The sequence below is a fragment of the Allobosea sp. ASV33 genome (assembly GCF_016428755.1).
Lineage (GTDB): Bacteria > Pseudomonadota > Alphaproteobacteria > Rhizobiales > Beijerinckiaceae > Allobosea.
On record NZ_JAELTI010000038.1, the window covers coordinates 1 to 44,615 of the forward strand.

The 44,615-nt window shown below is 66.7% G+C and carries 41 protein-coding genes; 17 read left to right on the plus strand and 24 right to left on the minus strand.

Annotated elements, in window-relative coordinates; translation table 11 throughout:
• A partial coding sequence (ligD, locus tag JHD80_RS13170) for a DNA ligase D (RefSeq protein ID WP_199087901.1) occupies window positions 1–2,104 on the plus strand: 2,104 nt, incomplete at its 5' end.
• Window positions 2,105–2,164: 60 nt separating this feature from the next.
• The gene (gene ku / locus JHD80_RS13175) at window positions 2,165–2,950 is read left to right on the plus strand and encodes a non-homologous end joining protein Ku (RefSeq protein ID WP_199087908.1); all 786 of its coding nucleotides are present in this window, start codon (window positions 2,165–2,167) and stop codon (window positions 2,948–2,950) included.
• On the opposite strand, the gene ku (JHD80_RS13180) is transcribed toward ku (JHD80_RS13175), so the two are convergent.
• Window positions 2,951–3,787, minus strand: a complete 837-nt coding sequence (ku, locus tag JHD80_RS13180) for a non-homologous end joining protein Ku (protein ID WP_199087915.1) — start codon at window positions 3,785–3,787, stop codon at window positions 2,951–2,953.
• A gap of 332 nt (window positions 3,788–4,119) precedes the next feature.
• Between ku (JHD80_RS13180) and JHD80_RS13185 the strand changes: the two genes are divergently transcribed.
• The 4 genes from JHD80_RS13185 to JHD80_RS13200 all read left to right on the plus strand — a co-directional run bounded on the left by JHD80_RS13185 (window position 4,120) and on the right by JHD80_RS13200 (window position 8,156).
• Window positions 4,120–4,335, plus strand: coding sequence for a hypothetical protein (locus JHD80_RS13185; protein ID WP_199087917.1), 216 nt, complete (start codon window positions 4,120–4,122; stop codon window positions 4,333–4,335).
• Between the two features lie 216 nt (window positions 4,336–4,551).
• Window positions 4,552–5,019 (plus strand): peptidase S14, encoded by a 468-nt coding sequence (locus tag JHD80_RS13190; RefSeq protein WP_248311539.1) that lies wholly within the window; start codon window positions 4,552–4,554, stop codon window positions 5,017–5,019.
• Window positions 5,020–5,472: 453 nt separating this feature from the next.
• Window positions 5,473–6,972, plus strand: a complete 1,500-nt coding sequence (locus JHD80_RS13195; protein ID WP_199087919.1) for a M81 family metallopeptidase — start codon at window positions 5,473–5,475, stop codon at window positions 6,970–6,972.
• Window positions 6,973–6,995: 23 nt separating this feature from the next.
• Entirely contained in the window at window positions 6,996–8,156 is a 1,161-nt protein-coding gene (locus JHD80_RS13200; protein WP_199087921.1) for a M20 aminoacylase family protein, read from the plus strand.
• A gap of 60 nt (window positions 8,157–8,216) precedes the next feature.
• On the opposite strand, the gene JHD80_RS29280 is transcribed toward JHD80_RS13200, so the two are convergent.
• On the minus strand, window positions 8,217–9,725 hold the full coding sequence (locus JHD80_RS29280; RefSeq protein WP_199087922.1) for a M81 family metallopeptidase: 1,509 nt from the start codon (window positions 9,723–9,725) through the stop codon (window positions 8,217–8,219).
• Window positions 9,722–11,302 (minus strand): ABC transporter substrate-binding protein, encoded by a 1,581-nt coding sequence (locus JHD80_RS13210; RefSeq protein ID WP_199087923.1) that lies wholly within the window; start codon window positions 11,300–11,302, stop codon window positions 9,722–9,724. The genes JHD80_RS29280 and JHD80_RS13210 overlap by 4 nt, the downstream gene beginning before the upstream one ends.
• A gap of 266 nt (window positions 11,303–11,568) precedes the next feature.
• Between JHD80_RS13210 and JHD80_RS13215 the strand changes: the two genes are divergently transcribed.
• Together JHD80_RS13215 and JHD80_RS13220 are read left to right on the plus strand one after the other, a co-directional pair.
• On the plus strand, window positions 11,569–12,450 hold the full coding sequence (locus JHD80_RS13215) for a DMT family transporter (protein WP_248311540.1): 882 nt from the start codon (window positions 11,569–11,571) through the stop codon (window positions 12,448–12,450).
• A gap of 249 nt (window positions 12,451–12,699) precedes the next feature.
• Entirely contained in the window at window positions 12,700–12,891 is a 192-nt protein-coding gene (locus tag JHD80_RS13220; protein ID WP_199087925.1) for a hypothetical protein, read from the plus strand.
• Between the two features lie 15 nt (window positions 12,892–12,906).
• On the opposite strand, the gene trhA is transcribed toward JHD80_RS13220, so the two are convergent.
• On the minus strand, window positions 12,907–13,575 hold the full coding sequence (gene trhA, locus JHD80_RS13225; RefSeq protein ID WP_199087986.1) for a PAQR family membrane homeostasis protein TrhA: 669 nt from the start codon (window positions 13,573–13,575) through the stop codon (window positions 12,907–12,909).
• 175 nt (window positions 13,576–13,750) lie between these two features.
• Complete coding sequence (locus JHD80_RS13230; protein WP_199087926.1) at window positions 13,751–14,983, minus strand: MFS transporter; 1,233 nt, start codon at window positions 14,981–14,983, stop codon at window positions 13,751–13,753.
• 376 nt (window positions 14,984–15,359) lie between these two features.
• Here JHD80_RS13230 and JHD80_RS13235 point away from each other — a divergent pair, with 376 nt between their 5' ends.
• Window positions 15,360–16,073, plus strand: a complete 714-nt coding sequence (locus JHD80_RS13235; RefSeq protein WP_199087927.1) for an orotate phosphoribosyltransferase — start codon at window positions 15,360–15,362, stop codon at window positions 16,071–16,073.
• 48 nt (window positions 16,074–16,121) lie between these two features.
• Window positions 16,122–16,712 carry a TIGR00725 family protein gene (locus JHD80_RS13240; RefSeq protein WP_199087928.1) on the plus strand — a complete coding sequence of 197 codons (591 nt, stop codon included), beginning with the start codon at window positions 16,122–16,124 and terminating at the stop codon, window positions 16,710–16,712.
• Between the two features lie 12 nt (window positions 16,713–16,724).
• Here JHD80_RS13240 and JHD80_RS13245 read toward each other — a convergent pair whose 3' ends face one another.
• A complete protein-coding gene (locus JHD80_RS13245) occupies window positions 16,725–17,228 on the minus strand; it encodes a MarR family winged helix-turn-helix transcriptional regulator (RefSeq protein ID WP_199087930.1) in 504 nt (167 codons plus the stop codon).
• A gap of 45 nt (window positions 17,229–17,273) precedes the next feature.
• Between JHD80_RS13245 and JHD80_RS13250 the strand changes: the two genes are divergently transcribed.
• Window positions 17,274–18,209 (plus strand): alpha/beta fold hydrolase, encoded by a 936-nt coding sequence (locus JHD80_RS13250; protein WP_199087932.1) that lies wholly within the window; start codon window positions 17,274–17,276, stop codon window positions 18,207–18,209.
• On the opposite strand, the gene hemH is transcribed toward JHD80_RS13250, so the two are convergent.
• On the minus strand, window positions 18,166–19,230 hold the full coding sequence (gene hemH, locus JHD80_RS13255; RefSeq protein ID WP_199087934.1) for a ferrochelatase: 1,065 nt from the start codon (window positions 19,228–19,230) through the stop codon (window positions 18,166–18,168). The genes JHD80_RS13250 and hemH overlap by 44 nt on opposite strands.
• Window positions 19,231–19,413: 183 nt before the next feature.
• On the opposite strand from hemH, the gene JHD80_RS13260 reads away from it, so the two are divergent.
• Both JHD80_RS13260 and ung read left to right on the plus strand, forming a co-directional pair.
• Entirely contained in the window at window positions 19,414–20,934 is a 1,521-nt protein-coding gene (locus JHD80_RS13260; protein ID WP_199087936.1) for a bifunctional metallophosphatase/5'-nucleotidase, read from the plus strand.
• Complete coding sequence (gene ung, locus JHD80_RS13265; RefSeq protein ID WP_199087938.1) at window positions 20,931–21,629, plus strand: uracil-DNA glycosylase; 699 nt, start codon at window positions 20,931–20,933, stop codon at window positions 21,627–21,629. Before JHD80_RS13260 ends, ung begins: the two co-directional genes overlap by 4 nt.
• Window positions 21,630–21,816: 187 nt before the next feature.
• On the opposite strand, the gene JHD80_RS13270 is transcribed toward ung, so the two are convergent.
• The 7 genes from JHD80_RS13270 to JHD80_RS13300 all read right to left on the minus strand — a co-directional run bounded on the left by JHD80_RS13270 (window position 21,817) and on the right by JHD80_RS13300 (window position 30,698).
• On the minus strand, window positions 21,817–23,049 hold the full coding sequence (locus JHD80_RS13270; protein ID WP_199087940.1) for a phenylacetate--CoA ligase family protein: 1,233 nt from the start codon (window positions 23,047–23,049) through the stop codon (window positions 21,817–21,819).
• A 171-nt stretch (window positions 23,050–23,220) separates the two neighbouring features.
• On the minus strand, window positions 23,221–24,066 hold the full coding sequence (locus tag JHD80_RS13275) for an ABC transporter ATP-binding protein (protein WP_199087941.1): 846 nt from the start codon (window positions 24,064–24,066) through the stop codon (window positions 23,221–23,223).
• Between the two features lie 67 nt (window positions 24,067–24,133).
• Window positions 24,134–25,462: an ABC transporter substrate-binding protein gene (locus tag JHD80_RS13280; protein WP_199087943.1), complete on the minus strand. Its 1,329-nt coding sequence runs from the start codon at window positions 25,460–25,462 to the stop codon at window positions 24,134–24,136.
• Between the two features lie 104 nt (window positions 25,463–25,566).
• Complete coding sequence (locus JHD80_RS13285) at window positions 25,567–26,646, minus strand: branched-chain amino acid ABC transporter permease (RefSeq protein ID WP_199087945.1); 1,080 nt, start codon at window positions 26,644–26,646, stop codon at window positions 25,567–25,569.
• Window positions 26,647–26,813: 167 nt separating this feature from the next.
• The gene (locus JHD80_RS13290) at window positions 26,814–27,728 is read right to left on the minus strand and encodes a branched-chain amino acid ABC transporter permease (RefSeq protein ID WP_199087989.1); all 915 of its coding nucleotides are present in this window, start codon (window positions 27,726–27,728) and stop codon (window positions 26,814–26,816) included.
• Window positions 27,729–27,900: 172 nt separating this feature from the next.
• Window positions 27,901–28,716 (minus strand): ABC transporter ATP-binding protein, encoded by an 816-nt coding sequence (locus JHD80_RS13295; RefSeq protein WP_199087947.1) that lies wholly within the window; start codon window positions 28,714–28,716, stop codon window positions 27,901–27,903.
• A complete protein-coding gene (locus JHD80_RS13300; RefSeq protein ID WP_465246522.1) occupies window positions 28,713–30,698 on the minus strand; it encodes an AMP-dependent synthetase/ligase in 1,986 nt (661 codons plus the stop codon). The genes JHD80_RS13295 and JHD80_RS13300 overlap by 4 nt, the downstream gene beginning before the upstream one ends.
• A 270-nt stretch (window positions 30,699–30,968) precedes the next feature.
• On the opposite strand from JHD80_RS13300, the gene JHD80_RS13305 reads away from it, so the two are divergent.
• Window positions 30,969–31,367, plus strand: a complete 399-nt coding sequence (locus tag JHD80_RS13305; protein WP_199087951.1) for a VOC family protein — start codon at window positions 30,969–30,971, stop codon at window positions 31,365–31,367.
• 229 nt (window positions 31,368–31,596) lie between these two features.
• Here the strand turns inward: JHD80_RS13305 and JHD80_RS13310 are convergent, their stop codons facing one another.
• The 3 genes from JHD80_RS13310 to JHD80_RS13320 form a co-directional block, all read right to left on the minus strand.
• Window positions 31,597–31,869, minus strand: coding sequence for a hypothetical protein (locus tag JHD80_RS13310; RefSeq protein ID WP_199087954.1), 273 nt, complete (start codon window positions 31,867–31,869; stop codon window positions 31,597–31,599).
• A 3-nt stretch (window positions 31,870–31,872) separates the two neighbouring features.
• Window positions 31,873–32,547 (minus strand): Crp/Fnr family transcriptional regulator, encoded by a 675-nt coding sequence (locus JHD80_RS13315; RefSeq protein ID WP_199087956.1) that lies wholly within the window; start codon window positions 32,545–32,547, stop codon window positions 31,873–31,875.
• 284 nt (window positions 32,548–32,831) lie between these two features.
• Entirely contained in the window at window positions 32,832–36,392 is a 3,561-nt protein-coding gene (locus JHD80_RS13320) for an indolepyruvate ferredoxin oxidoreductase family protein (protein ID WP_210339887.1), read from the minus strand.
• Between the two features lie 309 nt (window positions 36,393–36,701).
• Here JHD80_RS13320 and JHD80_RS13325 point away from each other — a divergent pair, with 309 nt between their 5' ends.
• On the plus strand, window positions 36,702–37,346 hold the full coding sequence (locus JHD80_RS13325) for a DUF1007 family protein (RefSeq protein ID WP_199087958.1): 645 nt from the start codon (window positions 36,702–36,704) through the stop codon (window positions 37,344–37,346).
• On the plus strand, window positions 37,337–38,359 hold the full coding sequence (locus tag JHD80_RS13330; RefSeq protein ID WP_199087960.1) for a nickel/cobalt transporter: 1,023 nt from the start codon (window positions 37,337–37,339) through the stop codon (window positions 38,357–38,359). Before JHD80_RS13325 ends, JHD80_RS13330 begins: the two co-directional genes overlap by 10 nt.
• 148 nt (window positions 38,360–38,507) lie before the next feature.
• On the opposite strand, the gene JHD80_RS13335 is transcribed toward JHD80_RS13330, so the two are convergent.
• From JHD80_RS13335 to JHD80_RS13355, 5 genes are read right to left on the minus strand one after another with little or no spacing between them, the layout of a single operon-like run.
• Window positions 38,508–38,891, minus strand: coding sequence for a nitrile hydratase accessory protein (locus JHD80_RS13335; RefSeq protein WP_248311541.1), 384 nt, complete (start codon window positions 38,889–38,891; stop codon window positions 38,508–38,510).
• A complete protein-coding gene (gene nthB / locus JHD80_RS13340; protein ID WP_199087963.1) occupies window positions 38,878–39,537 on the minus strand; it encodes a nitrile hydratase subunit beta in 660 nt (219 codons plus the stop codon). The genes JHD80_RS13335 and nthB overlap by 14 nt, the downstream gene beginning before the upstream one ends.
• Window positions 39,534–40,163 carry a nitrile hydratase subunit alpha gene (nthA, locus tag JHD80_RS13345; protein ID WP_199087966.1) on the minus strand — a complete coding sequence of 210 codons (630 nt, stop codon included), beginning with the start codon at window positions 40,161–40,163 and terminating at the stop codon, window positions 39,534–39,536. The genes nthB and nthA overlap by 4 nt, the downstream gene beginning before the upstream one ends.
• Window positions 40,164–40,175: 12 nt before the next feature.
• Window positions 40,176–41,372, minus strand: coding sequence for an amidase (locus tag JHD80_RS13350; protein ID WP_199087968.1), 1,197 nt, complete (start codon window positions 41,370–41,372; stop codon window positions 40,176–40,178).
• 6 nt (window positions 41,373–41,378) lie between these two features.
• Window positions 41,379–42,968: a gamma-glutamyltransferase family protein gene (locus tag JHD80_RS13355; protein ID WP_199087976.1), complete on the minus strand. Its 1,590-nt coding sequence runs from the start codon at window positions 42,966–42,968 to the stop codon at window positions 41,379–41,381.
• Window positions 42,969–43,101: 133 nt separating this feature from the next.
• Between JHD80_RS13355 and JHD80_RS13360 the strand changes: the two genes are divergently transcribed.
• Entirely contained in the window at window positions 43,102–43,341 is a 240-nt protein-coding gene (locus JHD80_RS13360) for a hypothetical protein (protein WP_199087978.1), read from the plus strand.
• 15 nt (window positions 43,342–43,356) lie between these two features.
• On the opposite strand, the gene JHD80_RS13365 is transcribed toward JHD80_RS13360, so the two are convergent.
• Together JHD80_RS13365 and JHD80_RS13370 are read right to left on the minus strand one after the other, a co-directional pair.
• Window positions 43,357–43,722, minus strand: a complete 366-nt coding sequence (locus JHD80_RS13365; RefSeq protein ID WP_199087980.1) for a DUF1850 domain-containing protein — start codon at window positions 43,720–43,722, stop codon at window positions 43,357–43,359.
• On the minus strand, window positions 43,719–44,615 hold an 897-nt coding region (locus JHD80_RS13370; protein WP_199087982.1), incomplete at its 5' end, for a TRAP transporter large permease subunit. The genes JHD80_RS13365 and JHD80_RS13370, both read right to left, overlap by 4 nt.

Here is a 44,615-nt window from a genome sequence, read left to right on the forward strand (position 1 = left end):
CGTCCTCAAGGCTGACGCGTCGGTGGCCTCCGGCCGGACGTTGAAGGCCATCGCGGCGGGCCGCGGGCGCTCGCCCAAGCCCTTCCTGCTGGCCGAACAGGCCATCGACGCCGATGCGGTCTGGGACAGCAAGCAGGGCTTGGCGGCCCGGGAGCGCGCGGACAAGGCTGCGCCGACGAAGACCGCTCGCCGGTCCTCGACAGCTCGCGGCGCCTCCGCTGCGGCCGATCTGCCGGGCTTCGTCCCGCCGCAGCTCTGCCGGAGCGTCGAGCGGCCGCCGGCGGGCAGCGGCTGGATCCATGAGATCAAGTTCGACGGCTATCGCATCCAGGCGCGTGTTGCGGGCGGCAAGGTGACGCTGAAGACCCGCAAAGGCCTCGACTGGACGCAGCGCTTCGGGGCCGTCGCCAAGGCTTTCGAGGGCTTGCCGGATTGCATCATCGATGGCGAGATCGTCGCGCTCGATGACCATGGCGCGCCCGATTTCGCCGCGCTCCAGGCCGCGCTGTCCGAGGAGCAAACCGAAAACCTGGTCTTCTTCGCCTTTGACCTGCTTTTCCTCGACGGCGAGGATTGGCGCGAGCAGCCGCTGCTGTCCCGCAAGGAGCGACTGGAGGCGCTGCTGCACGAGGCGGCCGATGGCGTCACCCTGCGCTATGTCGAGCATTTCGAGACCGGCGGCGAGGCCGTGCTGAAATCCGCCTGCCGGCTCTCGCTCGAAGGCATCGTCTCGAAGCGGGGCGACGCGCCTTATATCTCCGGCCGCAGCGATAGCTGGAGCAAGGCTAAGTGCCGCGCCGGCCACGAGGTCGTCATCGGCGGCTGGGCGACCACCGGGGGAAATTTCCGCTCGCTGCTCGTCGGCGTCCATCGCGGCCCGCATTTCATCTATATCGGCCGGGTTGGCACCGGCTATGGCGCGGCCAAGGTCGGGAAGCTGCTGCCCCGCCTGAAGGAGCAGGAGGCCGAAGCCTCGCCCTTCACCGGCAAGGGCGCGCCGCAGCGCGCCGCAGGCGTCCATTGGGTCAAGCCCGTTCTCGTCGCCGAGATCCAATTCGCCGGCTGGACCGGCGACGGCATGGTCCGGCAGGCCGCCTTCAAGGGGTTGCGGGAGGACAAGCCTGCGGCAGAGGTCGAGACCGAATTGCCGACCCCGCCTGACGATGTCGCGCCGCCGAAGCCCACGCGGACTCGTGGCGGCCGGATCGATGTCCTGGGCGTGCCGCTGTCCAAGCCCGACAAGCCGCTCTGGCCGGATGCCGAAGATGGCAAGCCGGCTACCAAGCTCGACCTTGCCCGCTATTTCGAGGCCGTGGGGTCCTGGCTGCTGCCGCATATCAAGGGCCGGCCCTGCTCGCTGCTCCGGGCGCCCGACGGGATCGATGGTGAGGTCTTCTTTCAGCGCCATGCCGGCCTGGGCACATCGAGCCTGTTCGAGCTCGTGACGATATCCGGCGACAAGAAATCCTATCTCCAGATCGACCGGATCGAAGCGCTGATAGCGACCGCGCAGATCGGCGGGATCGAATTGCATCCCTGGAACTGCCGGCCTGGCGAGCCGGAGGTGCCGGGGCGATTGGTCTTCGACCTCGATCCGGGACCGGATGTTTCCTTCGACGCCGTGATCGCGGCCGCCAAGACGATGAAGGAGAGGCTGGACGCGCTCGGCCTCGTCAGCTTCTGCAAGACCACCGGCGGGAAGGGGCTCCATGTCGTGACGCCGCTGAAGAAACCCGGCCGCGGCGGCCCGGGCTGGGCGGAAGCCAAGGATTTCGCACGCAGCGTCTGCGCGGCGATCGCCGGGGACGAGCCCGAGCGCTATGTCGTCAACATGGCCAAGCGCCTGCGCAAGGGACGGATCTTCCTCGACTATCTCCGCAATGACCGCATGGCGACGGCGGTCTCGCCCTTGTCGCCGCGCGCAAGGCCCGGCGCGCATGTCTCGATGCCGCTGACCTGGCCGCAAGCGAAGGCGGGACTCGACCCGGCCCGCTACACCATCCGCACGGTTCCGAAGCTCCTCACGGCGAGCAAGGCCTGGGCGGATTATGATGAATCCGAGCGGCCTCTAGCCGATGCGATCAGGAAGCTCGGCCGCTCCTGACGGCTCGGCGGAACGCTTCGCACGACGATGCGTTTCGGGTGGGACCGGAGTGAAGTGCCCATGGCCCAGCGGACGTTCTGGAAAGGCTATCTCAAGCTCTCGCTCGTGACCTGCCCGGTCGCGATGATGCCGGCGCGCTCGGAAAGCGAGAAGGTCCGCTTCCACACGCTGAACCGCAAGACCGGGCACCGCATCCAGAGCCGCTTCGTCGATGCCGTCACCGGCAAGCCTGTCGTCGATGCCGACGAGGTGAAGGGCTATCCCAAGGGCGACGACGATTACGTCATGCTGGAAGATGACGAGCTCGACGCGGTCGCGCTGGAGAGCACGCGCACCATCGATATCGAGCTCTTCGCGCCGCGCTCCTCCGTCGGCTGGATCTGGTACGACACGCCGCATTATCTCGTGCCGGACGGCAAGATCGGCGACGAGGCCTTTTCCGTCATCCGCGAGGCGATGAAGGCGACCAAGACCGTCGGCATCTCCCGCGTCGTGCTCTACCGGCGCGAGCGGGCCGTGCTGCTGGAGCCGCGCGACAGGGGCATCGTGCTATGGACGCTGCGCTATGGCGACGAAGTCCGTGACGAGAAGGACTACTTCGCCGAGATCAAGAAGGCCAAGCCAGAGCCCGACATGCGTGCGCTGATGGAAAAGCTTATCGCGTCGCGCACCAAGGACTGGTCCCCGGACCTCGCTCAGGACCCGGTCCAGGACGAGCTTCTGGATCTCATCAGGGCCAAGCAGAAGGGCCGTAAGCCGGCCAGGAAGCCCGCGCCGGTCGAGAGCGAGGGCAATGTCGTCAGCATCATGGATGCGCTCAAGCGAAGCCTCGCACCGCGGAAATAGTCAGCCGGCCTTGCGCCGCGGTTCGGCCTTGCCGGCCGCCTTGCGCTTTCCGGCCGGCTTGTCGCCGGATGTCGCGCTCTGCCGGAGGGCGTCGAGCAGGTTGACAACCTTTGCCGGCTCGGTGCGCTTTGCCGGCTTGATCTTCCGCCCCTCGATCTTTGCCTTGACCAGCTCCGCCAAGGCGCTCTCGTAGCGGTCGTCGAACGCCTTGGGGTCGAAGCGGCCGGCCTTGGTGCGGATGATGTGCTCGGCGAGCTCCAGCATCTCGCCCTCGATCTTCAGCTTCGGGATATCGTCGAAGGCGCTCTCCGCGGGGCGGACCTCGTAGTCGAAATTGAGGGTCGTCGCGATCATGCCGGATTCGTGCGGCCGGATCAGGATCGAGCGCATCCGCCGGAAGATCGTCGCGCGCGCCAGGGCCGCGGTCTCACGGCTCGCCATGACGTCGCGGATCAGGCCGAAGGCCTCGGCGGCGACCGGCGTGCTCGGCGTCACGTAATAGGGCCGGTCGAAGAAGAGATCGTCAATCTCGTCGCAAGGCAGGAAGGTCGAGACGTCGAGGACCTTGTCGCTCTCCGGCGTGACATCGGCGATCTCCTCGGGCTCCAGCACGATGTAATCGCCGTCGCCGCGGTCATAGCCTTTGACCTGGTCGTCCTTCTCGACCGGTTTGCCGGTGACCTCGTCGACGAACTGGCGGTGGACGCGGTTGCCGGTCTTGCGGTTCAGCGTATGGAACGAGATGCGTTCGCTGGTCGAGGCGGCCGCGTAGAGCGCGACCGGGCATGTGACCTCGGCGATTTTGAAGACGCCCTTCCAGATCGCGCGCGGCGCCATGGTCGTTCCCCTGACTGTGCATCCTCGACGTCGGGGATCAACGAAGGACAGCGTGCGATCGTTCCCGCGACGAAGCCGCCGGTTTCGTGCCTGGTTGTCCCGTGCCGCCATTCGGGGGAGCATCTGGCCGGACACGGAGCTGGAATCGTCGCTCGCCGGGAGCAGAAGCACGGTGGGATCCCGAGCCATCGGACGACGCGTGAAGCCGAGCATCGCGCCGGCGCTGGGAGCGCTTCGACGATATCGCGGTCCCTACCGCCGGGGCCATTTTCAAACCGGACAGTTGTCATATGATGGCGCATGCATCGATGAGCCCCGGTAGGTTTGTCCCCATGCCCTTCTCGTCGCTCCAGAACCCCGTAGATCTCGCCCGTGCCCAAGCCGCGCTGGATGAAGTCTGGGCGCAGGTCAAGCCACTGATCGATGAGCCGGATCGTGAACGCGAGCGTACTCGCCTTTCCTATATCGTGGCGTCCCTGGTGAAGCTGGCGCTCGATGAGGAGGATCTGGTCGATCGTGCTTTGCGGCAATATCGGGCGCGTCGATAGCCCGCTGGACGGGGAACCAAGCACCCGGGCCCGCGTTCAGCCGCGAACATCCCCTTTGCCATTGCTGGACCAAGCATGAATTCGCACGCTATCGAGGTCAACGATGTCTCGAATGACCTTTTTCGCCCTCTGCAACCAAACGACTTCCTGAACCCCCCGATTTTGCTGGCGGGGGTCGTGGACCATATGATGTATGCCTTTTTTCGGGACCGCCTCATGAGCGCGCCACCCGAGGGCATCATCGTCATCGAGCTGAGCACGCTCGGAGGCGACCCCGAGGTCGCCCGCATGATGGGAGAGGATGTCCGCTTCCATAGCGAGCAGGAGCCGGGACGACGGTTCGTCTTTCTCGGCAAGACCGCGATCTACTCTGCCGGCGCCACCTTCATGAGCTTCTTTGCCCGCCCGAACCGCTATCTCACGCGCGGCACGAGGCTGATGGTGCATGAGCGCAAGATCCAGACGAACATCACCCTGGATGGCCCGTTGACGATGTGCATCGCCAATCTCAAGGCGAAGCTGAACGAGATCGAGCATTCGATCCAGATTCAGAACGAGGGGTTTCAGAACCTGATCTCCGGATCGTCGGTGACGATGGACCAGGTGCTCAAACTCGCACCCGAGAACTGGTATATCGAAGCCAACGAAGCCAAAAACCTCGGCCTCATCGAGGGTGTCATCTAACAACGCTCACTTTGGGGAAGCGGGTCCGTAGCTTTCCAACGGCGGCAGAAGCTCGGCGCCGACCCGCAGCGCTGCGGACAACAGGCTCGCCGGGACGATGACGTCGCTATCTAGGCACCATCTCACGTAAGTCACCGATCTGTTGGCTGCGCTCGCGAGCTGGGCTTCCACGTCATCGGCCGACAAGAAATGGCACAAAGCCTTGCTCATCTGCCGCCCGGTTGGAGGGCGAGAGCGCCATTGCCTGATCAATACGCCATGATCGGGTGTTGAGTGAAACATTGGAACGCTCCCGACGTGACCCGCAAAACGGATAACGCGGACGAGGGCGGAAGGTTTCTTTCCTCGTCGGCCGCACCGTCCCGCCATTTCCCGATGGCCGGGCCGGCGTTTTTGCGCCTTGGAGCCTGCCCGCGCCTGTGATTACCTCGGCGGCAGCCATGGGGAGAACGGATGCCGCGTCGCATCGCATTCGGCGGATTTCTGCACGAAACCAATACGTTCGCGCCGAGCAAGGCCGGGATGGAAGCGTTCCTGCAAGGTGGCGGCTGGCCGCCGCTGGCGCGCGGCGAGGCGATCCATGCGGCCGTGAAGGACGTCAATGTCGGCGCTGCCGGCTTCGTCGAGAACGCTCGTAGCCGGGATTGGGAGATCGTGCCGACGCTCTGGTGCGCTGCGAGCCCCTCCGCCCATGTCACGGCCGAGGCCTTCGAGGCGCTTGCCGATGAGCTGGTCGCGCGCATCGCCGCGGCGCTGCCGCTGGACGGCGTCTATCTCGATCTCCACGGCGCCATGGTCGCCGAGAACCATGACGATGGCGAAGGCGAATTGCTGCGACGGGTGCGCGCCGCGATCGGGCCGGATGTGCCGCTCGTTGCCAGCCTCGACCTGCATGGTAATGTCACGCCATCGATGATGGCGATGGCCGATGCGCTCGTCGCCTACCGCACCTATCCGCATGTCGACATGGCGCTGACCGGTAGCCGCGCGACCGACATATTGGCTGAGCTGATCGAGACGCGCGCCCGCCCGGCCAAGGCCTTCCGGCAGGTGCCCTATCTCATTCCCATCGCCTGGCAGGCGACCGCGATGGAGCCGTGCCGCACCATCTATGCCGATCTCTCCGCGCTCGAAGGCCCGGCGGTGCCGACGCTGTCCTTCCTGCCCGGTTTCCCGGCGGCGGATTTCCCCGATTGCGGCGCGACGGTGCTCGCCTATGGCGCGACGCAGGCCGATGCCGACGAGGCGGCCGATGCGGTCCTTGCCCGCGTCACGGCCAGCGAGGCCGCCTTCAAGGGCCGGGTCTTCTCGCCCGAGGAGGGTGTGGCGGAAGCGATGCGGCTCGCCGGAACCGCGACGAAGCCCATCGTCATTTCCGACACGCAGGACAATCCCGGCGCCGGCGGCGATTCCGACACGATGGGCATGGCCCATGCCCTGGTGCAGGGCGGCGCCAGGCGCGCCGCGATCGGTGTCATCGTCGACCCCGCTGCTGCTGCGGTTGCCCATGTCGCGGGCGAGGGCGCGACCATCGCGCTGTCGCTGGGCGCGAAATCCGGCATCCCCGGCGACCGGCCGCTGACCGGCGAATTTCTGGTCGAGAAGCTGTCGGACGGCCGCTTCGTCGCGCCGGGCCCCTTCTACGGGGGATCGCGGATCAATCTCGGGCCGAGCGCCTGCCTGCGTATCGGCGATGTCCGCATCGTCCTCGGCTCGCGCAAGGCGCAGATGGCCGATCAGGCGATGTATCGTCAGGTCGGCATCGAGCCGACCGAGCAGGCCATCCTCGTCAACAAGAGCTCGGTGCATTTCCGCGCCGATTTCGAGCCGATCGCGGCTGCGATCCTCGTCTGTGCCGCGCCGGGGCCGATGCCGGTCGATCCTGCCGCCTTGCCCTGGCGCAGGCTGCGGCCGGGCCTGCGGACCTCGCCGCTCGGCCAGCCTTTCGCCTGAACCATCCGATATCTGGAGCCGCCATGCCCGTTCTGCCTGAGATCCAGTCCTTCACGGACGAACTCGTCGCCATCCGTCGCGATCTCCATGCCCATCCCGAGATCGGCTTCGAGGAGGTCAGGACCTCCAATATCGTCGCGGAGAAGCTCGCCGCCTGGGGCATCGAGGTCCATCGCGGCATCGGCAAGACCGGGCTGGTCGGCATTCTCCACGGCACCGGCGGGCCCGGCCGGCGCATCGGCCTGCGGGCCGACATGGACGCATTGCCGATCCAGGAGATCACCAACCTGCCCTGGCGCTCGACCGTTGCCGGCAAGATGCATGCCTGCGGCCATGACGGGCACACCACCATGCTGCTCGGCGCCGCCCGCTATCTCTCGGAGAATCGCGGCTTCAAGGGCACGGCGGTCTTCGTCTTCCAGCCGGCCGAGGAAGGGCTTGGCGGGGCGCGCAGCATGATCGCCGAGAAGCTGTTCGAGCGTTTCCCCTGCGACGAGATCTACGGGCTGCACAACTCCCCCGATCTCGATCCCGGCCAGATCTCGATCTTCCCGGGACCTGCCATGGCCGGCGCCGATTTCTTCGACATCAAGATCACCGGCCGCGGCAGCCATGGCGCGATGCCGCATATGGGGCGCGACCCGATCGTGGTGGCGATGAGCCTCGCCAATGCGCTGCAGACCATCGTCAGCCGCAATGCCGATCCGCGCGAGGCCGCCGTGCTCTCGATCACGCAGATCCATGCCGGCTCGGCCTATAACGTCATTCCCGAGGAGGCGGTGCTCGCCGGCACGATCCGCACCTTCTCGCCGGAGATCGGCGCGCTCGTACGCGACCGCATGCGCGAGATCGCGGCCGGCACGGCGGCAAGCTTCGGCGTCACCATCGAGGTCGACATCCGCAACATCTTCAACGTGCTGGTCAATCACGAGGCCCAGACCGACGCCGTTGTCGCCGTCGCCGCCGAGATCGTTGGCAGCGAGGGCGTGCTGACCGATGGCAAGCCATTGATGGGCAGCGAGGATTTCGCCGACATGCTGCGCGTCGTGCCCGGCGCCTATGCGTGGGTCGGGCATGCCGGCACGGTACCGGTGCACAATCCAGCCTATGTCCTCGATGACGGCATCCTGCCGGTCGGCGCGAGCCTGTTGGCCCGGCTCGTCGAAACCCGCGCGGCTGCCTGAAAACGACCGCTGACGGCGCAACCTTCAGGCTGAGTCGGGTTTCCCGGCCAGTCTGTCGGTTCAGCCGCCGGGCGCGAAATTGGGGCTGCCATAGGGATAGTAGTCCTTGAGGGACAGGTTCTCGTAAGGCAGTGCGTCGAGATGGACCGTGCCCATGAAGGGCTCGGGCGGCTCGACGAGGATAATGGTCGGGGTGAAGCCGCTATCGTCGAAGCCGCGACGGAAATGGACGCGCGACTTGATCGCGATGACGTCGAACTCATCGGGCGCGAGGCCGAGCTGCCAAAGCTCCGAAGGCTCGATGATCTGGACGAGATAGGGGCTGAGCACCAGCAGGTTGCCCTTGCCGAATTCGACGCAGATCCAGTCCTTGCCATGGCCGCGCGCGGTTGTCGCCGGCCCGACCGAGCGCAGCGTGCCGGAGATGCGGACCGGTGCCCCCGCCGATTCATCGAAGAGGCCGCCGATCTCCGCATCGAAGGTATCGCCCGGCTTCGCGCCGGACTCGATCACGGAGCGAACCGCCTCGGGGGAGGCGATCGTCGCGATCAGCGTGCGTTCGAGCTTCTGCGCGACGATCTCCCGGAGGAGCCATGTCGCATAGCCGGAGCGGTCGCTGTAATCGGCGAGCAGGACGGGGCCCTTGCCTGCGGCGACCGCCTCGCGGGCGAGCGCGACCGCCTCCTTCGCCTTGTGGATCCTGACGGTGTCCAGCAGCGCCTGACGACGGCGCCAAGTCCATTCCGCCATGTCGCGGATGACGCGCTCGGCGAGATCGGGGTCGTCATTGGTCAGCACCTGCAGCGACATGCCGGCATCGGGAACGTCGGACCAGGGAAAGCCGAAGAAGACGTTGACGAAGACGTCGGGCTCGCGCGCCTCCCAGATCAGCGCGCGCTGGATCAGGTCGGACCAGGGCGAGGCGCCGGTCCACATCACCACGGTCGGCGCGATGATCGGAATGCGCAGGGTGCGATGCGCCGGCTTGAAGCTGCCGCGGATCGCCCGGACCAGCATACGCGCCGCGCGCTCGCCCTGCAGATGCATGTCGTAATGCGGGAAATACTTCACGCAGAACGCCATGTCGGCCTGTGCGAGGAAGGCTTCGTCCTCGTTGCCATGCGGATCGAAGGTCGCGGTGATGAAAGCTTTGTCGCCGACGACCTCGCGGACGCGCCGGGCGATGTCGGTCTCCGGCCGGGGCACGCCGCGCACCGCGAGCGCGCCATGGAGCGCGAGATAGACGCCGTCGAACTGCGGCTGCGCTTTCAACTCCGCGATCATGATGCCCATGAAATGCTCATAGGCATCCTCGGTGACCCAGCCCGACCCGGTTCCGGTGCGTGGCCAGAGCGGGGAGGTGATGCCGACGAGCTCGACATCGGCGAACTCACGGGCCACCTGCACGAAGCCGCCCATATAGCCCTTCGGGTCGGTGGCGAGCAGCGCTTCGCCCGATGCCGGGGAGCCCGGATAGATGAAATCCTCCCGCGTCGTGTCGTTGGGGAGGAACGTCACCGTCTCATGCGCGAACTGGAGAACGGCGATCCGAAGCTTGGACTGTGTCACAGCGGCCTGACGTCGTAGAATTGGGCGAAACCGATCCGCATGCCCGCGATCCCGCGATAGGCCGTCTTCTCGTAGTAGGCGCCGAGCGGGATATAGGGCACGTCGATGAAGAACTGTTTCTGGATCTCGGCGCAGATCGCCTTCTGGGAGGCGAGATCCTTGGCGGCGAACCAGTCGAGCCGGAGCTCCTCGAGGCGCGGCGATTTCGGCCAGCCGAACCAGGCCTGGTCGCCATTGCCGCGGATGCCGAGTTGGCTCGCGGGATCGAAATTATTGGTGCCGTTCAGATAGGTGAAGAAGATGCTCCAGCCGCCCTTGTCGACCGGCTGGCGGCTGGCGCGGCGCTGGACGACCGTGCCCCAGTCGGTCGAGACCAGCTCGACATTCACCCCGGATTTCTGCAGGGCATCGGCTGCCACGGCGGCGAGCGCATGGGTCGAGGGATAATCGGTCGGGTCGAGCAGCACGACGCGCTCGCCCTTGTAGCCCGCCGCTTCCAGGGCGCGCTTGACGGCGGCGAAATCGCGCTTGCCGACGAGGACCTCGGTGCCCGCCGTCGTCGCCATCGGCGTGTCCGGGCTGAAGACGCCGACATGATCCTTCCAGAGCGAGCGCTCGTCGCCGGCGACCGCCGTCATGCACTCGGCCTGGTCGATGGCGCCGAGCAGCGCCCGCCGGATCGCCGGATTGTCGAAGGGCGGATGCAGCGCGTTGAAGCGCAGGCAGCCGATGCCGCCGGCCGGGTCCAGCCCCTCCAGCTTGAGGCCCGAGCGACCTTTGAGCGTGCCTTGCAGGTCGGGCGTCGGGTTCTGCCACCAGTCGACCTCGCCATTGGCGAGCGCGTTGGCCGCCGTCTGCGGGTCGGGAATGATGCGCCATTCGATGCGGTCGAAATGAACCTGCTTCGGGCCCGCGGTGAAGGTGGCCGAGCCATCCGCACGCGGAACATAGTCGGCGAAGCGTTCATAGACGGTCAAGGCGCCCGGGATGCGTTCGTCGGCCTTGAAGCGGAACGGCCCGCTGCCGATCATCTCGGTGACCTGCTTGTTCGGGTCGGTGACGGCGAAGCGCTCCGGCATGATGCAGGGCATCGAGGTGCCGGTCTTGCCGAGCGCGGCCGGCAGCAGCGGGAAGGGACGTTTCAGCCGGAACTTCAGGACGCGGTCGGATTCGACCGAGAGCTCGTCCGTCGCGTCCATCAGGGCCCGGCCGAAGGCATCGCGCGCGGCGAAACGGCGAATGCTCGGCACCACGTCCTGCGCCCGCACCGGCTCGCCGTCGTGGAAACGCAGACCTGCGCGCAGCGTCAATCGCCAGGTCTTGCCGTCGTCCTCGACCGTATGGCCGGCGACCATCTGGGGCTCGAAACCGTAAGCGGCGTTCTGGCCGTAGAGCGTGTCGAAGACGAGGTAGCCGTGATTGCGGGTCACCGTCGCCGTCGTCCAGACGGGATCGACGATGGCGACATCGGATTCCGGAATGAATTTCAGCACCTTCGCGCGCTGCGCGAGAGCCGGCCTGGCCAGCGCGGAGACCGCGGCGCCTGCCGTTACACCCAGGAACGTTCGACGCTTCATGCCGTGAACCCTCGTTCGAGGTGATGGAAAAGCCGCACAGGCCGCGTCGCTGCAAATCCGATGCCGCGATCCTAGGATGCGGGAAACGGCTGATGCAAGCAGCCCGGCTCCGCTTTGGATGCAGGATCGACCCTTCGCCAGTGGGAAGCGGCCTTCCCGGCCAAGCCGGCATGTTCCTGCCAGCATCTCGCTATTCGCGGAGCGATATTCCGCCTTGTGCCCCGATATGCGAGCGGTGCTGCCCGATCCTGCCATGCGTGCGACCTTTGACCAGCGAAACCTCGTCCCCCACCGCCCATTCCCGCGGCGTCCTGCTCGTCTTCGCCGCGACCGTGGCGTGGAGCGCCAGCGGCATCTATGCGCGCCTGCTGACGACGGATGCCTGGACCGCCGTCGCCTGGCGCGCGCTGTTCGCCGCGATTTTCCTGATCGTTCCGATGGCCATGTTCGGCGGCGCAGGGACGCGCCGAGCCTGGAAGAAGGCGTTCGGACCCACCGGATTGGCTCTGATCGCGTTCCAGACGATCAGCCAGGCCGCCTTCATAGGCGCGTACTACACGACCAGCGTGGCCAATGTCGCCGTCATCTACGCGACCGCGCCCTTCGTCGCCGCCGTGCTGGGCTGGCTGATCCTGAAGGAGCGCATCGTCCTGCGCACGATGGTGGCCGGGCTCGCCTGCCTCATCGGCGTCGGGATCATCATCTCGGCCTCGCTGGGAGCGGGGCGGATCGTCGGCGACCTGCTCGCCCTGCTGATGACCGTGACCTTCGCCTTCGTCATCGTCATCCCGCGGCTGGATCCGGACCTGCCCGCGATGCCGCCGATCTTCATCAGCGCGGTGCTCACCTTCCTGCTCTTCGCGCCGTTCGGTTCATGGGGCTCGCTCGACGCGCATAACCTGATGGTTCTGGCCGCCTTCGGAGCGACCAATTTCTCGATTGCGCTGGTGCTGTTCATCATCGGCGCGCGGCATCTGCCGCCAGCCGAGTCGGCCCTGATCGGCACCACCGAAGTCGTCATGACCCCCGTCTGGGTCTGGATTCTCTTCGCGGAGCGGCCGCCCGTCGCGACGGTCGTCGGCGGAGCGGTGATCCTCGCCGCGGTGATCTGGTACACGATCTCCGAGCTGCTACGCGGCAAAGCGTAGCGCTGAGCTATTGGGAAGGCGGCTGCGCGCGAAGGCGCAACCAGCCGAACATTAAACGAACACATTTCGTGGTCATATCGGCGATGTCGGCCTGAGGGGCCGGCCTGCTCGCCGGTTGATTTCACGACGCGAGCTTTCCCCAATCGTCACAGATTGAACGCCGCACAAGAAGCGGCTCCGCGTCGGTCGCATCGCGATCGGCGATTGTCTCTACGCCGTAGGGCTCGAAGCCCCGGCAACTGGAACTTCATGCATCACCAAGCTCAACTGAACACCACCACCCACTATGCCCGCCCGAAGGGCACGCCTTCCCGGCGCAAGCCCGTTTTCAAGCTGCAATCCCCCTCATCGCGTCCCAGCGCTCCCGCGAATTGGAAGCCCGAGGCCAGCGGGCTTACGCGCGAGGAACTGCGCGAGATCGTCGAAGAGATCCTGGGCTGAACCGATCGCCGCGGATCAAGCCGTCGGCGCGATCGCATAAGCCCGGAACACCGCTCCATAGAAGCAGCCGGACGCCACCAGGACGAAGCCGTGCCAGATCGCATTCTGGAACGGCAGGCTTTCCCAGACGTGGAAAATGACGCCGATCGAATAGAGCACGCCGCCTGCGACGATCAGCCAGAGGGTGGTCGCCGGCAGGAGGCTGACGCTTTCCCAGATCAAAAGGCCGCTCCATCCGATCAGCAGATAGAGCGCGATCGACAGACGGTCGAACCGGCCGGGCAACGCCACCTTGATGACGATGCCGGCCGCCGCCGCGAGCCACACCACGACGAGAAGGATCTGGGCGAAGATGCTTCCGCCCAGCTTCATCAGGAAGGGGGTGTAGGTGCCGGCGATGAGCACATAGATCGCCGAATGGTCGAAGCGCCGGATGAACCATTTGCGCGGCGAGACCGGCCACATGTTGTAGGTGGCGGAGACGATCAGGACGGCCAGGAGCGCGGCGCCGTAGATTGAGACCGGGATCAGGTCGAAAGGCGGGGCGATGCTCGCCACCTGGACGATCAGGGCCGCGACGGCCCCCAATCCCAGCGCGACGCCGAGGACATGGATGACGCCGTCAGCCCAGAGCTCGGCGCGTCTGAAGACGAAGCGTCCTACGGCGGGAACGTTCACGGCAATTCCTGATCCACGAGCATTTCGAACCAGTTTGGCACCTAGCGGGAGCCTGTGTCATCTCGATGTCGTTGGCTGCGCCCGGCCATTATGCCGCAGCCGTCGGCCGCAGCTTTCATAAAGCAAGAGGGCGCCGTATGGCGCCCTCTTGCTTTATGCCTCGGGCTTTCGCTTTGCCCGATCACTGCAATTCGACGCCGCGCTTCTCGGGGATGAGGAGCCACATGGCGACGAGGTCGAGGACGTAGAGGGCAGCGAGCAGAGCGATGGCGGTCTCGAAGCCATGGCTAGCCGCGATTGCGCCGACCACGACCGGGCCGAAGCCGCCGACGCCGCGCCCGATATTGAACAGCACGTTCTGGGCGGTGGCGCGGGCCGCGGTCGGGAAGAGCTCGCTGATCAGGGCGCCATAGCCGCCGAGCATGCCGTTGACGAAGAAGCCCATCACCGCGCCGGCGACGAGCAACTGGAACGGGTCGGTCAGGCGCGAATAGACCAGGACCATCACGGCGGCGCCGATCATGTAGCCGAAGAAGGCCGGGCGCCGGCCGATGCGGTCTGCGATATGGCCGAAGGCGAAGATGCCGAGCGCCATGCCGCCAATGGTCACCGCCGTCCAGATCGCCGATTGGGTCAACTGGAAGCCGAACCGCGTGGCGAGGTAGTTCGGCAGCCAGATCATCACGCCGTAATAGCCGAAGTTCTGGACCGAGCAGAGGATGACCATGCCGAGGCTCAGCTTGGCGGTCTCGCCGTCCTTGACGAGCAGGCGCAGCGCCGATTGCTTCGGCCGCTCCTTGGAGCGGGCGACGAAGACCTCGGGCTCGTGCAGGGAGTGGCGGATGAAATAGGCCGCAACCGCCGGCAGGATGCCGATGGCGAACATGCCGCGCCAGCCGATCGAGGGCAGCAGCAGCGGGGTTGCGAGCGCCGCCGCCAGCACGCCGACCTGCCAGCCGAGCCCGACATAGGAGGAGGCGCGCGCCCGCTTCGAGGCCGGCCAGGCCTCGGCGACCAGCGCCATGCCGATGCCGAACTCGCCGCCGAGGCCGAGGCCGGCGATGGTGCGGTAGATCAGCAGGTCCCAGTAGCCCTGCGCCAGGGCGCACATCCCGGTGAAGACTGCGAAGAGCACGATCGTCCAGGTCAGCACGCGGACACGTCCGATGCGGTCCGACAGCATGCCGAAGCCGATGCCGCCGAGCACGGCGCCAACCAGCGTCGCGGTGACGAGCGAGGCGGCCTGGGCCTGGCTGAGCTGGAGATCGGCCGAGATCGCACGCAGCATGAAGCCGAGGATCAGCAGATCGAACCCGTCCATTGCATAGCCGATCGCCGCGCCCCACAGGGCCTTGCGCGCCTTGTCGTCCACTTCGGTGGGTGCCGCGGCGGCTGCCGCCTGGAGATCGCTCATGATGAAGGCCCCTTGCTGCTGCTCCGGCCAAGCCCCGCGGAGCGGCGATGCCGATACGGCACGCCCGAATTCGGATCATTCGGCATCTCATGCAGCCTGAGCCGGCGCAATGATCGCCGGCGGCCGAGCCTGTGGATGTCGTGGGAAACGAAGCGACGGTCGTTTTTCGGCAACGCTGTGGGTATCCGCCGGTCCCGGCGGCCGTCGGAGGGCCATGAGGGCCGGAACACGTCCGCCGGCCCCGCGAAAATCGCTCCGCGGAGGGATTGACCTGCCGGGAAAGCGCGATCAGAAGGGGCCGTTTGCCATTTCGACCAGCCCCAGAGCCCTTGCCGTTCCCGGCGAGCGGCGTCGCTCAGCCCGGAGACACCGCGCCATGTCCAACCTGTTCACCCCCACCGACAGGGCCGAGATCGCGCGCGAAGCGGCCAAGATGCTGCTCGAAATCAAGGCCGTGCATTTCTACAGCGACAAGCCCTTCTTCTTCACCTCGGGCTGGGCGAGCCCGGTCTATATCGACTGCCGCAAGATCATCTCCTATCCGCGCCTGCGCTCGACGCTGATCGATTTCGCGGCGACGACGATCGTGCGCGATATCGGTTACGAGTCGCTCGATATCATCGCCGGCGGCGAGACCGCGGGCATTCCCTTCGCCGCCTGGATTTCGGACCGCCTGTCGCTGCCGATGCAATATGTCCGCAAGAAGCCGAAAGGCTTCGGCCGCAATGCCCAGATCGAGGGCTCGGTCGTCGAGGGTGCGCGCACGCTGCTGGTCGAGGACCTCGCCACGGATGGCCGCAGCAAGGTCAATTTCGCCGAGGCGCTGCGCAATGCCGGCGCCGACGTGCAGCATTGCTTCGTGCTGTTCTACTACGACATCTTCCCGAAGAGCCGCGAGTTGATGACCGAGATCGGCATCAACCTGCACTATCTCACGACCTGGTGGGACGTGCTCGCCGTCGCCAAGGATAGCGGCCATTTCGAGCCGAAGATCCTGGCCGAGGTCGAGAGCTTCCTCAACGATCCCGCGACCTGGTCGGCCAAGCATGGCGGCATCTCCGCCTTCGGCGAGGAAAAGAAACCGGCCTGAGCCATGGCGTCCGACCTGCAGCTGCGACTCGATAGCGGGAACGGGCGGTTGCATGACGGGCACGGCCGGATCTTCGATCCGGCTGCACGGCGCTGGACCCGGACGGCGCTGGCCGCGTGGGGAGAGCCCGTCCCGCCCCGGCGTGCCCTCGACTGGCTCCAGCGCGACAGCGGGACACCGCTACGCGCGCCCGTCGCCGTGATCGGGACGCGGACGCCGACGGCGGCGCAGGTCGCCGCGGCCGTGGCGATGGGGCGCCTGCTCGCCGAGCACAAGGTCACCGTGCTCTGCGGTGGTCGCTCAGGCGTGATGGAAGAGGTCTGCCGCGGCGTGGCGGAGGCCGGTGGGCTATCGATCGGCCTGCTGCCGGATGACGAGCCCGAGGCGGCCAATCCTTATGTCACCGTGCCGCTCGCGACCGGCATCGGCGTCGCCCGCAACGCCTTGATCGCCCGGGCCGCCTGCTGCCTCGTCGCGATCGGCGGCGGCTACGGCACCTTGTCCGAGATCGCCTTCGCCCTGCAGTTCAAGCGGCCGGTCTTTCTGCTGGAAGGGGCGCCGGCGGTGGATGGCGGGCGGGTCTGTTCCGATGCGGAAGCAGCGCTCGATGCGGTGGCGCGGGTGATCCTGGCGCTCTGACCCTGCCTGGTTTCAGGGTTTGTCGGCGCGGCCCGGCGCCGCGTTGCCGCGCGCCTCGAGCGCCTTGCCGACGCGGCGCATCGCCTCGCCGGCGGCGTTGCACTCGTCGTCGCTTAGCACCTGCATCATCGCCTCGATCTCGGCGACATGGACCGCCATCGCCTTGCGGGTCAGCGCCTCGCCCGCAGGCGTGAGCCAGAGGCGGCGCAGACGCTTGTCCGCCTCGTCGTTGCGGCGCTCGATCAGGCCGCGCTTTTCCAGCACCGGCAGCAGCATGCTCATCGCGCTGCGCCCGACCAGCAGCTTCTCGGCCAAGGCCTGCTGCGAGAGGCCGGGGACGTGGAAGATATTGGCGAGCACGTCGTAATGGGCAAGCTGGATGTCGAGCGGCGCCAGCGCCTCGCTGAAGACCTTCTCCCAAAGGTTATGAGCGCGGGCGACGGCAATCCAGTTGCGGAAACGCGGCAACTCCCAGGGTAGGGTCTGCGTCTCGGAAGGCTCTTGCTTTTTGTTCATAGCTGAACATAATAGTTCAGCGTTGAACAAAATCGGATCTTCGCCATGAGCGCTTCCGCCCTCCGTTACATGCGCCCGCTCGTCCGGGCGGCGAGCTTCATGGCTCCACGCACGGCCGGCCGGCTGGCCTTCCGCCTCTTCTGTACCCCGCCGCGGCCGGCAAAGCGAAACGGAAACGGCGGCGCTGGGGAACAGGCGCTGCCGGCACGCTTGCGCCAGGCGAGCCCGCGGGCGATCCCGTTCCCTTGCGGGAGCGTGCAGGCCTATGTCTTCGAGCCTGAGGAGCGGGCGCCGACCCGCACGGTGCTGCTGGTCCATGGCTGGACGGGGGATGCCGCCTCGATGACCGGTTTCGTCGAGCCGCTTCTGGCGGCGGGTTTCCGGGTCGTCGCCTTCGACCTGCCCGGCCATGGCGCCTCGACCGGGCGAGAGCTCAATATCCCGCTCGGCGTCGCGAGCCTTGCTGCGGTGGCGCGGGTGTTCGGGCCGTTCCACGCGATCGTCACGCATTCCTTCGGCGGGGCGATCACGCTGGCCGCGCTGGCGGGTTCGGTCAGGGGCCAGCCGGTGGTGAGCGCTGACAGGCTCGTGCTGATCTCGGCGCCGTCCTCGATCACCGGGATTACGCGGCAGTTCGGCAACGCGATCGGACTTGGCCGGCGCGGGCAGGCGGCGCTGGAGCGGCGCATCCACGTCGTCGCCGGCAACCCGGTCGAGGCTTTCGAAGGGCCGCTCCAGCTGAAGACGATCGGATTGCCGACGCTGGTGATCCATGACCGGCAGGACCGCGAGCTCGGGTTCCAGCACGCTGAGGCACTGGCCGAGGGCGGCCCGTTCGTCCAGCTCGAGGCGACGGACGGGCTGGGCCACCGCCGCATCCTGAAGGCGCGGCCGGTGGCCGAAAGCGTGGCGCGCTTCGTCGCTGGCGAGCGCCAGCTTAGAGCCAGCCCATCAATTCGCGCTGAACGACCTCGGCGATGACGTCGATGCCTTCGCGGGAATCGTTGAGGCACGGCAGGTAGGCGAACCTTTCGCCGCCATTGTGCAGGAAGATCTCGCGGTTCTCGCCATCGAGCTCTTCCAGCGTCTCCAGGCAGTCGGCCGAGAAGCCGGGCGCGACGATGGCCATCGATTTCTTGCCGGCCTGGGCCAGCGCCTTCACCGTCTCGTCGGTATAGGGCTGGAGCCATTCGTCCGGGCCGAAGCGCGACTGGAAGGTCAGCGGGAACTGCGCCTCGGTCAGCCCGAGCTCGGCGCGCAGCAGGCGCCAGGTCTTGGCGCATTGGCAGTAATAGGGGTCGCCCTTCAGCAGGTATTCCTTCGGCATCCCGTGGAAGGAGCAGAGGATCACCTCCGGCTCGAAATCGAGCTTGGCCAGCGAAGCGCGCATCGAGCGCGCGAGCGCGCCGATATAGACGGGGTCGTCGTGATAGGGCGGGGCGACGCGCACCGAAGGCTGCCAGCGCATCTGCATCAGGGCCCGAAAAGCCTGGTCGCAAGCGGTGGCCGAGGTCGGCGCGGCATATTGCGGATAGAGCGGCACCAGCAGGATGCGGTCGCAGCCCTGGTCGAGCAGCGCCTTCAAGCGGCTCTTCACATCGGGGAAGCCGTAGCGCATCGCCCAGTCGAAGACGACGCGTTCGCCGGAAAGCGGCTTCAGGCGCTCGGCGAGCTGCTCGGTCTGAGAGCGGGTGATCGTCTTGAGCGGGCCTTCGTTGCGCTCGTTGTTCCAGATCGAGGCGTAGTCCTTGCCCTTCCGGCCGGGGCGGATCGAGAGGATGATCAGGTTGAGGATCGGCCACCATTTCCAGCGGGGTTCCTCGATGACGCGGCGGTCGGAGAGGAACTCCTTGAGATAGGCGCGCATCGGCCAATAACCGGTGCCTTCGGGCGTGCCGAGATTCATCAGCAGGACGCCGATGCGCCCGTAGCGAACCTTGGGATGGTCGGGGGGCAGGGAAGCGGCCTCGCGGCCGGGTGCCGTGGCGATGTCAGCAGTCATGAGCGCATGCTCTCCTTGACCTCGTGATTTAGACGAGTTCGCGCTTTCGTCCAGCCTCGAAACTCTCCGAACGCCGAGGTGCGACATCGCTGCCTTTCCCACGTTCCTGCACGCCGTGCTCTGGCCAGCGCATCCCAGCTCTTGCTAGTCTGGAGCCGTTCTCGAAACACAGGGGCGCCCGCCATGACGAAGCTCACCCGCCGCAAGGCTCTCGGCGTGCTGGCCGCGCCGGCGACGCTGGCCGCGACCGCCCCGGCGGCGATGGCCCAGCAGCCGGCGCCGAGCTTCACGCTGCTGCTGGTCAACGACATCTACAAGATGAGCGACGACAAGGGCCGCGGCGGCTTCGCGCGCGCCGCCGGCATCGCCAAGGCCGAGCGGGCCAAGGGCGTGCCGGTGCTGTTCTGCCATGCCGGCGATTGCTACTCGCCCTCGCTGATGTCGGGCTTCGACCAGGGCGCGCATATCGTCGCGATGCAAAACAAGATGGGTCTCGACGTCTTCGTGCCCGGCAATCACGAATTCGATTTCGGCAAGGAGAACTATCTCAAGCTGACGGCGGCGCAGACCTACCCGACCTTCGCCGCGAACCTGCGCGACGCCGGCGGCAACGTGCTGCCCGGTCACAAGGATTCGCAGATCTTCGAACTTGGCGGCATCAAGGTCGGCGTCATCGGCACGACCTTCGACCCGACGCCGCAGCTCTCGAATCCCGGCGACCTGAAATTCTCCTCGACGATGGAGGCCCTCAGCCGCGAGGCCAAGGCGCTGAAGGGGCAGGGCGCCGACATCCTCGTCGCGGTCGTGCATGCCGACCGGAAGATGGACTATGAGATCGTCCGCTCGCGCGTGGTCGATATCGTGCTCACCGGCCACGACCATGACCTCGCCATCGCCTATGACGGCAAGGTCGTGATGGTCGAGTCGAACGAGGAGGGCAATTACGTCACCGCGATCGACATCGCGGTCAGCGTCAAGGGCGAGGGCGCGGCCCGTCAGGTCTCGTGGACGCCGACCTTCCGGGTCAACGATTCCCGCGCGGCGACGCCGGACCCGGATGTTGCGGCGATCGTGAAGGGCTATGAGAGCGAGCTGTCGAAGGAGCTCGATGTCGACATCGCGACGCTGGCGGCGCCGCTCGATTCCCGCACCGGCGTCATCCGCACGCAGGAAACCGCGATCGGCAACCTGATCGCCGACGCGATCCGCGCCGCGACCGGCGCAAAGCTCGCCATCACCAATGCCGGCGGCATCCGCGCCAACAAGCAATATGCCGCCGGGCAGAAGCTGACGCGCCGCGACGTGCTGAGCGAATTGCCCTTTGGCAATGCGACGGTGATGGTGGAGATCACCGGCAAGGACGTGAAGGATGCGATCGAGAACGGCCTGCGCGATGCGCCGCAGGGCGCCGGCCGCTTCCCTGTCGTCTCCGGGCTCACGTTCGAGGCCGATCTCAAGCAGCCGCAGGGTTCGCGCGTCACCGCGGTCACGGTGGACGGCAAGCCGATCGATCCTGCTGCCAAATACACCGTGGCCTCCAACAACTTCATGCTGGAAGGCGGCGACGGCTATACGGCGCTGGGCCGCGGCCGGACGCTGGTCGGCCTCACCGACGGCAAGCTCATGGCCAATGAAGTGATGGTCTATGTCCGCAGGCTCGGCACGGTCGATGCCAGGGTCGAGGGCCGGGCGGTCCTGAAGTGAGTTGCAGCGCGGCGCTTGCGGCCTTCCTGGCGAGCGAAACTTCAACGGGCTGGCGTGAGCTGCCGGTTTTCGCCTCAGCCGGAGCCGCTGCGCGCGCCTGTGCGGCCGTCGATGCCGAGCGGATGGCCGGTCATGTCGTTGCGCCGGCGCCGGAGCGCGTCTTCGCCGCGCTGGCGTTGACGCCGCTCGACAAAGTCAGGGCTGTGATCCTCGGACAGGACCCCTATCCGACGCCGGGCCATGCCAATGGGCTCGCCTTCTCCTATGTCGGCCCGCCGCCACTGCCGCGTTCCCTCGTCAACATCTACAAGGAGCGGGCGGAAGACCTGACCGAGCCTGCGCCGGCCGATGGCGACCTGACCCGCTGGGCGAAGCAGGGCGTGCTGCTGCTCAACACCGCGCTGACGGTGCGCGAGGGGGCGAGCAAGGCCGGTTCGCATCTCTCGCTCGGCTGGGGGGCGGTGACCGATGCGGTGATCGCAGCGGTCTCGCGTGAGCGGCCGCATGTCGTCTTCCTGCTCTGGGGCAATCCGGCACAGGCGAAGCGACCCCTGATCGACGAGAGCCGGCATCTGGTCATCGCCAGCGCCCATCCCTCACCGCTCTCGGCGCGGCGCGGCTTTTTCGGCTCGAAGCCGTTCAGCCGGGCGAATGCCTGGCTGGAGGGGCAGGGGGAGCAGGCGATCGCGTGGTGAAAGGCGCGGGGAACCCTCTCCCGGAGGGAGAGGGCAGGGTGAGCGGTAGGCCCTTGGACACCGTAGCCGTGATCTAACCGCCGCTGTTGCGGTCCGGGCGAGCCAAACCGTCCAACGGCCTACACCTCACCCCTACCCCTCTCCTTACAGGAGAGGGGATCCCGCGCTTTTTATCGAGGCGCTCGCATCACCCCACCGGCCGTTCGTCGGCGATGACCTTGCCGTCGTTCGGCAGCGCGCCGAGCGGCAGGATTTCGACCGCGCCCTTCAGCTTGGTCACCTGCTGCAAGGTCGAGGAGACCGCGTCGACGAAGCCGGCCGGTTCGGCGTAGATCTCGGCCTTCAGCGTCATCGTGTCGGTCTCGTTGGCGCGGCCGACAACGAGGCGCAGTTTGGCGATTTCGGCGTGGCGCTTGGCGATCTCCGCGACCTGTTCGGGCCGCACGAACATGCCCTTGATCTTGGCGGTCTGGTCGGCGCGGCCCATCCAGCCCTTGATGCGGGTGTTGCTGCGGCCGCAGGCGCTCTGGCCCGGCAACACGGCGGTAAGATCGCCGACGGCGAGCCTGATCTGGGGATGATGCGGGTCGAGATTGGTGATGACGACCTCGCCGACCTCGCCCTCGGGCACGGGATCGCCGGTACCCGGACGGACGATCTCGACGATCAGGTTCTCGTTCAGCACCATGCCTTCGCGGGCCGAGGTCTCATAGGCGATGACGCCGACATCGGCGGTGGCATAAAGCTGGTATGCGTCGATGCCGCGTTCCCGGACCCAGGCCTGGAGCGAGGGCGGGAAAGCGGCGCCGGAGACGACCGCGCGCTTTATCGAGGAGATGTCGACGCCGCGCGTCTGCGCCGCCTCGATCAGGATCTTCAGGAAATCCGGCGTGCCGGCATAGCTGCTCGGCCGGTAGGCCGAGATCACCTCCATCTGCTGCTCGGTATTGCCGGGGCCGGCCGGGATCACGGCGCAGCCGAGCGCGCGAGCGGCGGAATCCATGATGAAGCCGCCGGGCGTCAGGTGATAGCTCAGCGTGTTCAGGACGATGTCGCCCGGCCGGAAGCCGGCAGCATAAAGGCCACGCGCGGCGCCCCAGGCGTCGGTCGCGGTGCCTTCCGGCTCGAAAATCGGGCCGGGCGAGGTGAAGAGCCGGCCGAAGGAACCGGGCGCTGCCGCGACGAAGCCGCCGAAGGGCAGCGCCGCTTTCTGCAAGGCTGGGAGGTCCGCCTTGCGCAGGATCGGCAAGCTTGCCAGCGCCTTGCGGTCGGTGATGGTGGCGGGATCGATACCGGCGAGCCGCTCGGCATAGGCCGGCGCCTTCATGGCCGCTGCCAGCACTGCCGGCAGACGGGCGAAGAGATCGGCCTCGCGCGCGGCAGGCGAACGGGTTTCGAGCGCGTCGTGGTGCTCTGTCATCAAAGCGTCCTCAGGTCACCTGCAAACCAGCGTGGTCATCCCGGGCGAAGCGAAGCGCAGACCCGGGATCCATGCCTGAACTCTTATCGGCAATGCTCCGGCATGGATCCCGGATCGGCGCGGCTCCGCCGCTTGTCCGGGATGACACGGCCAAGGAGACAATGCGCCCTGCTAGGACAGCCAGCGCTTGCGGCGCTTGTAGCTCTTCACCTCGCGGAAGGACTTCTTGTTGCCCTCGGCGACGCCGAGATAGAATTCCTTCACGTCCTCGTTCTCGCGCAGCATCTTCGCCTCGCCGTCCATGACGACGCGGCCGGTCTCCATGATGTAGCCGTAGGTGGCGTAGCGCAGCGCCATGTTGGTGTTCTGCTCGGCGACCAGGAAAGAGACGCCCTCGTCGGCATTGAGCCGGCGGACGATCTCGAAGATCTCCTCGACGATCTGCGGGGCAAGGCCCATCGAGGGCTCGTCGAGCAGGATCATCTTGGGGTTCGACATCATGGCCCGGCCGATGGCGCACATCTGCTGCTCGCCGCCGGAGGTGTAGCCGGCCTGCGATGTCCGCCGCTGCTTCAGGCGCGGGAACAGGGTGTAGATCTTCTCGAGGTCGCGCTTGATCGCGGCATTGCCGTCGCGGCGGGTGAAGGCGCCGGTGAGCAGATTCTCCTCAATCGAGAGATGGCCGAAGCAGTGCCGGCCCTCCATGACCTGGATACAGCCGCGCCGGACCAGCTCGTTCGGCGACATCTTGTCGACCCGCTCGCCGTCGAAGACGATCGAGCCCTTGGTGACCTCCCCGCGCTCGGCCTTGAGCAGGTTGGAGATCGCCTTCAGCGTCGTGGTCTTGCCGGCGCCGTTGGCGCCGAGGATCGCGACGATGCCCTGGCGCGGCACGGTGAGCGAGACGCCCTTCAGCACCAGCACGACATGGTCGTAGATGACCTCGATATTGTTGAGCGACAGGATGGTGTCGCTCGCGGTCGTTGCGGCTGGTTTTTCGAGGGTGGCGGTCGACATCGGCCTCTCCCGGGCAATCGGTATCGAAGGGTGCCGGCGGCGGGAGCCGCCGCCGGCTATCGTCAGATCAGGACGACTTCTCGCAGGGCTCGGTGCGCTTGGGCCAGTTGCCGGCCTTCTCGACGTAGTCCTTGGCGTTGGACTCGATCAGCGGCCGGACCTCGTCCTTCAGGGGCTCGACCCAGTCGCCCTTCTTGGTCCACTTGGTGCCGTCCCATTCCGAGACGAACATCTTGCTGTGGCCGGAATGGTCGGTACAGGAGATCGCGGTCGGGGTGACGAAGCCGCCCAGCCCGATCTCCTTGAGGCGCGCCTCGGTCAGGTTGAGCGATTCCAGGCCGCGGCGCATGTCCTGCGCATCGATCACCTTCTTGCCGGTGAGCTTCTGCGCGTTGCGGATGCCCTCGACGACGAGCATCGCGTTATAGACGCCGCGATTGTAGAGGGCCTCGCCGACCTTCTCCTTCGGCGTCGTGCTCTTGCCCTTGTCGACCACGAATTTCAGGATGTCCTTCATCGCGGGCGCCTCGGTGCCGGCGAGCGTCCAGCTCAGCGAAGAGTAGCCCTTGGCCTGTTCGCCGCCTGCGCGGGCATCGTCATCGCCGCCGGCCCACCAGACGCCGACGAACTTGTTCATCGGGAAGTTGTTCTTGGCGGCTTCCTTGACCGCGGTCGGGTTCATCGCGCCCCAGCCCTGGTTGTAGAGATAGTCCGGCCGGTCGCGGCGGATCGAGAGCCAAAGCGAGCCCTGGTTCTGCATGTCGGCGGCGGCCACCGGATAGAGCTTCAGCTCGAAGCCGTATTTCTTGGCGAGATTCTCGAGAACCGGGATCGGCTCCTTGCCGAAGGGCGCGTCGAGATGGATCAGGCCGAGCTTCTTGCCCTTGAGCTTGTCCATGCCGCCGAGCTCGGCCGCCATGTGCCGGACCATGACGGAGGCGCCGTCCCAATAGGTGAAGGGCGGAATGAAGACCCAGGGGAAGTTGGTGCCGTCGGCCGAGGAGGACAGGCCGTAGGCCATCGACAGGATCGGGATCTTGTCGACATGGGCGCGCGGGATCGCGGCCAGCGTCGCGCCGGTCGACCAGGGGGAGTAGACGATGGTGTTCTTCGACTTCGCCTGCTCGTAGCACTCGATCGACTTCTTGGTGTCGTAGCCGGTCTCGCATTCCTCGTAGATGACCTTGACGCCGTTCACGCCGCCGTCGCGCTCGTTGATCATCGTGATGTAGTCGCGCATGCCGTCGCCGATCGGAATCCCCGAGCCCGAGAACGGGCCGGTGCGATAGGCGTTGTTGGCGAAATAGACGCTGTCCTGCGCCATGGCCGGGGCAAGCGCGCCGGCGGCGAACAGGGCTCCGAGCGCGGCACCCTTCAACAGATTGCTGGTCTTCATGGACTTCCTCCGTTCGTTTCCTCCCGACCAGACTGCTGTCGGATCGGTCTTTATCCGCCGGCGCTTCACTGTCGCCGGTCGTTTCTTGGGTCCGTCCCCCAGCCTCAGTAAGGGAAGGGCCACGTCCGCAATTTCTGCTTCCCGATCTGCCAGAGCCTGGCGAGGCCGTGCGGCTCGACGATCAGGAAGGTGATGATCAGCGCGCCGACCAGCATGAAGGTGACATGCTCGGCGGCCGCGCCCTGGATCGGGATGCCCAGCGCCGGCAGGCCGAATTTCAGCGCCGTCGGCAGGATCGAGAGGAAAGCCGCACCGAAGAACGAGCCGATCAGGGAGCCCAGGCCCCCGATGATGACCATGAAGAGGATGTTGAAGGAGAGGCGGATCGAGAACACGTCCGCCGCCTCGCCGCCGCCGTACCAGAGGAAGATCATCATCGCGCCGGCGACGCCGCAGAAATAGGAGGAGACGGCGAAGGCCATCAGCTTGGCGTTGAGCAGCTTGATGCCCATCAGCTCGGCGGCGATGTCCATGTCGCGCACCGCCATCCAGGAGCGGCCGAGCTTGCCGTGGACGATGTTGGAGGCGAACCAGGTCAGCACCACGACGAGGCCGAGGCAGACGAAATAGCGCGTCTCGGGAGTCGCTGCAGCGCCGGTCAGGGGAATGTCGAAGAGCGTGCGCTGCGGCACCTCGATCGCGCCCGAGGCATTGTAGTTGAACAGCCAGGGCACGCGCACGAAGGCCCATTGCAGGAAGAACTGCGCGGCGAGCGTCGCTACGGCGAGGTAGAAGCCCTTGATGCGCAAGGAGGGCAGGCCGAAGAGCACGCCGATCCCGGCCGAGAACAGGCCCGACAGCAGGATCAGCACGATGATGTTCACGCCCGGGAAGAGGGTGGTGAGCTTGTAGCAGCTATAGGCGCCGACGCCCATGAAGGCGGCGGTTCCGAGCGAGATCAGCCCGGTATAACCAGTGAGGATGTTGAGCCCGATCGCCGCCAACGAGAAGACGAGGAAGGGGATCATCACCGAGGCGATGAAGAAGTCGCTGCCCAGGAAGGGGATCGCGACGAGAGCGATCGCCAGAATGACGGCGATGCCGATTCGATCTTCTTTGAGGGGGAAGACCGCCATGTCGCTGGCGTAGCTGGATTTGTATTGGCCGGCCTCGCGGTAGAGCATCGCTTACACCGTCATTCCGGGGCGACGCGCAGCGTCGAGCCTGGAATCCATGAACATTGTCGGTTGCGAGGAGGTCACGGCCGTGCCGGTGCGACCTGCGGTTCTGGGTTCCGGGCTCAGGCCCGCGGCCTGCCCCGGAATGACGGCGAGGTTCGTGCGCATCGCCATCAGATCCTCTCGATGATCTTGTCGCCGAACAGGCCCTGCGGCCGGAACAGCAGGAAGCCAAGGGCGATGAAATAGGCGAGCCAGCTCTCGATGCCGCCGCCGATCAGCGGGCCCCAGTAGAACTCGCCGAGCTTCTCGCCGATACCGATGATCAGGCCGCCGACGATGGCGCCGGGGATCGAGGTGAAGCCGCCGAGGATCAGCACCGGCAAGGCCTTCAGCGCCACGATCTCCAGCGCGAATGAGACGTCCGAGCGGGCGCCCCACATGATGCCGGTGATCAGCGCGACGATGCCGGCGGTGAACCAGACGATGACCCAGATCTGGTTGAGCGAGATGCCGACCGAGAGCGCCGCCTTGTGGCTGTCGGCGACGGCGCGCAGCGCACGACCGATGCGGGTGTACTGGAAGAAGGCGGCGAGCGCCGCGATCATCAGCGAGGCGATGAGGGCGGCGGCGATGTCGATCTTCTGCAGCGAGACCAGCCCGCCGAGGATCTGCAGATCGAGCGCGCCCTTGGGCAGGTAGAGCTGCTCGGCGATCATCTGCTTGGGATTGCCGCCGAAGAGCGCCTCGCCGAAGCCGATCAGGAAATAGGTGATGCCGAAGGTCGCCATGAACAGGATGATGTCGGGCTGGTTCACCAGCGGGCGCAGCACAACGCGCTCGATCGTCACGGCGAGAGCGAACATCACGCCCAGCGTGATGATGACGGCGAGGAAGGCCGGCACGCCCTTCTCGTAGAGGCCGACCAGGGTCAGCGCCGCGAACACCACCATGATGCCCTGGGCGAAGTTGAAGACGCCCGACGCCTTGAAGATCAGCACGAAGCCGAGCGCGATCAGGGCGTAGAGTACGCCGGATACGAGCCCTTCCCAGACCGTCTGCACCAGCAGGTCCGGTGCCTGGACCATCTGCTGGAACGGATCGACGACAATCGCATAGAGCGTGTTGGAGGTGTCGAGCCGGACGCCGATCGCGAGCGCTGCAACGATCGCCGCGACGATCAGGCCAAACTTGACCAGCGGGCTGGCGAGGAGGTTCGGGGCGGGGCGGGTGGCGATGTCGCTCATGTCTCCACGCTCCTCAATGCGCCACGCCGAGATAGGCGTCGATGACCTTCTGGTTCGCCTTGACCTCGTCAGGCGTGCCGTCGGCGATCTTGCGGCCGTATTCGAGCACGACCACGCGGTCGGACAGGTCCATCACCACCCCCATGTCGTGCTCGATCAACGCAATGGTGGTGCCGAACTGGTTGTTCACGTCGAGGATGAAGCGGCACATGTCCTCCTTCTCCTCGAGGTTCATGCCGGCCATCGGCTCGTCGAGCAGGAGCAGCTCAGGCTCCATGGCGAGCGCGCGGCCGAGCTCGACGCGCTTCTGCAGGCCGTAGGGCAGCTTGCCGACCGGCAATTTGCGGATGTGCTCGATCTGCAGGAAGTCGATGATGTCCTCGACGACGCGGCGATGCGCGATCTCCTCCTGCATCGCCGGGCCATGGCGCAGCGCCTGCCAGAAGAAGCCCTTCTTCATCTTGAGCGTGCGGCCGGTCATGATGTTGTCGAGCGTCGACATGCCCTTGAACAGCGCGACGTTCTGGAAGGTGCGGGCGATGCCGCCGGCGGCCGCGCGATGCGGGCGCATCTTGGCGCGACGCTCGCCCTTGAAGACGATCTGGCCTTCCTGCGGCTGGTAGAAGCCATTGATGCAGTTCAGCATCGAGGTCTTGCCGGCGCCGTTGGGGCCGATGATGGCGCGGATTTCGCCCTTGCGGATGTCGAAGGAGACGTCAGTGATCGCCTTCACGCCGCCGAAGCGCAGCGAGATGTTCTCGACCGAGAGCAGGATCTCGCCCTTGGCGCGGATCGGGGTGCCGGTCACGTTGATCGGTTCCGCGTTCATGCCGCCTTCGCCGATGACGGCGCCCCCTCGACCGCGGCGGGATAGAGCTTGGCATCGCGGACCTTGACGCGGGCCGCGATCACGCCCTTGCGGCCATCCTCGAAGGTGACTTCGGTCGAGATGTCGGCGGCGTCCGAGCCGTCATAGAGCGCGGCGACCAGGGGGGCGTAACGCTCGGCGATGAAGCCGCGGCGGACCTTCTGGGTGCGGGTCAATTCTCCGTCGTCGGCGTCGAGTTCCTTGTGCAGAATCAGGAAGCGCTTGATCTGCGCGCCGCCCATCATCGGCTCCGAGGCGAGCGAGCGGTTCACCTCGTCGACATGTTTTGCGATCATGTCATAGACGAGATCGTGGCCGGCGAGCTCCTGATAGGAGGCATAGACCACGTTGTTGCGCTCGGCCCAGTTGCCGACGGCGATGAGGTCGATGTTCAGCGCGACGGTCGCGTAGTCGCGGCCCTGGCCGAAGGCGACGGCTTCCTTGATGTTCGGATAGAACTTGAGCTTGTTCTCGATGTATTTCGGCGGGAACAGGTCGCCGCTCGCGAGCTTGCCGACATCCTTGGCGCGATCGATGATCTTCAGGTGCCCGCCATCGTCGAAGAAGCCGGCGTCGCCGGAGCGAACATAGCCGTCGGCGGTCATGGTCTCCGCGGTCTTGTCGGGGTCCTTGTAATAGCCGCCGAAGATCGAGGGCGAGCGGTAGAGCACCTCGCCATTGTCGTCGATGCGGATCTCCACCATCGGGGCGGGCTTGCCGACCGTGTCGGCCTTGATCTCGCCGTTCGGCTGCATGGTGATGTAGACCCCGGCCTCGGTCTGGCCGTAAAGCTGCTTCAGGTTGACGCCGATCGAACGGTAGAAGCGGAAGAGCTCGGGGCCGATCGCCTCGCCGGCGGTGTAGCCGACCTTGATATTGGTCAGGCCGAAGCGGTTCCGTAGCGGGCCGTAGACCAGGAGGTCGCCGAGCTTGTAGAGCAGCCGGCCCTTCAGCGGCACGCTCTCGCCGTTCAGGATCTGCTCGCCATAGCGCTTCGCGACATCCAGGAAATAGTGGAACATCTTCCGCTTCAGCGCGCCGGCATCCTCCATGCGGACCATGGTCACGGTCAGCATGTTCTCGAAGACGCGCGGCGGGGCGAAGGCATAGGTGGTGCCGACCTCGCGGCGGTCGTCGATCACCGTATCCGGGCTTTCCGGGCAATTGACGCAGAAGCCAGCCAGCATCGCCTGCGCATAGGAGAAGACGTGGTCGCCGACCCAGGCGATCGGCAGATAGGCGATGACCTCGTCGGTCTCGTTCAACCCATCGAAGCCGCAGCCGATCTCGGCGGCGATCAGCACGTTGTAATGGCTGAGCATCACACCCTTGGGGCGGCCGGTCGTTCCGGAGGTGTAGAGGATGATGCCGAGATCGGAGCCCTGGCCCTGCTCCATCTCGCGGGCGAGCGCAGCTTCCGCCTGCGGGTCCTTCAGCGCCCGGCCACCCGCCGCGATCACCGTCTCGATGGCGTGGAGCTTGCCGTGGTCGTAATCGCGCAGGCCCCGCGGTTCGTCATAGAGCATGTGCCGGAGATGCGGCAGGCGATCGGCGATGGAGAGCAGCTTGTCGACCTGCTCCTGGTCCTGGACCACGGCGAAGACCGCCTCGGCATGGTCGAGGACATAGGCCATCTCCTCGGCGACGCCGTCGGCATAGACCGGGACGGGAATGGCGCCGATCCACTGCGCCGCGCACATCGACCAGTAGAGCCGCGGCCGGTTCTGCCCGATGATCGCGACCTTCTCGCCGCGCTTCAGGCCGAGATCTGCCAAGCCCTTGGCGAAGTTGCGGACGTGCTCCGCGACCTCCGCCCAGTTCCAGGACTGCCAGATGCCGAGATCCTTGTGGCGGAAGGCAACGCGCGAGGCGCGCTCCCGTGCATTGCGCAACAGCAATTTCGGAAAGGTATCCGCCTGGCCGGCGGTGCCGCTTGCCACGATTGCGTTCTCCCTGTCGAGCCGCCATGCGTCGTGGCGACTTCCGCGGGCCGGTTTCCGGCCTCGTTCTCATGCAAGACTTGCAGGCGGCCATCATCTTCGCAAGGACCCGCTTGACAGACAATTCGCCTTTTGGTGACTATTGTCCCGCCGAAGTTTGCTTCTCACGCAGATGTGTTGCGTGGCTTTTTGCTTCGGCCCTGATTTTCCTCACGAATTCGGCAGATTGAATCGGCGGGCAGGGCCGTGCCTGCGGCGATGGCGAACCGACTCATGCTTCATCATCTGTCTTTCGGCGTTTCCGATATCGAGCGCGCCTGCGCCTTCTACGACGCCGTGCTGGCGCCACTCGGCTATGTCAGGGTCTGGCAGGATCTGCGGCCGGGCGAAGCCGGGCAGGCGGTCGGCTATGGCGTAGCCGGCGGGGGCGACAAGCTCGCGCTGAAGCACAGGCCGGAGGGGCAAAGGCCGCCGGGGCCGGGCTTCCATCTCGCCTTCGCCGCGCCGGATCGCGGGGCGGTCGACCGGTTCCATCAAGCGGCACTTAGCCATGGCGGGCTGGACAATGGCGCGCCGGGACTGCGCGCGCATTACGGGCCGCATTACTACGCGGCTTTCGTGGTCGATCCCGACGGCCATGCGATCGAGGCCGTGTTCAACGCGCCGGTATAGTGCTGTCGGGAATTACACGCGTCATCCCGGGCGACCGCAGGTAGACCCAGGATCCATGCCGGAGCGCTTCCGGTCAAGGCTCAGACATGGATCCCAGCTGTTCGCAGCGCTCCGGCCGGGATGAGCGCGCTTTTGTCGGAGCGTGCGGTGTTCTTGAATGGTCGCTCAACGCCGTTGCCCGCCACTCCGGACGATGGCGGGCTGTTCAACGCGGCGTGATCGCTGGCAATTAGCGACCGCGCGAGGCCTCGCGGCTGGACGTACCGTCACGTTCATGCCGGTCGGCGCGCACCTTCACCGGCTGGCAGGCATGGAAGGGATCGAGCCAGTTGCCCCAGAGGCGCCGAGCGATCTCCGACTGAACGGCGGCGTATTCGGTAATCTGGTCGTTGACCCGTTTCGTCATGAGTTCGAGGAGGCCAAACATGGCGGCGGTTCCTTTCTCAGCCTGGGCTGTTCGGGAGAAGGAACGCGCGAAACGCGATTTGGTGCCCTGCAGCAATTTTCAACCTTCGTAGCGGGCGAGCCTGTCGAGGTCGCGGATGGTGACGCTGCCATGGCCGAGCTCGATCAGGCCGAGATCGGCGAGCTTCGCCAAGCCCTGGTTCGCCATCTGGCGCGAAATGCCGGCGAGCATGCCGAGCTCCTCCTGCGAGATCGCCAGCGTGCGGCCGAGATCGGGGTAGAGGATCGGGTTGAACAGCCAGGCGAGATTGCGGGCGAGGCGCCCCGTGGAATCCAGCGTGCGCTCGGTCTCGGCCAGCGAGATGAACTGGGCAAGGCGCTCGTTGAACTGGTGCACGAGGAAGCGATTGAACGCAGCCGAGTGCTCGAACAGCCAGAGGAAGGTCGAGCGCCGCATCAGGGCGAGCCGGGTCTCGCGCAAAGCCACCAGCTCGTAGCGGCGCGGCTCGGCCTTGATCACGGTGCCCTCGCCGAACCAGGCGCCGGAGCGCATGCCGGCGAGCGTCGCGGATTTCCCGGTCTTCGAGGTCGTCGCCATCTTGACCAGCCCATCGGCGACGCCGGTCCAGGATTCCAGCCGGTCGCCGACATGGCAGATCGAAGCGTTTTTGCCGTAGGTCTTGAAGGAGATGCCGCGCCGCGCCTCCTCGAACTCGGCCTCCGACAGGTCGCGGGACCAGGAGGCGATGGCGCGCAGTTCCTCGGGGGTGATCAAGGCGGCGGTTATCCGGGTTGGCGGCGGCGGGCGACAGTATGGGCTGCGAGGGCAATCGGACTCAAGTTGAACCAAAGAGGCGCGGATAGCGACGGGCGGGCGCGAGCAAGACGGAAAGGCGTGGGAAACCCTCTCCCATAGGGAGAGGGCAGGGTGAGGGGTAGGCCGCTGACCGAATTGGCTCTGAGATGGTCGCTGCGCAGCGGTGAGGATCAGCGCAACTGGTCCAACGGCCTTCACCTCACCCCTGCCCCTCTCCTTATAGGAGAGGGGTTCCCCGCGTTCTATTCGGCAGCCTGGGGCAGAGTTGATGCCGTGGAAGCGCCATCCCGCAACCGCACCAGCAGCGCCGCCTCTTCCGCCTTCGCTGCTTCCAGATGCCGTTCCTTGACATGGCCGAAGCCGCGGATCTTTTCAGGTATCGCGGCCAGCGCGACGCAGAGCGCGTGGTTCTCCGGCGACAGCCGCGTCAGCAGCTCGTTCAAGAGCGCCTCGTAATCGGCGATCAACCGCCGCTCGGTGCGGCGCTCCTGCGTGTAGCCGAAGAGGTCGAAGGCGGTGCCGCGCAGACCCTTGAGCTTCGCCAGCACCGAGAAGGCGCCCATCATCCAGGGACCGAAGCTCATCTTGCGCGGCAGGCCCGTGTTCGGATCGCGCCTGGCCAGGAGCGGCGGGGCGAGGTGGAACTCGTAGCGTAGCGGTTTGCCGTCGCTTTTACCGGCCTCGAAAGTCGCCGCGACCTGCTTGCGGAAGGCGCCGTCGCTGTAGAGCCGGGCGACCTCGTATTCGTCCTTGTAGGCCATCAGCTTGAAGAGGTTGCGGGCGACGGCCTCGCTGAGCGTCGTCTGGCCGGGCATGACTGCAGCTTCGCGCGTCTGCACGCGGGCGACGAGATGACGGTAGCGCGCGCCATAGGCCGCGTTCTGATAGGCGGTGAGGAAGGCGACGCGGCGTTCGATGATCTCGTCCAGCGTCTGCGAAAGCTGGCGCGCCGGCGTCGCGGCTTTGCTCTGCGAGAGGAGACCGGCCAGCGCTTGCGGATCATGCGCGGCGCGGCGGCCGAGCTCGAAAGCCTGCCGGTTCATGGCGACGGCCTCGCCATTGAGCTCGATCGCCTTGAGCAGCGCCTCGCGCGAGAGCGGGACGGCGCCGAGCTGCCAGGCATGGCCAAGCATGAACATGTTGGCGGCGATGGCATTGCCGAGGAAAGCGACGGCCGCCGCCGTCGCATCGATGAAATGCGTCTGCTCGCGGCCGGCGGCCCCCAGGATCGCGCGCTTCAGGCGCTCGGTCGGCAGCGAGAAATCGGCATTGCGGGTGAAATCGCCCGGCAGGCTCTCGGCCGTGTTGACGATGACGGTGCCGCGTTCGGGCCGGATCGCGCCGAGCACCTTCTTCGAGCCGGTGACGGTCAAGTCGCAGCCGAGCACGAGATCGGCCTGTCCGGCGGTGACGCGGATGGCGTGGATATCGTCCGGATGCGGCGCGAGCTTCACATGGCTGAAGACGGCGCCGCCCTTCTGGGCGAGGCCGGCCATGTCGATCATGCCGCAGCCTTTGCCTTCGAGATGCGCGGCCATGCCGAGGATCGCGCCGATGGTGACGACGCCGGTGCCGCCGACGCCGGTGACGATCACCGCGAAGCTGCGATCGAGCGCCGGCACGACAGGCTTGGGCAGTTCGCTATCGCCGAGCGTCGAGGCATCGAGCCGGAGCGGATCGGCCTTTTTCGGCTTGGCGCCGTGGACGGTGACGAAGGACGGGCAGAAGCCCTTCACGCAGGAAAAGTCCTTGTTGCAGTTCGACTGGTCGATCTGGCGCTTGCGGCCGAATTCGGTCTCCAGCGGCTGGACCGAGACGCAGTTCGACTGCACGCCGCAATCGCCGCAGCCCTCGCAGACGAGCTCGTTGACGATCACGCGCTTGTCCGGATCGGGATAGGCCCCGCGCTTGCGCCGCCGGCGCTTCTCGGTGGCGCAGGTCTGGTCGTAGAGCAGGAGCGAGACGCCTGAGACCGTGGCCAGCTCGCGCTGGACGGCGTCGAGCTCGTCGCGATGGTGGAGCGTGGTGCCGGCCGGCCATTGCGTTCCGGCTGCGTATTTGTCGGGGTCGTCGCTGACGACGGCGATGCGGCTTACGCCCTCGGCCGCGACCTGCCGCGCCATCTGGTCGGGCGAGAGATGGCCTTCCGCCTGCTGGCCACCGGTCATCGCCACCGCATCGTTATAGAGCAGCTTATAGGTGAGGGTGACGCCTGAAGCGACCGCCCAGCGGATCGCGAGCGAGCCGGAATGGGTATAGGTGCCGTCGCCGAGATTCTGGAAGACATGGCCGCGCTTCGAGAACGGCGCCTCGCCGATCCAGTTCGCGCCTTCGCCGCCCATCTGGGTGAAGCCGGCGGTATCGCGGTCCATCCACTGCACCATGTAGTGGCAGCCGATGCCGGCATAGGCGCGCGAGCCCTCGGGCACGACGGTCGAGGAATTATGCGGGCAGCCCGAGCAGAAATAGGGCGTGCGCGTGGCGATCTCCTGCGCTTCGTCCAGGCGGCCTTGCGCGGCGGCGATCTCTTCCAGCCGGGCGCGCAGGGCGGGATCGTCGCGGTATTGCAGCAGGCGGCCGGCGAGCGCGATGGCGATATCGTTGGGGTCGAGCGCGCCATGGACGGGGAAGAGCCAGTCGCCGTTCTCGTCCTTCTTGCCGATCACCATCGGCTGGTGCTTGGCGCCGTAGAGCTCCTCGCGGACCTGGACCTCGATCAGCGAGCGCTTCTCCTCGACCACCATGATCAGGTCGAGGCCTTCGGCGAAGGCCTTCAGCTCGGCCGGATCGATCGGCCAGGGGCAGGCGAGCTTGAACAGGCGGATGCCGAGGTCATTGGCGCGGACCTCGTCGATGCCGAGATCGACCAGGGCCTGCTGCACGTCGAGATAGGATTTGCCGACGGTGGCGATGCCGATGCGCGGCGCCTTGCCGCCCTTGGTGACGATGCGGTTCAGCTTGTTGGCGCGCAGATAGGCCAGCATCGCATCGCGCTTGTAGAGATGCATCCGGCGTTCCTGCTCGACGAAATCGAGCTCGCGGCGGATGGCGAGGCCGCCTTGCGGCGGAGTGTAGTCGGTCGGCGTGACGATGGTGACGCGATCGAGCGAACCATCGATCGAGGCGGTCGATTCGATGTTGTCCTTGACGCACTTGATGCCGACCCAGACCGAGGCGAAGCGCGAGAGCGCGATGCCATGCAGGCCGTAATCGATAATCTCCTGCACGCCGGCCGGGTTCAGGATCGGCATCATCCGGTCGACCAGCACGAATTCGGTCTGATGGGCGTTGGTCGAGGATTCAGCCGTGTGGTCGTCGCCCATCAGGCAGATCACGCCGCCCTTGGGATCGGTGCCGGCCATGTTGCCGTGGCGGAAGACGTCGCCGGAGCGGTCGACGCCCGGGCCCTTGCCGTACCAGAGGGCGAAGACGCCGTCGTGCTTTCCCTCGCCGCTCAGGCCCGCCTGCTGCGTGCCCCAGATCGCGGTGGCGGCGAGGTCCTCGTTCAGGCCTGGCTGGAAAACGATGTTCGCGGCCTTCAGGGGCTTGGATGCCCGCATCAACTGCTGGTCGAGCCCGCCGAGCGGGGAGCCGCGATAGCCGGAGACGAAGCCGGCGGTGTCGAGCCCGGCCCGGCGGTCGCGCTCGCGCTGCATCAGCAGCATGCGGGCGACGGCCTGGGTGCCGGTGAGGAAGACGTCCCGCTTCTCAAGGTCGTACTTGTCGTCGAGCGCGACTTCGCGAAGGCCGATCTGGCGCTGCGCGCCTGCCTCGGTGTCGGATTTCCGCGGTATCTCGGCCATGTTCGGCCTCCCGGATCGTCGTTCCCGCCGACGGGCCGGTGGTCCCGGCCTCATGCTTCGCCGTCTGCGCAGCGAATATGTCAGCAAAGCTGACATATCGGCCGGAGGCGGTCAATTGATCTGGTATCATTCCAGTTTTCGCAGCCCGGTCCAGCGATTTGCGGGAACGGCTGTTGCGCGTGCCGCGGGAGGCGCCGCGATTTGGCCCTGTTTGGCGGAGATGGCTGTTGTGGTCGTCGCATCCCCGTCACGGTCGTTGACGATCGCTTCACCATGATCCACCCAAGCGGGATCACGGAGGTTTCGCCTTTGACGCGACGCGCATCTCTGACGGCCCTCGCCGGGCTCCTGCTGGCGGTCCTTGCGGCCGGGCCGGCGGCTGCGCATCCGCATGTCTTCGTCGCGGCCAAGGCCGAGATCGTCTTCTCCGCCGATGGTTCGGTGCAGGCGATCCGGCACCACTGGAGCTTCGACGAGGCCTATTCGGCCTATATCACCCAAGGCCTCGACAAGAACGGCGATGGCAAGCTGACCTCGGAAGAGCTGGCCGAACTCGCCAAGATCAACGTCGAATCGCTGCCCGATGTCGAGTTCTTCACCGCCGCCAAGCTCAACGGCCGCAAGCAGGAATTCGGCACGCCGGGCGAGCAGGTCATGTCCTTCGACAACAAGGTGCTGACGCTGGTCTTCACGCTGCCGTTGAAGACCCCGGCCAAGGCGCGCTCCTTCGGTATCGAGATCGGCGACCCCACCTATTTCGTCGCCTTCGACATCGTCGATGCACCGGATGCGGTGGTGACCAAGGGCGCGCCGCAGGGTTGCGTCGTGCGGGTCAACCGCCCGCCCAAGCTCGACGATGCCACGCAGAAACGCCTCGCCGAAGCCGACATCACCGCGACGCCTGATGTCAGCGGGCTCGAAGTGACGACACGGGCGCTGGTGGCATGTCCGTGACAGCAACCGAGACGGCACGCCCGACCGGTGCGGCTCTTTCGCGGCGGCTGATCGCCTGCGCGCTGGCGCTGCTTCTGGTCGGGGGCGTGGTCGCGCTGATCGCCTTCCTGATCGCGAGCGTGAGCCCGCCTCCGCCGCCTCCACCGCGCAATCCTTTCGGCACGGCCCTGCCGCGTGAAGCGCTGCCGTCGACCACCGGCTTCGGCGCCGTCTTGATCGCCTGGCAATCGAGTTTCTATCGCGAGCTGACGGCGACATTGAAGGCGATCTCGACCGCGCCCGGCGCGCTCTGGGGCCTTCTCGGGCTCTCCTTCGGCTATGGCGTCTTCCATGCGGCCGGGCCCGGCCACGGCAAGGCGGTGATCTCCGGCTATATCGTCGCCGATAATCGCAGCCTGAAGCGCGGGCTGGCTTTGAGCTTCGCGGCGGCGCTCCTGCAGGCCATGGTCGCGATCGCGATCGTTACGGTCGCGACGCTGCTGATGCGGGTGACCGCGATTCAGATGAATGCGGCGACCACGGTGATCGAGCAGGGCAGCTTCCTGCTGGTCGCACTGGTCGGGTTGCTGATGCTCTGGCGGAAGTCGGGCGCATTGATGCGGCTGGAAGCCGGCGGGGCGCATGATCCTGCGGCTTGCGACCATGTCCACATGCCCGATGCCGAGCAGGGCTCGCGGCTCTCTGGCTGGCGCGACATGGCCGGCGTCGTCGTCGCGGCTGGGGCCCGGCCCTGTGCGGGGGCGCTGATCATCCTCGTCTTCGCCAATGCGCAAGGGCTGTTCTGGGCCGGCATCGCCGCGACCTTCGCGATGGCGTTGGGCACTGCAATTACTACCGGGGCGCTCGCAGCCTTCGCGGTGTTCTTCAAGTTCGCGGCGCTGAAATTCGCTGGTGGCGGCAGCGTGCGCTCGGCCCGGTTGATCGCGGGGCTCGAATTGTTGGCGGCCGCCTTCGTCGCCGTGCTGGGCGCGGCACTGTTCACCGGTCTCTGGATCGGCGGGATGGGGAGCTGAAGCGGTTCGGTTCGGTACAGAGCCTCGCCGTCATCCCGGACAAGCGACGTAGTCGCGTAGATCCGGGATCCATCGTAGAGCATGGAGCCTCACGATGGATCCCGGGGCAAGCCCGGGATGACGGCGGAGGTTCTGGCGCTCCTGCCTGCTAACGCAGCGGATCGTTCTCCAGCAGGATCGGCTTGCCATGCGGCGTCGCCTCGGCGGCGCGGGCCCAGGAGGCGGCGAGCGCGTCGACGCCTTCATAGGAGGCGAGCCCCTTTTCGATCAGCAGATGCTCCAGCGCTTCGCACCAGCGCTCGTAGTAATCCGAACCGTCGCGGCAGCCTCCGGCGGCCAGCGCCTCGCGGATTTCGGCTCCGAGCGCCTGCGCCCATTCATCGGCGGTGAAGACACCCTTGTTCTGGAGTTCGACGACCAGTGCGAAGGCCTGGGCCTGCCAGGGCTCGGCGAAGATCGGGCCCTCGGCATCGCGCGGGATCGGCGTGTCGGCGGCGAGCGCTGCCGCCAGATCGGTCTCAGGCCGGCTCAAGATAGCTCTCCCAGGCCTCGATGCTGACGGTTGAGGTTGGGTCGGCATCGCGGCCCCAGAGCTCGCGGCCATCGAAGACGACCGTGTAGAGCCATTGCGCCGCCTCGGGCTGCCCCTGCGCGCCCGTATCCGGGAAGACATGGCAGCCGACGATGCGCTCGACCACTCCGGTCTTCCCGCGAGCGTAGCGCGGCAGGCGGGTGTGGTGCTGCGGGTGCATCACGATGGTGCGGACCTTGTCGCCGACCGCGAAGCGCGCGGGGGCCTTGGCCTCGCGCTCATAGGGGAAGCCGCGGCGCAGCACGCCCGCGACCTCTTCGCCCTTGAGCACGCGCTTGGGCTCGCGGCGTTCGGGGGTCGGCTTGCCGGTCGCGAGTTCGTCGGCGCTCAGGAAGCCGTGCCTGACCAGCACCTTGTCGAGCGCGGCCAGCCAGATCTCGTAATAGGTCGAGGAGAGATATTGCGCCGGCGGCAGGCTTTCGCGGGCATGGCGAATCTCATCGATGCTCCAGGCGCCCATGGCGCCGGCCGCGACATTGATCGCGAGCACGCGCTTCTCCCAGTCGCCATGGAAGACCGGCTCGTTCGGCTCGGGAAGGACGGGGCCGAAACCCATCTGGCCGCCGAGATCATGGGCGCTGTTCATGCGGCGTCCTCCACGCGCGGCAAGCCGGTGCCGATCATCGAATCGCGCGTGACGATGCTGGCGAGCTTCTCCTCGCTCCAGCCTTCAGTACCGGCGGGGCGCATCGGGATGACGATGAAGCGGGTCTCGGCCGTCGAATCCCAGACGCGGATGCGCTGGTTCTCCGGCAGCGTCACGCCGAAATCGGCGATCGTGCCGCGCGGGTCGATCACGGCCTTGGCGCGATAGGGCGGGGATTTGTACCAGACCGGCGGCAGCCCGAGCACCGGCCACGGATAGCAGGAGCAGAGCGTGCAGACGATCAGGTTGTGCTGCTCGGCCGTGTTGAAGCAGGCGACGATATGCTCGCCGCCGCGCCCGCCATAGCCGAGCTCGGCAACCGCGGCCGTGCCGTCCGCCTTCAGGCGTTCGGCGAAGGCCGGGTCGGTCCAGGCCCTGGCGACGATGCGGGCGCCGTCGCGCGGGCCGATCTTCGTCTCGTAGGTGTCGATGATCGCGTCGAGCGCGGCCGGGTCGACATAGCCCTTCTGGACCATCAGCGTTTCCAGCGCCTTCACCCGCGCCTCGATGGCGGTGAAGTGGTTATCGTGGTGGTGGTCGTGATCGTGGTGGTGATGTCCGCTCATGGCGGTCTCCTCTCAGGCGATCCGGATGCGGGCGGCGCGCTCGTAGCGCACCGCGAAGGCGACGAGCGAACGGTCGGAGCCCTTCGGCCCGATCAGCGACAGGCCGAGCGGGGCCCCCTCGCGTTGCGCCACGGGAATCGTGACCTGCGGGAAGCCGGAGAGGCCGGCAAGGCAGAGCAGCCGCAATGCCCGGTTGCGGAAATCCTCCAGCTCGGATTCCTTCGCTGCGATCAACGGCGCGACGTCCGGCATGGTCGGCAGGATCAGCACGCCGTCCTGCCCGAGCAGGCGCGAAAGCCGGGTGCGGAAGGATTTCCGGGCGGCTTCGCCCTTGGCGTATTCCGCGTCGGTCACCGCCTTCGAGAAGGCGAACCGTTCCTTCACGCCCGGCCCGAGCGGGGGATTGAAGCGCTCGATCATCGGCCCGTCCGACAGCCAGGCTTCGCGCCCCTGGATCCAGCGGAAGGCCCAGTAGAGCGCATCGAGATCGCGCGCGAGCTTGACGCCTTCGGGCTGGCCGAGCGCGGGAATCGTGCGCTGCACGACATTGCGCAGGATCGTCTCGGCCTCGGGCACGGCCTGGGCGAACATGTCGTCGGCCATGAGGAGGCGCGGCATTTCCGGCAGTTCGGTCTTGTCGGGGCCGAACAGGACATTGGCGACGCGGGCGAAGATATCGCCGTCACGGGCGAACCAGCCGGGCGTGTCCAAGCTTTCCGCCAATGGCCAGGCGCGCTTTAGCGAAAGCCGACCATGGCTTGGCCGGATGCCGAAGAGGCCGCCATAGCTCGCGGGAGCGCGCACCGAACCGCCGGTGTCCGAGCCCAATGCGATATCGGCGAGGCGCCCGGCCACCGCCGCCATCGAGCCGCAGGAGGAGCCGCCGGTGATGCGGTCCGGCGCGGCTGGATTGATCGGCGAGCCGAAATGCGCGTTCTGGCCGTTGAGCGAGAAGGCGAGCTCGTCGGTATGGGTCTTGCCGACGAAGCGGGCGCCGGCCTGGAGCAGATCCTTCACGATCGGCGCCGTCTTGGTCTTGATGCCGGACTGCGCCAGCACCAATGGCGAGCCGGCCCCGGTCGGGTAGCCCTTGATGTCGAAGAGGTCCTTCACGGCCAGGGTCAAACCGGCGAGCGGGCCGGCGACGGCGTGTTTCACGGGGGCGTCGGGATAGGGCACGAAGCAGCGGAACGGATCGTCGAAAGTCATCTGGCGTCAGATCCCCCTGGAATCGCCGTCGGAACGCGGATCATGCACGGCTTCGACATGGCCTTTCGCATGCTTCACCAGCATGCCGGCATGGCCGAAGCCCTCGGAATAGGCGAGGCCGCTCTCCTCGACCGGATGGCCGGCGGCATCGAGCCTCTCGAGCAGAGCGGCATCGAAGCGGCTTTCGAACTTGAGGCTGGTCGAGCCCGCGCCCCAAGTCTTGCCGAAGAGCCAGCGCGGAGCATCGACCGCCGTGGCGAGGTTCTGGCCGGCGCGATAGCGCGTCAGGATTTGGGCCTGGAACTGGGGCTGGCCGTCGCCGCCCATCGCGCCATAGGGCAGGACGCGATCGTCGTCGAAACGCGCCAGAGCCGGATTCAGCGTGTGGAAGGGCTTGCGACCGGGCCTCAGCGGGTTGGCGGCGTTCCGGTCGAGCGAGAAGGAGACGCCGCGATTCTGCCAGTGGATGCCGGTGGCAGGCAGCACGCAGCCAGAGCCATATTCCCAATAGATCGACTGGATATAGGAAACGGCGAGGCCTTTGCCGTCGATCGCGCCCATCCAGACCGTGTCGCCGTCGCCATGGCGCAGCGGCAGCTTCGCGGCCCGTTTCATGTCCACGGCCGCCGCCTCGCGCAGCAGGGCGGCATCGCTCAGGAAATCGGCGGGCGGGTGATCGAGCTCGGCCGGGTCTGTTACATAGCGGTCACGGATGGCGAAGGCGCGCTTCGTCGCCTCGATCAGCCCGTGATGATGCTCGAACGAATCGAGCCTCGCCTCGCCGAGACGCTCGAAGATGCCGAGGATCATGAGCGAGGCCAGCCCCTGCGTCGGCGGCGGCAGATTGGCGACGGTGAGACCGGGGAGCTTCAGCGTCAACGGGACGACGGATCGCGCCCGATAGCGTGCGAGGTCGGCGCGGGTGACCGGCGCGCCGATGCGTTCGAGATCGGCGGCGATCTCGCGGCCGACATCGCCGCGGTAGAAATCCTCCAGCCCGGAATGGCCGAGCTGCTCCAGGGTGGCGCCGAGCGCTTCCGGCCGGCGGCGCGCACCGGGCTTGGGCGGGGCGCCGTCGATCCAGAAGGTCGAGAGAAAGCCGGGCGCGGCCTTCAACTCCTCCAGTTCGTTCGGCTTGTTGCCGCGCTCGGAATCCGAGACCGCATAGCCCTCGCGGCAATGGCCGATCGCGTCCAGCAGCACATCGCGCAGCGGCATGCGCCCACCGAGGGAGCGCGAGAGATCAAGCGCGAGCTGCCAGCCAGCGAGGGCGCCCGCGACGGTCAGCGCCGCTTCCGGGCCGCGCGCGGGAATGGCGTCATAGCCCTTGCCGCGATAGTGCTCGATCGTGGCCAGCGAACCGGCCGGGCCGCAGGCCTCGATGCCATGCAGCCGCCCGCCGGGCTCATGCACCAGCCAGAAGCCGTCGCCGCCGATGCCGTTCATATGCGGATAGACCACCGCGATCGTCGCGGCCATCGCGACCATCGCCTCGATCGCGTTGCCGCCTTCGGCCAGGATAGCCCGGCCCGCCTCGGAGGCGAGGCGATGAGGGGCCGCCACGGCGGCGGAGGCGAAGACGGGCGTATCGAGCATCGGGACTTTTCAAGCGCGGAGGTCGTGCCCATCTGGGCGATGGGCGCGAATTTGTTGCATGGGGCGGCAAGCTCCGCTAGGTGCGTGGAGCGCATGGCCGCGCAAGGCGGCCCGCGCGTGAAGGAAGGACAGCATGGCCGGACGGCACACCAACTGGCGCAACCTGATCATGGTCACCTCGTTCGGGATCCTGATCGCCGTCGAGCTTTTCGGCGTGGCGCTTGCTGCCGGCTGGGCTTTGGCCGGCCTGTTCGAGCTCGGCACCATCTTCGAATACGTCATGATGGCGATCTTCTCGGTCTTCGCCGCCTACGGCATGCTCAACCTGATGCGCCGCATGCTCAAGATCGAGCATCTGACCGAGGTCGATTGAGGCCTTCGGTCCTCTTCACTCGCAGATTTTCAACGTGACCGGATCGGCGTCCGCCGGGACATAGTCGCCCATCGCACGACAACCTGAGGCTGTGCAGATGCGCCAGTCGGCGGTCGCGCCGGAACGCCGCATGACGACCTCTTTCAGAGGCGGCAGGGCCGGGCGCCAGCGCCAGAAACCGTCCACGAGCTTCGCGCCGTCGGGCGGGTCCATGCCAGCGCCGGAGCCCTCGATCCGCGCCTCGACGATCTTCAGTCCGGCGGGCGTCTCCCGCCAGACCTCCTCCCAGAGCGTCTTCTGCACCGAATGGCGCCAGCCCAGCGTGATCTCGCCCCGGCCGAGCGCGACGACCAGCGCGCCGGCTGCGAGGCACAGGCTCATGCCGCGGCGGTCTCGGCCTTGCGTGCCGCGAGCCAGTGCCGGAGCACGACGGCCGCCGCCAGTGCGTAGCCGAGCGGGTCGCTATAGGCGAACTCGCCGAAGAGCAGCACCGCCGCACCGAAGCAGAGCACGCGTTCGAGGATCGTGAGCTTGCCGAAGAGGTAGCCGATCGCGACCATGCCGAAGAGGCCGATGGCGATCGTCGCCTTGAACATGGCGTAGACCACGGCCGGCCAGAAGCCGATGACGTTCGCCATCGGGTCACCCGGTTGCAGCATCAGCGCCGGGGAATAGACGGCGATGAAGGGGATGACGTACCCGGCGAGCGCGACGCGCATCGCCTCCCAGCCGATCTTGTCCGGGTTCTCCTTGGCGATCGGCGCTGCGGCGAGCGCTGCCAGCGCCACCGGCGGCGAAAGGTCGGCCATGATGCCGTAGTAGAAGGCGAACATGTGGCTGACGATCAGCGGCACGCCGAGCTTTTCCAGCGCCGGTGCGGCGAGCGCGGCGACGATGATATAGGTCGGGATCGTCGGGATGCCGGTGCCTAGCAGGATCGACAGGATCATCGTCAGGATCAGCGCCAGGAACAGGCTGTGCTGGCCGAGCCCGATGATCCAGGCGCCGAAGGTGGTGCCGATGCCGGTCTGCGTCATCAGGCCGATGATGGTGCCGACGATGGCGCAGGCGATGCCGACCGGAAGCGCCGTCTTGGCGCTGTCGGCGAGCGCGTCGCGGCTGACGGCCAGCGTCGTGCGGCCGCCCAGCGTGAAGGCATTCGCGAGGATCAGGACCGCGATCAGGCCGGCGACGATGCGGATATCCATGCCTTCGCGGAAGAGAGCGGTGGCGATCAGCCCGAGCCCGACCCAGAAGATCACGCGTAGCGTCTG

What these genes read in the sequence shown, in the direction of transcription:
- JHD80_RS13305 (WP_199087951.1), top strand. Translation starts at nt 30,969, where the DNA reads ATGCTTCATCATCTGTCTTTCGGCGTTTCCGATATCGAGCGCGCCTGC.
- JHD80_RS13185 (WP_199087917.1), top strand. Translation starts at nt 4,120, where the DNA reads ATGCCCTTCTCGTCGCTCCAGAACCCCGTAGATCTCGCCCGTGCCCAA.
- JHD80_RS13230 (WP_199087926.1), bottom strand. Translation starts at nt 14,983, where the DNA reads ATGAGCGATCTCCAGGCGGCAGCCGCCGCGGCACCCACCGAAGTGGAC.
- ku (WP_199087915.1), bottom strand. Translation starts at nt 3,787, where the DNA reads ATGGCGCCGCGCGCGATCTGGAAGGGCGTCTTCAAAATCGCCGAGGTC.
- JHD80_RS13220 (WP_199087925.1), top strand. Translation starts at nt 12,700, where the DNA reads ATGCATCACCAAGCTCAACTGAACACCACCACCCACTATGCCCGCCCG.
- JHD80_RS13245 (WP_199087930.1), bottom strand. Translation starts at nt 17,228, where the DNA reads ATGAACAAAAAGCAAGAGCCTTCCGAGACGCAGACCCTACCCTGGGAG.
- JHD80_RS13320 (WP_210339887.1), bottom strand. Translation starts at nt 36,392, where the DNA reads ATGGCCGAGATACCGCGGAAATCCGACACCGAGGCAGGCGCGCAGCGC.
- JHD80_RS13285 (WP_199087945.1), bottom strand. Translation starts at nt 26,646, where the DNA reads ATGCTCTACCGCGAGGCCGGCCAATACAAATCCAGCTACGCCAGCGAC.
- JHD80_RS13275 (WP_199087941.1), bottom strand. Translation starts at nt 24,066, where the DNA reads ATGTCGACCGCCACCCTCGAAAAACCAGCCGCAACGACCGCGAGCGAC.
- hemH (WP_199087934.1), bottom strand. Translation starts at nt 19,230, where the DNA reads ATGACTGCTGACATCGCCACGGCACCCGGCCGCGAGGCCGCTTCCCTG.
- nthB (WP_199087963.1), bottom strand. Translation starts at nt 39,537, where the DNA reads ATGAACAGCGCCCATGATCTCGGCGGCCAGATGGGTTTCGGCCCCGTC.
- JHD80_RS13190 (WP_248311539.1), top strand. Translation starts at nt 4,552, where the DNA reads ATGAGCGCGCCACCCGAGGGCATCATCGTCATCGAGCTGAGCACGCTC.
- JHD80_RS13250 (WP_199087932.1), top strand. Translation starts at nt 17,274, where the DNA reads ATGAGCGCTTCCGCCCTCCGTTACATGCGCCCGCTCGTCCGGGCGGCG.
- JHD80_RS13200 (WP_199087921.1), top strand. Translation starts at nt 6,996, where the DNA reads ATGCCCGTTCTGCCTGAGATCCAGTCCTTCACGGACGAACTCGTCGCC.
- JHD80_RS13280 (WP_199087943.1), bottom strand. Translation starts at nt 25,462, where the DNA reads ATGAAGACCAGCAATCTGTTGAAGGGTGCCGCGCTCGGAGCCCTGTTC.
- JHD80_RS13290 (WP_199087989.1), bottom strand. Translation starts at nt 27,728, where the DNA reads ATGGTCCAGGCACCGGACCTGCTGGTGCAGACGGTCTGGGAAGGGCTC.
- JHD80_RS13355 (WP_199087976.1), bottom strand. Translation starts at nt 42,968, where the DNA reads ATGCTCGATACGCCCGTCTTCGCCTCCGCCGCCGTGGCGGCCCCTCAT.
- JHD80_RS13210 (WP_199087923.1), bottom strand. Translation starts at nt 11,302, where the DNA reads ATGAAGCGTCGAACGTTCCTGGGTGTAACGGCAGGCGCCGCGGTCTCC.
- ku (WP_199087908.1), top strand. Translation starts at nt 2,165, where the DNA reads ATGGCCCAGCGGACGTTCTGGAAAGGCTATCTCAAGCTCTCGCTCGTG.
- JHD80_RS13365 (WP_199087980.1), bottom strand. Translation starts at nt 43,722, where the DNA reads ATGAGCCTGTGCCTCGCAGCCGGCGCGCTGGTCGTCGCGCTCGGCCGG.
- JHD80_RS13260 (WP_199087936.1), top strand. Translation starts at nt 19,414, where the DNA reads ATGACGAAGCTCACCCGCCGCAAGGCTCTCGGCGTGCTGGCCGCGCCG.
- JHD80_RS13235 (WP_199087927.1), top strand. Translation starts at nt 15,360, where the DNA reads ATGTCCAACCTGTTCACCCCCACCGACAGGGCCGAGATCGCGCGCGAA.
- JHD80_RS13295 (WP_199087947.1), bottom strand. Translation starts at nt 28,716, where the DNA reads ATGAACGCGGAACCGATCAACGTGACCGGCACCCCGATCCGCGCCAAG.
- nthA (WP_199087966.1), bottom strand. Translation starts at nt 40,163, where the DNA reads ATGAGCGGACATCACCACCACGATCACGACCACCACCACGATAACCAC.
- JHD80_RS13350 (WP_199087968.1), bottom strand. Translation starts at nt 41,372, where the DNA reads ATGACTTTCGACGATCCGTTCCGCTGCTTCGTGCCCTATCCCGACGCC.
- JHD80_RS13360 (WP_199087978.1), top strand. Translation starts at nt 43,102, where the DNA reads ATGGCCGGACGGCACACCAACTGGCGCAACCTGATCATGGTCACCTCG.
- JHD80_RS13330 (WP_199087960.1), top strand. Translation starts at nt 37,337, where the DNA reads ATGTCCGTGACAGCAACCGAGACGGCACGCCCGACCGGTGCGGCTCTT.
- JHD80_RS13195 (WP_199087919.1), top strand. Translation starts at nt 5,473, where the DNA reads ATGCCGCGTCGCATCGCATTCGGCGGATTTCTGCACGAAACCAATACG.
- JHD80_RS13270 (WP_199087940.1), bottom strand. Translation starts at nt 23,049, where the DNA reads ATGACAGAGCACCACGACGCGCTCGAAACCCGTTCGCCTGCCGCGCGC.